General features: G+C 72.0%; 50 protein-coding genes and 2 pseudogenes (1 of these 52 cut by a window edge). 30 read left to right on the top strand and 22 right to left on the bottom strand.

Translation table 11 applies throughout. The features are described from left to right. The first annotated feature begins 263 nt into the window (after positions 1-263). On the top strand, positions 264-1,250 hold the full coding sequence (holA, locus tag HEP85_RS13885; protein ID WP_211117952.1) for a DNA polymerase III subunit delta: 987 nt from the start codon (positions 264-266) through the stop codon (positions 1,248-1,250). 272 nt (positions 1,251-1,522) lie between these two features. Here the strand turns inward: holA and rpsT are convergent, their stop codons facing one another. Next, a complete protein-coding gene (rpsT, locus tag HEP85_RS13880) occupies positions 1,523-1,789 on the bottom strand; it encodes a 30S ribosomal protein S20 (RefSeq protein ID WP_168528058.1) in 267 nt (88 codons plus the stop codon). A gap of 224 nt (positions 1,790-2,013) precedes the next feature. Here rpsT and lepA point away from each other — a divergent pair, with 224 nt between their 5' ends. After that, positions 2,014-3,882 (top strand): translation elongation factor 4, encoded by a 1,869-nt coding sequence (lepA, locus tag HEP85_RS13875; protein ID WP_168528057.1) that lies wholly within the window; start codon positions 2,014-2,016, stop codon positions 3,880-3,882. A 226-nt stretch (positions 3,883-4,108) separates the two neighbouring features. Continuing rightward, positions 4,109-6,022 (top strand): long-chain fatty acid--CoA ligase, encoded by a 1,914-nt coding sequence (locus HEP85_RS13870; protein WP_168528056.1) that lies wholly within the window; start codon positions 4,109-4,111, stop codon positions 6,020-6,022. Positions 6,023-6,182: 160 nt separating this feature from the next. On the opposite strand, the gene HEP85_RS13865 is transcribed toward HEP85_RS13870, so the two are convergent. Genes HEP85_RS13865 through HEP85_RS13855 form a run of 3 tightly spaced genes read right to left on the bottom strand, consistent with a single transcriptional unit; the run spans position 6,183 to position 7,438 of the window. Continuing rightward, on the bottom strand, positions 6,183-6,767 hold the full coding sequence (locus HEP85_RS13865) for a two-component system response regulator (protein ID WP_168528055.1): 585 nt from the start codon (positions 6,765-6,767) through the stop codon (positions 6,183-6,185). 12 nt (positions 6,768-6,779) lie between these two features. Then, positions 6,780-7,043 carry a hypothetical protein gene (locus HEP85_RS13860; protein WP_168528054.1) on the bottom strand — a complete coding sequence of 88 codons (264 nt, stop codon included), beginning with the start codon at positions 7,041-7,043 and terminating at the stop codon, positions 6,780-6,782. Between the two features lie 5 nt (positions 7,044-7,048). Continuing rightward, positions 7,049-7,438, bottom strand: a complete 390-nt coding sequence (locus HEP85_RS13855; protein ID WP_168528053.1) for a hypothetical protein — start codon at positions 7,436-7,438, stop codon at positions 7,049-7,051. A gap of 145 nt (positions 7,439-7,583) precedes the next feature. On the opposite strand from HEP85_RS13855, the gene HEP85_RS13850 reads away from it, so the two are divergent. The 3 genes from HEP85_RS13850 to HEP85_RS13840 all read left to right on the top strand — a co-directional run bounded on the left by HEP85_RS13850 (position 7,584) and on the right by HEP85_RS13840 (position 12,402). Further along, positions 7,584-9,686 carry a SpoIIE family protein phosphatase gene (locus HEP85_RS13850; protein WP_369657708.1) on the top strand — a complete coding sequence of 701 codons (2,103 nt, stop codon included), beginning with the start codon at positions 7,584-7,586 and terminating at the stop codon, positions 9,684-9,686. A 106-nt stretch (positions 9,687-9,792) separates the two neighbouring features. Beyond that, a complete protein-coding gene (hemW, locus tag HEP85_RS13845) occupies positions 9,793-11,025 on the top strand; it encodes a radical SAM family heme chaperone HemW (RefSeq protein WP_168528052.1) in 1,233 nt (410 codons plus the stop codon). A gap of 27 nt (positions 11,026-11,052) precedes the next feature. Beyond that, positions 11,053-12,402, top strand: a complete 1,350-nt coding sequence (locus HEP85_RS13840) for a hypothetical protein (RefSeq protein ID WP_168528051.1) — start codon at positions 11,053-11,055, stop codon at positions 12,400-12,402. Here HEP85_RS13840 and HEP85_RS13835 read toward each other — a convergent pair. Both HEP85_RS13835 and HEP85_RS13830 read right to left on the bottom strand, forming a co-directional pair. Then, positions 12,386-13,189 (bottom strand): DUF3097 domain-containing protein, encoded by an 804-nt coding sequence (locus tag HEP85_RS13835; protein ID WP_168528050.1) that lies wholly within the window; start codon positions 13,187-13,189, stop codon positions 12,386-12,388. The genes HEP85_RS13840 and HEP85_RS13835 overlap by 17 nt on opposite strands. Positions 13,190-13,234: 45 nt before the next feature. Continuing rightward, entirely contained in the window at positions 13,235-13,972 is a 738-nt protein-coding gene (locus tag HEP85_RS13830; protein WP_329526315.1) for an MBL fold metallo-hydrolase, read from the bottom strand. A 205-nt stretch (positions 13,973-14,177) separates the two neighbouring features. Between HEP85_RS13830 and hrcA the strand changes: the two genes are divergently transcribed. From hrcA to HEP85_RS13785, 9 genes are all read left to right on the top strand, one after another. Next, positions 14,178-15,194 (top strand): heat-inducible transcriptional repressor HrcA, encoded by a 1,017-nt coding sequence (hrcA, locus tag HEP85_RS13825; protein WP_168528048.1) that lies wholly within the window; start codon positions 14,178-14,180, stop codon positions 15,192-15,194. After that, entirely contained in the window at positions 15,195-16,331 is a 1,137-nt protein-coding gene (dnaJ, locus tag HEP85_RS13820; protein WP_168528047.1) for a molecular chaperone DnaJ, read from the top strand. A gap of 124 nt (positions 16,332-16,455) precedes the next feature. Next, positions 16,456-17,553, top strand: coding sequence for a nitronate monooxygenase (locus HEP85_RS13815; protein ID WP_168528046.1), 1,098 nt, complete (start codon positions 16,456-16,458; stop codon positions 17,551-17,553). Next, a complete protein-coding gene (locus HEP85_RS13810) occupies positions 17,550-18,299 on the top strand; it encodes a 16S rRNA (uracil(1498)-N(3))-methyltransferase (RefSeq protein ID WP_168528045.1) in 750 nt (249 codons plus the stop codon). The genes HEP85_RS13815 and HEP85_RS13810 overlap by 4 nt, the downstream gene beginning before the upstream one ends. Before the next feature lie 22 nt (positions 18,300-18,321). Next, positions 18,322-18,714 carry a VOC family protein gene (locus tag HEP85_RS13805; protein WP_168528044.1) on the top strand — a complete coding sequence of 131 codons (393 nt, stop codon included), beginning with the start codon at positions 18,322-18,324 and terminating at the stop codon, positions 18,712-18,714. 87 nt (positions 18,715-18,801) lie between these two features. Beyond that, entirely contained in the window at positions 18,802-22,032 is a 3,231-nt protein-coding gene (locus HEP85_RS13800) for a S41 family peptidase (protein ID WP_369657707.1), read from the top strand. Between the two features lie 129 nt (positions 22,033-22,161). Beyond that, positions 22,162-22,515, top strand: a complete 354-nt coding sequence (locus tag HEP85_RS13795; protein ID WP_168528043.1) for a histidine triad nucleotide-binding protein — start codon at positions 22,162-22,164, stop codon at positions 22,513-22,515. Between the two features lie 6 nt (positions 22,516-22,521). Beyond that, positions 22,522-23,427, top strand: coding sequence for a ribonuclease Z (locus tag HEP85_RS13790; RefSeq protein ID WP_168528042.1), 906 nt, complete (start codon positions 22,522-22,524; stop codon positions 23,425-23,427). Between the two features lie 20 nt (positions 23,428-23,447). Further along, the gene (locus tag HEP85_RS13785) at positions 23,448-24,440 is read left to right on the top strand and encodes an adenosine deaminase (RefSeq protein WP_168528041.1); all 993 of its coding nucleotides are present in this window, start codon (positions 23,448-23,450) and stop codon (positions 24,438-24,440) included. Between the two features lie 233 nt (positions 24,441-24,673). Here HEP85_RS13785 and HEP85_RS13780 read toward each other — a convergent pair whose 3' ends face one another. Beyond that, positions 24,674-25,924, bottom strand: a complete 1,251-nt coding sequence (locus HEP85_RS13780) for an MFS transporter (RefSeq protein WP_168528040.1) — start codon at positions 25,922-25,924, stop codon at positions 24,674-24,676. Positions 25,925-26,226: 302 nt separating this feature from the next. Here HEP85_RS13780 and HEP85_RS13775 point away from each other — a divergent pair, with 302 nt between their 5' ends. The 6 genes from HEP85_RS13775 to HEP85_RS13750 all read left to right on the top strand — a co-directional run bounded on the left by HEP85_RS13775 (position 26,227) and on the right by HEP85_RS13750 (position 31,165). Then, positions 26,227-27,336 carry a PfkB family carbohydrate kinase gene (locus HEP85_RS13775; RefSeq protein ID WP_329287800.1) on the top strand — a complete coding sequence of 370 codons (1,110 nt, stop codon included), beginning with the start codon at positions 26,227-26,229 and terminating at the stop codon, positions 27,334-27,336. Between the two features lie 152 nt (positions 27,337-27,488). Next, positions 27,489-28,556, top strand: coding sequence for a PhoH family protein (locus HEP85_RS13770; protein WP_153290687.1), 1,068 nt, complete (start codon positions 27,489-27,491; stop codon positions 28,554-28,556). A gap of 12 nt (positions 28,557-28,568) precedes the next feature. After that, complete coding sequence (gene ybeY, locus HEP85_RS13765) at positions 28,569-29,066, top strand: rRNA maturation RNase YbeY (protein WP_168528039.1); 498 nt, start codon at positions 28,569-28,571, stop codon at positions 29,064-29,066. Then, entirely contained in the window at positions 29,063-30,367 is a 1,305-nt protein-coding gene (locus HEP85_RS13760) for a hemolysin family protein (RefSeq protein WP_168528038.1), read from the top strand. The genes ybeY and HEP85_RS13760 overlap by 4 nt, the downstream gene beginning before the upstream one ends. Next, positions 30,364-30,723, top strand: coding sequence for an MmcQ/YjbR family DNA-binding protein (locus tag HEP85_RS13755; protein ID WP_168528037.1), 360 nt, complete (start codon positions 30,364-30,366; stop codon positions 30,721-30,723). The genes HEP85_RS13760 and HEP85_RS13755 overlap by 4 nt, the downstream gene beginning before the upstream one ends. Positions 30,724-30,811: 88 nt before the next feature. Next, positions 30,812-31,165, top strand: a complete 354-nt coding sequence (locus HEP85_RS13750; RefSeq protein WP_168528036.1) for a cytidine deaminase — start codon at positions 30,812-30,814, stop codon at positions 31,163-31,165. Positions 31,166-31,565: 400 nt separating this feature from the next. On the opposite strand, the gene era is transcribed toward HEP85_RS13750, so the two are convergent. After that, positions 31,566-32,525: a GTPase Era gene (era, locus tag HEP85_RS13745; protein WP_211117950.1), complete on the bottom strand. Its 960-nt coding sequence runs from the start codon at positions 32,523-32,525 to the stop codon at positions 31,566-31,568. Between the two features lie 259 nt (positions 32,526-32,784). Here era and HEP85_RS13740 point away from each other — a divergent pair, with 259 nt between their 5' ends. Further along, the gene (locus tag HEP85_RS13740; RefSeq protein WP_168528034.1) at positions 32,785-33,123 is read left to right on the top strand and encodes a P-II family nitrogen regulator; all 339 of its coding nucleotides are present in this window, start codon (positions 32,785-32,787) and stop codon (positions 33,121-33,123) included. Here the strand turns inward: HEP85_RS13740 and HEP85_RS13735 are convergent. The 8 genes from HEP85_RS13735 to HEP85_RS13700 form a co-directional block, all read right to left on the bottom strand. After that, positions 33,017-34,138: a DUF916 domain-containing protein gene (locus HEP85_RS13735; protein WP_168528033.1), complete on the bottom strand. Its 1,122-nt coding sequence runs from the start codon at positions 34,136-34,138 to the stop codon at positions 33,017-33,019. The genes HEP85_RS13740 and HEP85_RS13735 overlap by 107 nt on opposite strands. A 70-nt stretch (positions 34,139-34,208) precedes the next feature. Continuing rightward, positions 34,209-35,546 carry a beta-xylosidase gene (locus tag HEP85_RS13730; protein ID WP_168528032.1) on the bottom strand — a complete coding sequence of 446 codons (1,338 nt, stop codon included), beginning with the start codon at positions 35,544-35,546 and terminating at the stop codon, positions 34,209-34,211. Positions 35,547-35,774: 228 nt separating this feature from the next. Further along, positions 35,775-36,251, bottom strand: a complete 477-nt coding sequence (locus HEP85_RS13725) for a hypothetical protein (protein WP_168528031.1) — start codon at positions 36,249-36,251, stop codon at positions 35,775-35,777. A 311-nt stretch (positions 36,252-36,562) separates the two neighbouring features. Beyond that, complete coding sequence (locus HEP85_RS13720) at positions 36,563-37,372, bottom strand: GNAT family N-acetyltransferase (RefSeq protein ID WP_329526309.1); 810 nt, start codon at positions 37,370-37,372, stop codon at positions 36,563-36,565. 41 nt (positions 37,373-37,413) lie between these two features. Then, complete coding sequence (locus HEP85_RS13715; protein ID WP_365219050.1) at positions 37,414-38,679, bottom strand: MFS transporter; 1,266 nt, start codon at positions 38,677-38,679, stop codon at positions 37,414-37,416. After that, positions 38,676-39,989: a GH1 family beta-glucosidase gene (locus HEP85_RS13710; protein ID WP_168528029.1), complete on the bottom strand. Its 1,314-nt coding sequence runs from the start codon at positions 39,987-39,989 to the stop codon at positions 38,676-38,678. Before HEP85_RS13710 ends, HEP85_RS13715 begins: the two co-directional genes overlap by 4 nt. A gap of 98 nt (positions 39,990-40,087) precedes the next feature. After that, the gene (locus HEP85_RS13705; RefSeq protein WP_168528028.1) at positions 40,088-40,354 is read right to left on the bottom strand and encodes a protealysin inhibitor emfourin; all 267 of its coding nucleotides are present in this window, start codon (positions 40,352-40,354) and stop codon (positions 40,088-40,090) included. 32 nt (positions 40,355-40,386) lie between these two features. Continuing rightward, the gene (locus HEP85_RS13700) at positions 40,387-41,460 is read right to left on the bottom strand and encodes a M4 family metallopeptidase (protein WP_168528027.1); all 1,074 of its coding nucleotides are present in this window, start codon (positions 41,458-41,460) and stop codon (positions 40,387-40,389) included. A 363-nt stretch (positions 41,461-41,823) separates the two neighbouring features. Between HEP85_RS13700 and leuA the strand changes: the two genes are divergently transcribed. The 3 genes from leuA to HEP85_RS13685 all read left to right on the top strand — a co-directional run bounded on the left by leuA (position 41,824) and on the right by HEP85_RS13685 (position 45,856). Beyond that, positions 41,824-43,545 carry a 2-isopropylmalate synthase gene (gene leuA / locus HEP85_RS13695; RefSeq protein ID WP_168528026.1) on the top strand — a complete coding sequence of 574 codons (1,722 nt, stop codon included), beginning with the start codon at positions 41,824-41,826 and terminating at the stop codon, positions 43,543-43,545. A 186-nt stretch (positions 43,546-43,731) separates the two neighbouring features. Beyond that, entirely contained in the window at positions 43,732-44,427 is a 696-nt protein-coding gene (locus HEP85_RS13690; protein ID WP_168528025.1) for a TerB family tellurite resistance protein, read from the top strand. Between the two features lie 73 nt (positions 44,428-44,500). Next, positions 44,501-45,856, top strand: coding sequence for an exo-alpha-sialidase (locus HEP85_RS13685; protein ID WP_369657706.1), 1,356 nt, complete (start codon positions 44,501-44,503; stop codon positions 45,854-45,856). Between the two features lie 112 nt (positions 45,857-45,968). Here the strand turns inward: HEP85_RS13685 and HEP85_RS13680 are convergent. From HEP85_RS13680 to HEP85_RS13660, 5 genes and pseudogenes are all read right to left on the bottom strand, one after another. Then, positions 45,969-46,905, bottom strand: a pseudogene (locus HEP85_RS13680) (dihydrodipicolinate synthase family protein). A 9-nt stretch (positions 46,906-46,914) separates the two neighbouring features. Then, positions 46,915-47,973, bottom strand: coding sequence for an oligopeptide/dipeptide ABC transporter ATP-binding protein (locus tag HEP85_RS13675; protein ID WP_369657705.1), 1,059 nt, complete (start codon positions 47,971-47,973; stop codon positions 46,915-46,917). Next, complete coding sequence (locus HEP85_RS13670; RefSeq protein WP_168528023.1) at positions 47,970-49,931, bottom strand: dipeptide/oligopeptide/nickel ABC transporter permease/ATP-binding protein; 1,962 nt, start codon at positions 49,929-49,931, stop codon at positions 47,970-47,972. The genes HEP85_RS13675 and HEP85_RS13670 overlap by 4 nt, the downstream gene beginning before the upstream one ends. Continuing rightward, positions 49,928-50,890 (bottom strand): ABC transporter permease, encoded by a 963-nt coding sequence (locus tag HEP85_RS13665; protein ID WP_168528022.1) that lies wholly within the window; start codon positions 50,888-50,890, stop codon positions 49,928-49,930. Before HEP85_RS13665 ends, HEP85_RS13670 begins: the two co-directional genes overlap by 4 nt. 19 nt (positions 50,891-50,909) lie before the next feature. After that, positions 50,910-52,538 (bottom strand): ABC transporter substrate-binding protein, encoded by a 1,629-nt coding sequence (locus HEP85_RS13660; RefSeq protein WP_168528021.1) that lies wholly within the window; start codon positions 52,536-52,538, stop codon positions 50,910-50,912. Positions 52,539-52,753: 215 nt separating this feature from the next. Between HEP85_RS13660 and HEP85_RS13655 the strand changes: the two genes are divergently transcribed. Then, on the top strand, positions 52,754-53,500 hold the full coding sequence (locus tag HEP85_RS13655) for a FadR/GntR family transcriptional regulator (RefSeq protein WP_211118216.1): 747 nt from the start codon (positions 52,754-52,756) through the stop codon (positions 53,498-53,500). 81 nt (positions 53,501-53,581) lie between these two features. Here HEP85_RS13655 and HEP85_RS13650 read toward each other — a convergent pair whose 3' ends face one another. Beyond that, on the bottom strand, positions 53,582-54,685 hold the full coding sequence (locus HEP85_RS13650; protein WP_168528020.1) for a hypothetical protein: 1,104 nt from the start codon (positions 54,683-54,685) through the stop codon (positions 53,582-53,584). 128 nt (positions 54,686-54,813) lie between these two features. Between HEP85_RS13650 and HEP85_RS13645 the strand changes: the two are divergent. The 4 genes and pseudogenes from HEP85_RS13645 to HEP85_RS13630 form a co-directional block, all read left to right on the top strand. Next, a pseudogene (locus HEP85_RS13645) lies at positions 54,814-54,984 on the top strand (DNA-binding response regulator); the annotation flags it as partial. A 480-nt stretch (positions 54,985-55,464) separates the two neighbouring features. Further along, entirely contained in the window at positions 55,465-55,692 is a 228-nt protein-coding gene (locus HEP85_RS13640) for a hypothetical protein (RefSeq protein WP_248001915.1), read from the top strand. 78 nt (positions 55,693-55,770) lie between these two features. Continuing rightward, positions 55,771-56,517 (top strand): DNA repair protein RecO, encoded by a 747-nt coding sequence (recO, locus tag HEP85_RS13635; protein ID WP_168528019.1) that lies wholly within the window; start codon positions 55,771-55,773, stop codon positions 56,515-56,517. A 49-nt stretch (positions 56,518-56,566) separates the two neighbouring features. After that, positions 56,567-56,979: the 5' portion of an isoprenyl transferase gene (locus HEP85_RS13630; RefSeq protein ID WP_329287771.1), read on the top strand. It continues 439 nt past the right edge of the window; 413 of the gene's 852 nt are visible here — the first part of the coding sequence; it begins with the start codon at positions 56,567-56,569; the stop codon falls past the right edge of the window.

Here is a 56,979-nt window from a genome sequence, read left to right as displayed (position 1 = left end):
CGAGCGGGGCGGGGCGTGGGACGCGCGGACGTGCGGACGTACGGGGCGTGCAGGTGCTGCGTCGGCTGCGCGGATGCCGTGGACCGGGGACGTGTCCATACGGCCCCCGCCCGTCGTACGGTCCCCGGCCCGTCGTACGGTCCCCGGCCCGTCGTACGCCCCCCACCCGTCCTGCGACGCCTCGCGTGTCGTCCGGGCACCCGTGCCGGCCGGGCCGTACCGTGCGGCGTTGGTTGTCAGTGGCGCGTGGGATGCTTTCGGGAATGGCCAAGAAGACCGCACAAGACGACCCTCTCGCCCCCGTCACGCTCGCCGTGGGCCAGGAGGATCTCCTGCTCGACCGTGCCGTGCAGGAGGTGGTGGCCGCCGCCAGGGCCGCCGACGCCGACACGGACGTCCGGGACCTCACCCCGGACCAGTTGCAGCCCGGCACGCTCGCCGAGCTGACGAGCCCGTCGCTCTTCTCCGAGCGCAAGGTCGTGGTCGTACGCAACGCGCAGGATCTGTCGGCCGACACCATCAAGGACGTGAAGGCGTATCTGGGCGCGCCGGCCGAGGAGATCACCCTCGTGCTGCTGCACGCGGGCGCGGCCAAGGGCAAGGGACTGCTCGACGCCGCGCGCAAGGTGGGGGCCCGTGAGGTGGCGTGCCCCAAGATGACGAAGCCGGCGGACCGGCTGGCGTTCGTGCGGAGTGAGTTCAGGGCGCTGGGGAGGTCCGCGACACCGGAGGCCTGCCAGGCGCTCGTCGACTCCATCGGGAGTGATCTGAGGGAGCTGGCGGCAGCGGTGTCCCAGCTGACCGCGGATGTCGAGGGGACGATCGACGAGGCCGTCGTCGGCAGGTACTACACCGGGCGGGCCGAGGCGTCGAGCTTCACCGTGGCCGATCGGGCCGTGGAGGGGCGGGCGGCGGAGGCGTTGGAGGCGCTGCGCTGGTCCCTGTCGACCGGGGTCGCGCCGGTCATGATCACCAGCGCGCTGGCGCAGGGCGTGCGGGCGATCGGGAAGCTGTCCTCCGCGCGCGGGGGGCGGCCGGCCGATCTCGCCCGCGAGCTGGGGATGCCGCCGTGGAAGATCGACCGGGTGCGGCAGCAGATGCGGGGATGGACGCCGGACGGGGTGGCCGTCGCGCTGCGGGCGGTCGCCGACGCGGATGCCGGGGTCAAGGGCGGTGGGGACGACCCCGAGTACGCGCTGGAGAAGGCGGTCGTGGCCATCGCCCGGGCGGCTCGGTCCCGACGGGGCTAGGGCGTGCCGGGCGCCGCGAGGCGGGCGGGACTTTCACAACACGGCCTAGGGGCTGTCCCATAACCCCCGACGGGAATCGCCGGACATGGCACCGGGCAGAACGAAGGCCCCGCTCGCGCTCCTGGGGAAGGAGGACGGGCGGGGCCTTCGGTTCAAGCCTGTGGATCCGTGCCCGCGTGGCGAACGCAGGTCGCGCACGGATCCGGGGGTGCCGGTCAGGAGCGGAAGAGAGGGCCCGCTGGGTCCCTTCCGGCGGTCAAGTCGAGTAGGACTCAGCCCTTGAGGGCAACGACCTTCGAAGCAAGCGCCGACTTCTTGTTGGCGGCCTGGTTCTTGTGGATGACGCCCTTCGAGACGGCCTTGTCGAGCTGGCGCGACGCGGCGCGCGTGTACTCGGTGGCCTTCTCGACGTCACCCGCGGCAGCAGCCTCGCGGGCCTTGCGGATCGCGGTCTTCAGAGAGGACTTGACGGCCTTGTTGCGCAGCCGGGCCTTCTCGTTGGTCTTGATCCGCTTGATCTGGGACTTGATGTTCGCCACGAATGAGCCTTTACAGGTTCAGGCGCGCGAGACAGCACGTCTCGCCCGCCGTTTGATTTCCTTGGGGTGTGCCTCGTGCAGAGAGGGCATGAGACACAGCCACCCAGGCTACCAGCCGCCGCACGACCGGCCCAAACCGGTCGCAGCTCCCCACCCGTGGGACCATGGAGCCTACGTATCGATCCGACCCGAGGCGACAGGCGCCTCAAGAGACAGGACCCTGCGTGCCCGCGACCCCTAACAATGTGCCCGAGCCGAGCCGTACCGCCCCGGCTCTGATTCGCAATTTCTGCATCATCGCGCACATCGACCACGGCAAGTCCACGCTCGCCGACCGCATGCTCCAGCTGACCGGGGTGGTTGATCAGCGGCAGATGCGCGCTCAGTACCTCGACCGCATGGACATCGAGCGCGAGCGTGGGATCACGATCAAGTCCCAGGCGGTCCGGCTGCCCTGGGCGCCCTCCGAGAACCCGGGCAGCACCCACATCCTCAACATGATCGACACCCCCGGGCACGTCGACTTCACGTACGAGGTGTCCCGCTCCCTCGCGGCCTGCGAGGGCACGGTCCTGCTTGTCGACGCGGCCCAGGGCATCGAGGCGCAGACTCTCGCCAACCTCTACCTGGCGATGGAGAACGACCTCAAGATCATCCCCGTACTGAACAAGATCGACCTGCCGGCCGCCCAGCCGGAGAAGTTCTCCGAGGAGCTCGCCAACCTCATCGGGTGCGACCCCGAGGACGTTCTCAAGGTCTCGGCCAAGACGGGCCTGGGCGTCGAGGCGCTGCTGGACAAGGTCGTCGCCGAGATCCCCGCCCCGGTCGGCGTCCAGGACGCCCCCGCCCGCGCGATGATCTTCGACTCGGTCTACGACTCCTACCGCGGTGTCGTCACGTACGTGCGTGTCATCGACGGGCAGCTCAACAAGCGTGAGCGCATCCGGATGATGTCCACGGGCGCGACCCACGAGCTGCTGGAGATCGGTGTCTCGGCCCCCGAGATGAAGTCGGCCGACGGGCTCGGTGTCGGCGAGGTGGGTTACCTCATCACCGGCGTGAAGGACGTCCGCCAGTCCAAGGTCGGTGACACGATCACCACCCTGCACAAGGGTGCGACCGAGGCGCTCGGCGGGTACAAGGACCCCAAGCCCATGGTCTTCTCGGGCCTGTATCCGCTGGACGGGTCCGACTATCCCGAGCTGCGCGACGCCCTGGACAAGCTCCAGCTCAACGACGCCGCGCTGGTGTACGAGCCGGAGACCTCGGCGGCGCTGGGCTTCGGCTTCCGCGTCGGTTTCCTCGGGCTGCTGCACCTCGACGTGATCCGTGAGCGGCTCGAGCGCGAGTTCGGGCTCGACCTGATCGCGACCGCGCCGAACGTGGTCTACCGCGTCGAGATGGAGGACCGCAGCGAGCACATCGTCACCAACCCGAGCGAGTTCCCCGAGGGCAAGATCGACAAGGTCTACGAGCCCGTCGTGCGGGCGACCATCCTCGCGCCCTCCGAGTTCATCGGCTCGATCATGGAGCTGTGCCAGACCCGGCGCGGCACCCTGCTCGGCATGGACTACCTCTCCGAGGACCGGGTCGAGATCCGCTACACGCTGCCGCTCGCGGAGATCGTCTTCGACTTCTTCGACCAGCTGAAGTCCAAGACCCGCGGTTACGCCTCGCTGGACTACGAGCCCACCGGCGAGCAGACCTCCAGCCTGGTCAAGGTCGACATCCTGCTGCACGGGGACAAGGTCGACGCCTTCTCGGCGGTCACGCACAAGGACCAGGCGTACGCGTACGGTGTCCGCCTCGTCGCCAAGCTGCGCGAGCTGATCCCGCGGCAGGCCTTCGAGGTGCCGATCCAGGCGGCCATCGGCTCCCGTGTGATCGCCCGCGAGACCATCCGCGCCATCCGCAAGGACGTCCTCGCCAAGTGCTACGGCGGTGACATCTCCCGTAAGCGGAAGCTGCTGGAGAAGCAGAAGGAGGGCAAGAAGCGGATGAAGATGGTGGGCTCTGTGGAAGTTCCGCAAGAGGCCTTCATCGCCGTGCTGTCCAGCGACGACAGCGGCGGCGGGGCCAAGGGCAAGAAGTAGCCGCCCCAGGTAGGCCGATTCGCCGATTTCGAGGGCCCGTTGCGCGTACGCGTGGCGGGCCCTCGCCCATGCGTACCGTCGCTCTCTGTAGGAAGTGACAGGACGCCGCCTCTTACGCACCGGCCGGACGCGCTCTACTCTGATCACTGCTCGTTAGTTACTCGCGAGTTAAACAACAGCCGCAATGAGCCAGCCAGCCGCACTGTCGCGGGCCCCGGAGGATGTCGTGAGCGACACACAGACCCTGATCGAGAACCGTCCGCCGTCCGTGGCGGCCCTCTTCCTGGAGCGTGTGGCGGCCACGCCGGACGCCGAGGCCTACCGCTACCCCGTCCCAGCCGCCGCGGGACGTCCGGCCTCGACCGAGGGGGCAGGTGCCCCCGCGGGTCAGGGCGCGGACGAGTGGAAGTCGCTGAGCTGGGCGCAGGCCGCCGAGCGGGTCTTCGCCATCTCGGCCGGACTGATCGAACTGGGTGTGCTGCCGGAGCAGCGCGTCGCGCTCGCCTCCTCCACGCGGGTCGAGTGGATCCTCGCCGACCTCGGCATCATGTGCGCGGGCGCGGCCACGACGACGATCTACCCCCAGACGAACGCCGGGGAGTCCGCGTTCATCCTCTCCGACTCGGGCAGCCGGGTCCTGATCGCCGAGGACGCCGCCCAGCTCGCCAAGGTGCGGGAGAAGCGCGCCGAACTGCCCGAGCTGACGCATGTGGTCGTCATCGACCCGGCCGGCGTCGAGACCGGCGACGACGTCCTGAGCCTGGCCGAGCTGGAGGCGCGTGGCGCCGCGTACCTGGAGAAGAACCCCGAGCTGATCAAGGAGCGGGTCGGCGCGATCACCGCCGAGCAGCTCGCCACCCTCATCTACACCTCCGGCACCACGGGCCGCCCCAAGGGGGTCCGCCTCCCGCACGACAACTGGGCGTACATGGCGAAGGCCATCGCCTCGACCGGACTGCTCGGTCCCGACGACGTGCAGTACCTCTGGCTGCCGCTCGCCCATGTCTTCGGCAAGGTGCTCACCTCCGGCCAGATCGAGGTCGGGCACGTCACCGCCGTCGACGGCCGGGTGGACAAGATCATCGAGAATCTGCCGGTGGTGCAGCCGACGTACATGGCGGCCGTCCCGCGCATCTTCGAGAAGGTCTACAACGGGGTCGCGGCCAAGGCGCGGGCCGGCGGCGGCGCCAAGTACAAGATCTTCCAGTGGGCCGCCGAGGTCTCCCGCGAGTACGCGAAGGCCGGTCAGGACAACTTCCGCCGCACCGGCACCGCCTCCGTGCCCTTCGCGCTCGCGGCCAAGCACAAGGTCGCGGACGCGCTCGTGTTCTCCAAGATCCGCGAGGCCTTCGGCGGCCGGCTGCGCGCCTGCGTCTCCGGCAGCGCGGCCCTGGCCCCCGAGATCGGCTACTTCTTCGCGGGCGCCGGCATCCACATCCTGGAGGGGTACGGCCTCACGGAGTCCTCCGCCGCCTCCTTCGTGAACCCCGGCGAGGCCTACCGCACCGGCACGGTCGGCAAGCCGCTGCCCGGCACAGAGGTGCGCATCGCGGACGACGGCGAGATCCTGCTGCGCGGCCCCGGCATCATGGAGGGCTACCACAGGCTGCCGGAGAAGACCGCCGAGGTCCTGGAGGCGGACGGCTGGTTCCACACGGGTGACATCGGCGAGCTGTCCCCCGACGGCTACCTCCGCATCACCGACCGCAAGAAGGACCTCATCAAGACGTCCGGCGGCAAGTACATCGCGCCCGCCGAGGTCGAGGGCCAGTTCAAGGCGGTCTGCCCCTACGTCTCCAACATCCTCGTGCACGGTGCCGACCGGAACTTCTGCACCGCCCTCATCGCCCTCGACGAGCCGTCGATCCTGGAGTGGGCGAAGGAGAACGGGCTGGAGGGCAGGTCGTACGCCGACGTCGTGGCCGCCCCGGTCACCGTCGAGCTGATCGAGGGCTATGTGAAGGAGCTCAACAGCGGGCTCCAGCGCTGGCAGACGATCAAGAAGTTCCGCCTGCTGCCGCGTGACCTCGACGTCGAGCACGGGGAGATCACGCCGAGCCTGAAGCTCAAGCGGCCGGTCGTGGAGCGGGAGTACAAGGGGCTGATCGAGGAGATGTACGCCGGTACGCGCGAGGCCTGAGCCCCGGGGCGGCCGGACCGCTCGCCCGGCCGCGGGCCGGCCCGGCAGTGGGTCCTGGCGAGGCTGCGGGTCCTGGCGGGGCCGCGGGTCCGGTGAGGCCGCATCCGGGTCGAAGCCTCCGGACGGGAGAGTGACGCGCGGGCGGCACCCGCGGCGCCCCTCAGGGTGCGCGGGTGCCGGCCACCCGCGCCACCAGGTGCTGCAGTTCTCCCACCTGCCTGCGCAGGTCCGGCACGTTCGGGGGGTCCTGGGTCGCCAACTGCTTCTCCAGGGCGGCCAGGCGCGTGCCGATCCGGGCGGCGTGGACGTGTTCCTGGGCCAGCAGCCGTTCCAGCTGCTGGTTCTTGCGGTGCAGGTCCAGGAACACGGTGACCTTGGCGCGCAGCACCCAGGGGTCGAACGGCTTCGTCAGATAGTCCGCGGCGCCGGTGGCGTAACCGCGGAAGGCGTAGCCCGCGTCGGCGTCGGTGCCGGTCAGGAAGATGATGGGGACGTCCTTGGTCTGGTCGAGCCGCTTGATGTTCGCGGCGGTCTCGAAGCCGTCCATGCCGGGCATACGGATGTCCAGGAGGACTACGGCGAAGCGTTGCCGCAGCAGCGCCTTCATCGCCTCCTCGCCCGAACGCGCGCGCACCAAAGGCTCGTTGAGGGACCCCAGGACGGCCTCCAGCGCGATCAGGTTGTCCTCCATGTCGTCGACCAGGAGGATGCTGGCGCGCTCGTCGGTCGTTTCCTCAGCGCTCATGGTGACTGTTCCTCACTCGGTCGTCGGCGGGACCGCGGCCTCCCCGGTCGTACTCGGTCCCGGAACAACGGATTCGGGAGCGCTGTCGTCCCGCGCTTCGAGGCCCGGGCCCTCCGTGTCGAGGAGGGCGCGGGCGACGGTCGGCCGCTGATCGACGTCCGCCGGCTCGGGTACGCAGCCGTCGGCGCCGCGGGCGACGGACTTCCCGCGGTCTCCCGGCACCGCGCGCGCGGTGAGCGCGAAGACGTCGTCGATGTCGTCGTCCACGATCAGCAACTGGCCTACAGTCCCGGCACTTTGGCCCGGCCGCCGGGACGGCTCCCGGCGTCGGCCTCGCGGGCGACCCGGGGCACCTCGCCGGTGAAGAGCGGCAGTTGATCGGCCGTCTTGTTCTCGACGCGGCCCAACCCGCGCATTTCGCGGCTGAATTGACGGTTCCGGTGGTGCGGGCCGACCCGCTGGGTGAAGTCGCCGCCGGTGATCCGGTCGAACGCGGTGCGCGGCTCCGCGACCGGGCCGTACCCCGCCTCCGGCACCTCGGTGAAGTCGCCGTCGTGTGCGGCGGTCGTCGCGGCGAGCGGCGGACGCGGATCGGGCGCCCGGACCCGGCCGTCTTCGAATGCCCGATTCTGTCCGTCTTCGAGCACACGCGTAGCACTGTTCCCACTCATGGCGGCCCACTTCGGTAACTCGGCGCTTATGGGCGGGGCCAGTCTGTCACTCTGTCCGTGTCGCCTGAGGCGTAATCGTCCGAACTGCTCAGGGAGCTGCACAGTGGGGGCCATTCCGACGCAACGGGAGTCCCGGCGGGACTCCATGGCGCATGCCCCTGACGCGCCCGCGCACCACCGCGCCGACCTGGAGACGGTGGTGCACGCGGCGCTGCCGGGCACTCCGCTCGCGCCCGGCGCCGCCCGTCGGCTGGTGCGCGAGGCGCTCGCCGACTGGGCCGCACTCGCGCTGCCCGGCGCCGAGACGGTCGGCGAGCGCCTCCGCGACGACGCCGTCGTGATCGTCAGCGAACTCGTCACCAACGCGGTCGTGCACGCGGGCACGGACGTGGAGCTGGTGTGCCGGCTCGAGATAGGCGACGACGGCGGGACGGGTGTGCTGGACGCGGTGATCGTCGAGGTCTCCGACCACCACCCCTCGCGCGCGGTGCGCGAGGACGCGGCCGAACGCCCTTACGGCACACCCGAGTACGGGCGCGGGCTACGGCTCGTCTCCACGCTCTCCGAGGCCTGGGGCATCACCTATCGCACCGGCGTGAAGACCGTGTGGGCGCGGTTGCCCGTGGACGGGGCGGCGGAATTCGGCGCGGGGTTCGGACTGGAGGGCGAGGCGAGGGGCGAGACGGCGGGCGACACCGGCCCGGCCGCGGCAGGGGAACCGGGCGTCGACCGGGGTCCGGGTGTCGTCGCGGGGACGGGCGGCGCGGGGACGGGCAGCGGCGCGGAGACCGGGGCGTACGCCGGGGAGCGCGGGATCGGGGCGCTCGACGGCGGGACGACCACCGCGGAACCGAGGCGTGATCCGTCCCGTGACCACGACTGGCTCAACCGCGGTGCCCTGTCCTTCCTCGCCGAGGCCTCCGACCTGCTCGCCGGCCAGCTCGACGAGGACCTGGTCGCCGCGCTCGCCGGACAGCTCCTGGTGCCCCGGCTCGCCGACTGGTGCGCGGTCTGGCTGGAGGACGAGGCCACCGACCGGGCGGGCGGTCTCGGGCTGGCGCTCGGGCCGCGGCTCGCCCGGGTCTGGCACGGCAGTGAGAACCGCATCGAGGAACTGCGCCGGGCGCTGGAGAAGGACCCGCCCCGGCTGCCCGACTCGGTGCGCTCCCGTGCCGTACCCGTGCCCTGGCCGGGGGAGACGCTGGGGGCGGGCGACATGCTGGCCGGCGCGGGCGTGATGGGTGGACCAGAAGGAGTGGATGGACCGGGTGGAGTGGGCGGACCGGGCGGGGCGGCGCTGGCCTACCGGCTGATCGCCGGCGGGCGGCCGCTCGGGACCGTCGTCATCGGGCGGGCCGGACTGACCTGTTTCCCCGACGAGATCACCGGACTCGTCGAGGACCTCAGCCGCCGGATCGCCCTCGCCATCGGCGCGGCCCGCCAGTACGCGCGGCAGGCCACCATCAGCCGGGTCCTCCAGCGAGGTCTGCTGCCCGGCGCGGTCGCCGAGATCCCCGGCGTGCGCAGCGCCCTCGTCTACGAGCCGCTCGACAAGGGCGGGCCCAGCGGGGACTTCTACGACCTGTTCCCGGCCGGTGACGGGCGCTGGTGCTTCGTCCTCGGCGACGTGCAGGGCAAGGGGCCCGAGGCCGCCGTCGTGATCGGCCTCGCCCGGCCGTGGGTGCGGCTGCTGGCCCGGGAGGGCTACCAGGTCGCCGACGTCCTCGACCGTCTCAACCAGCTCCTGCTCGACGACGCGACGGAGGCGGCCGACGCGGCGGCCCGCGCGCTGGTGGCCGCGGGCGGGTCCTCCCTCGGCCCCGACGAGGGCCCGCAGACCCGCTTCCTCTCCATGCTGTACGGCGAGCTCGTGCCCTTCGACGGGGGCGTGCGTTGCACCCTCGCGTCGGCCGGACACCCGCTGCCGCTGATCCTGGGCCCCGACGGTGACGTACGGGAGGTGGCCGAGCCGCAGACGCTGCTCGGCGTCTTCGAGGACGCGACCTACGTTTCCGAGACCCTGGACCTGTACCCGGGCGACACCGTGCTGTGCGTGACCGACGGGGTGACGGAGCGCCGCAGCGGGCCGCGCCAGTTCGACGACGACGAGGGGCTCGCGCAGGCCCTCGCGGGTTGTACGGGGCTCGGCGCCGAGCTGGTCGCGGAGCGGATCCGGCGACTGGTGCACGAGTTCGGCAGCGGGCCTCCGGAGGACGACCTGGCCCTGCTGGTGCTGCAGGCCGAGTAGCGAGGGCACTGGCATCCCGAGCCCCGGATCCCCTTCACACCCCGGCGTCCGGAACGCGGGCGACCGTGGAAAGGGGCATGCGGCCGAGTACGGGACAATGGAAGACATGCCTTCCGCACTCCCCGACGGTGAGCCCGTCCCCGACGACGGGGCGCTGCCCGCGCACGCCCTGGCCGGGGCCGCCGACCGCCCCCTCGGGTTCTATCTCCACGTGCCGTACTGCGCGACCCGCTGCGGGTACTGCGACTTCAACACCTACACGGCGACCGAGCTGCGGGGCTCCGGAGGCGTGCTCGCCTCCCGCGACAACTACGCGGACACCCTGATCGACGAGGTCAGGCTCGCCCGCAAGGTGCTCGGTGACGACCCGCGCCCCGTCCGTACGGTCTTCGTCGGGGGCGGCACGCCGACGCTGCTGGCCGCCGGCGACCTCGTACGGATGCTGGGCGCGGTCCGCGAGGAGTTCGGGCTCGCGGACGACGCCGAGATCACCACGGAGGCGAACCCGGAGTCCGTGGACCCGGAGTACCTCGCGACCCTGCGGGCCGGGGGCTTCAACCGGATCTCCTTCGGCATGCAGAGCGCCCGGCAGCACGTCCTGAAGGTGCTCGACCGCACGCACACCCCCGGGCGCCCCGAGGCCTGTGTCGCCGAGGCCCGCGCGGCGGGCTTCGCGCATGTGAACCTCGACCTGATCTACGGCACGCCCGGCGAGTCCGACGACGACTGGCGGGCCTCGCTGGACGCCGCGCTCGGCGCCGGGCCCGACCATGTCTCCGCGTATGCCCTGATCGTCGAGGAGGGCACCCAGCTGGCCCGGCGCATCCGCCGCGGCGAGGTCCCGATGACGGACGACGACGTCCACGCGGACCGCTACCTCATCGCGGACGAGGTGATGGCGGCGGCGGGCTTCGACTGGTACGAGGTGTCCAACTGGGCCACCTCCGAGGCCGGCCGGTGCCTGCACAACGAGCTGTACTGGCGCGGCGCGGACTGGTGGGGGGCCGGGCCGGGGGCCCACAGCCACGTCGGCGGCGTGCGCTGGTGGAACGTGAAGCACCCCGGGGCGTACGCGGCGGCGCTGGCCTCCGGGAGGTCCCCCGGCGCGGGGCGCGAGCTGCTCTCCGGCGAGGACCGCCGCGTCGAGCGGATCCTCCTCGAACTGCGGCTCCGCGAGGGCTGCCCGCTCTCCCTGCTCAGGCCGGAAGGGCTTTCGGCCTCCCGTCGCGCGCTCTCCGACGGACTTCTCGAGAACGGTCCCTACGACGAGGGCCGCGCCGTCCTCACGCTGCGCGGACGCCTGCTCGCGGACGCGGTGGTCCGGGATCTGGTGGACTGAACGCCTGTTCGCCTACAGTCCGCGTTCATGATCTCTGGTGAGTGGCCGGCCGAGGACGCGACCGTTCTTCGGTACGGGCTGCGGCGACTGCTGCTCAGCCTGCCGATCGTGGTGGTGTGCCTCGGGGGCGGCTGGACGGGTCTCTGGTTCGCCTTCCGGGACGACGGGATCGGTGCCGGCTGGATACCTCTCGCGATGCTCATGGCGATGGGCGTGGGCGGCCTGATCCTGTTCGTCTCCCGCTGGCGGGCTCGCCGGTGGGTCACCGCCTTCGACTCGACCGGCTTCTGGTGGATGCGGGGCAAAGAGGCCGCCCTGATCCGCTGGGACTCGCTGGCCGGGGCCGGAATGTACTGGGCACGGACCTCCCACCGTGCCGTTTTCACGGTCGAGCTGTGCCCGCACGGCGAGATGGACCGCGACGACCCGCTGCTGTGGAAGTTCGTCCGCGACACGGAACCGCTCCGGCCGGGCCTGCCCCGGCTCCGCTACCGCATCGACGTCGGCGACTCCCACAAGGCGTACGAGAAGGCGTTCGTGCGGTGGGCGCCCGAGCTGTGGTTCGGGCGCAAGGAGCAGCCGATGTCGTATCCGGGACAGCCGGACGAGACGGGCCACCGGGAGCGGACGGCCGAGCGGTCCGACACGGTGGCGCACGCCCCGCTGGTGTTCGACGCCGTCGGCATCGGGGACACGGTGGTCGTCCAGAGGGGCATGATCCTGGTATACCGCCGACTCGGCGTGGCGCTGGCGCTGGTGGCGCTCTGCGGGTGGGCCGTGTGGGCGCTGGTACCCGAGCACGGGCACGGTGCGGGCGCCGTGGTCCGCCAGGTGATCGCCGCCGTGCTGGTGCTGTCGGCCGGCTGGGCCCTGGTGATGATCGCGCGGGGCGCCCGGATGGACTACGGCCGCCGCGTCACCATGGACGCCGACGGGGTCCACATCGTCCGGAGAGGGCGGTCCGTGACGCTCCCGTGGGACTCGCTGGCCGGCGTCGGCATCTACGAGGCTCCGCCGTTGCGCACCCTGGAACTCTGCCCGAAGGACGAGATCGACCGCGACGACCCGCTGCTGTGGCAGTGGGTGCGCGACACCGAGCCGCTGCGGCCGGGGCTGCCCCGGCCGCGTCATCGGGTCTCCATCTGGCCCGCCGGGGGCCGGCACGCGGTGGCGGCGGGCTGCCGGCGGTGGGCGCCGCACATCTGGTTCGGCGGTGAGCGGATGCCGTCCGGCTACCAGGGAGACCGCGACAGGAAGGGCCACCGCAGCCGGGGCCGCGACACCGGCGGTCCCGTCGCATCCCCCGCCCCCCGTCGTCCCGAGGACGCCCGCCCTCCCCACGATCTCGACGACCCCGGTGTCACTCCGGCGCCGTGACGAAGTCGATCAGCTCCTCCACCCGGCCCAGGAGTTCGGGCTCCAGGTCCTTGTAGGAGCGCACCCGGGACAGGATGTGCTGCCAGGCCGCACCGGTGTTCTCCGGCCAGCCCAGGGCCCGGCACACGCCCGTCTTCCAGTCCTGCCCGCGCGGGACCCGGGGCCAGGCGGGAATGCCCACGGAGGACGGCTTCACGGCCTCCCAGACGTCGATGTACGGGTGGCCGAGGACGAGGGCGTGGTCACTCGTGACCGCCGCCGCGATACGCGACTCCTTCGTGCCCGGGACCAGATGGTCGACCAGCACACCCAGCCGGGCGTCCGGCCCCGGGGCGAACTCCTCCACGACGGCGGGGAGATCGTCGACGCCCTCCAGGTACTCGACCACGACGCCCTCGATACGGAGGTCGTCACCCCAGACGCGCTCGACCAGTTCGGCGTCGTGGCGGCCCTCCACGTAGATGCGGCCGGCCCGCGCCGCCCGGGCCCGTGCGCCCGGCACGGCGACCGAACCGGATGCCGTGCGACCGGACCGCACCGGTCCCGCGGCCGGACGGACCAGCGTGACCACCCTGCCCTCCAGCAGGAAACCGCGCGGCTCCAGCGGGAACACCCGGTGCTTGCCGAAGCGGTCCTCCAGCGTCACCGTGCCCGCCTCGCAGCCGATCACCGCCCCGCAGAACCCCGTACCGGGCTCCTCGACCACCAGGCCCGGGTCCGCGGGGACCTCGGGCACCGGCTTGGGCTTCTTCCACGGCGGGGTGAGATCCGGAGAGTACTGGCGCATTCGGATGACGATAGGAGAACCGGCGGGGCGGTGGCGGGGAGATCCCTACGACACGCCGAAACGTGTCGCCAGCGCGTCCCGCTGAGCCCGGACGAACGCGGCATTCACCGCGGCCCCGTGACCGGGTACGTACACTGCCTCGTCGCCGCCCAGGGCGAGCAGCCGGTCCAGCGCCGCCGGCCAGCGGGAGGGGACGGCGTCGGGACCGGCCTGGGGCTCGCCCGACTCCTCCACCAGGTCCCCGCAGAAGACGACCTCCGGGGTGCCGGGCGCCCCGGTCACCAGGACCACCAGATCGTGCGCCGTGTGGCCGGGTCCCACGTCCGCCAGCACGGCCCGCACACCGCCGCCCAGGTCGAGCGTCCGCTCGCCCGACACGGAGTGCCGCGGGGGGACCAGGGCGCCCGCGGCCTCGGCGGCGTCACGCGGGTCCAGGCCGTGGCGTACGGCGTCCACGCGCAGTTCCTCGCCCTCCTGCGCGAAGACCGCGCCGAGGCCGGCCGCCCCGAACACCCGCGCGCCCGCGAACGCCGCCGCGCCGAAGACATGGTCGAAGTGCGGGTGGGTGAGTGCGAGGTGCGTCACGTCCCGGTCCGGGCCGAGGAGCCGTCGCGCCTCGGCGCGCAACCGTGCGCCCTCCCCGAGGCTCGCTCCCGCGTCGACCATGAGCGCCGCGCCCCCGCCCACCACCAGCCCGGCCGTGCAGTCCCAGCCCGCGAGCCGCCGCCGCCCCACGTGCGGGGCCAGCTCCTCCCACCCCGGCTCTTCCCAAGTCACCTTCATACGGTGACGCTAGTGCCGAGGCACTGGCCGGAGGGCGGACGCCGGTGAGACATCGCGGGACACGTCGGCATACGTGCGCAAGATCGCGGGCCCGCCCTTGCCGGGGTCGTACCCACCGGCCGTACACTGGCCGGGGAATGCTGGCACTCGCACGCGCTGAGTGCCAAGCGAGGCGACGAGGGACCGACATCTGGAGGTGTGCGCGATGCTGAGTGAACGCAGGCTCGAAGTGCTGCGCGCCATCGTCCAGGACTACGTCGGCACCGAGGAGCCGGTCGGTTCCAAGGCGCTGACGGAGCGGCACCGGCTGGGAGTCTCCCCGGCCACGGTCCGCAACGACATGGCCGCCCTGGAGGACGAGGGGTACATCGCCCAGCCGCACACCAGTGCCGGGCGCATCCCCACCGACAAGGGCTACCGGCTCTTCGTCGACAAGCTCGCCGGCGTCAAGCCGATGACCGGGCCCGAGCGGCGGGCCATCCAGAACTTCCTGGGCGGCGCCGTCGACCTGGACGACGTCGTCGGGCGGACCGTGCGGCTGCTCGCGCAGCTGACGCGGCAGGTCGCCGTCGTGCAGTACCCGTCGCTGACCAGATCGACCGTGCGCCACGTGGAGCTGCTGTCCCTGGCGCCCGCCCGGCTGATGCTCGTCCTGATCACGGACACGGGGCGGGTCGAGCAGCGCATGATCGACTGTCCGGCGCCGTTCGGGGAGACCTCCGTGGCGGATCTGCGGGCCCGGCTCAACAGCCGGGTCGCGGGCCGCCGCTTCGCGGACGTCCCGCCGCTCGTCCAGGACCTGCCGGACGCCTTCGAGGCGGACGACCGGGGTACCGTCGCGACGGTGCTCTCCACCCTTCTGGAGACGCTCGTCGAGGAGACCGAGGAGCGTCTGATGATCGGCGGCACCGCGAACCTGACCCGCTTCGGACATGATTTTCCCCTCACGATCAGACCGGTGCTCGAAGCACTGGAGGAACAGGTCGTGCTCCTCAAGTTGCTTGGGGAGGCGGGGGATTCGGGCATGACCGTACGGATCGGTCACGAGAACGCGTACGAGGGACTCAACTCCACGTCCGTGGTCTCCGTCGGCTACGGTTCGGGCGACGAGGCAGTAGCCAAACTCGGCGTGGTCGGACCGACCCGCATGGATTACCCGGGAACGATGGGAGCGGTACGAGCGGTGGCACGGTACGTCGGACAGATCCTGGCGGAGTCTTAAGTGGCCACGGACTACTACGCCGTGCTCGGCGTGCGCCGCGACGCGTCCCAGGACGAGATCAAGAAGGCTTTCCGGCGGCTCGCACGCGAGCTGCATCCGGACGTCAATCCCGATCCGAAGACGCAGGAGCGGTTCAAAGAGATCAACGCCGCGTACGAGGTGTTGTCGGACCCGCAGAAGAAGCAGGTCTACGACCTCGGCGGCGACCCGTTGTCCCAGGCGGGCGGCGCGGGCGCCGGCGGCTTCGGCGCCGGTGGCTTCGGCAACTTCTCGGACATCATGGACGCCTTCTTCGGCACGGCGTCGCAGCGGGGCCCCCGGTCCCGCACGCGGCGCGGCCAGGACGCCATGATCCGGCTCGAGATCGAGCTGGACGAGGCCGCCTTCGGCACGACGAAGGACATCCAGGTCGACACGGCCGTCGTCTGCGCCACCTGCAGCGGTGAGGGCGCCGCGCCGGGAACCTCCGCCCAGACCTGCGACATGTGCCGCGGACGCGGTGAGGTGTCCCAGGTCACCCGGTCGTTCCTGGGTCAGGTCATGACGTCCCGTCCGTGCCCGCAGTGCCAGGGGTTCGGCACCGTCGTGCCGACCCCGTGCCCGGAGTGCGCGGGCGACGGGCGGGTCCGGTCCCGGCGCACGCTCACGGTGAAGATCCCGGCGGGCGTCGACAACGGCACCCGGATCCAGCTCGCGGGCGAGGGCGAGGTCGGGCCCGGTGGCGGTCCCGCCGGTGACCTCTACGTCGAGATCCACGAACTGCCGCACTCGACCTTCCAGCGCCGCGGTGACGACCTGCACTGCACGGTCACCATCCCGATGACCGCGGCGTCGCTCGGCACCAAGGTGCCGCTGGAGACCCTCGACGGTCTCGAGGAGGTCGACATCCGGCCCGGCACGCAGTCCGGGCAGTCGATCCCGCTGCACGGGCGCGGCGTCACGCATCTGCGCGGCGGCGGCCGGGGCGACCTCATCGTGCATGTCGAGGTCACCACGCCGACCAAGCTCGACGCCGAACAGGAGCGGGTGCTCCGGGAGCTGGCGCTGCTGCGCGGCGAGGAGCGTCCGACCGGGCAGTTCCAGCCGGGCCAGCAGGGCCTGTTCTCCCGCCTGAAGGACGCGTTCAACGGCCGCTGACCCGGACGACGACGGGCAGGGGCGGCGGGGGCGGAAAAGGGCCGTGGACCGTCCGCCCCGGCGGCCCACGGCGGGCGGAAGGCCGGATTTCGGACTTGTTCGGAGGACGTGACAACATGCCGTCATGTCCTCCGCACTGACCGATCTCTTCCCTCACCCGATCGTGCAGGCCCCCATGGCGGGCGGCGTCTCCGTCCCGCACCTCGCGGCCGCCGTGTCCGAGGCCGGCGGGCTCGGGTTCCTCGCCGCCGGGTACAAGACCGCCGACGGCATGTACCAGGAGATCAAGCAGTTGCGCGGGCTGACGAGCCGGCCCTTCGGGGTCAACCTCTTCATGCCGCAGGCCGAGTACGCGGACCCGGCCACCGTCGAGGTGTACGCCCACCAGCTGGCCGGTGAGGCCTCCTGGTACGAGACGGAGCTCGGCGATCCGGACAGCGGCCGCGACGACGGCTACGACGCCAAGCTCGCGGTCCTCCTCGACAACCCGGTGCCGGTGGTCTCCTTCCACTTCGGCTGCCCCACCCGTGACGTCCTGGACTCCTTCGCCCGGGCCGGCACACTCACCATGATCACCGCGACCACGGCCGAGGAGGCCCTCGCGGTGCAGCGGGCGGGGGCCGCCGCGGTCGTCGTGCAGGGCGTGGAGGCCGGCGGTCACCAGGGCACCCACCGCGACAACCCGGAGACGGACGGCACGGGGATCGGACTGCTCTCCCTGATCACCCAGGTCCGCGAGACCGTGCAGATCCCGGTCGTCGCCGCCGGCGGCATCATGCGCGGCAGTCAGATCGCCGCGGCGCTCGCCGCGGGCGCGAACGCGGCGCAGCTCGGTACCGCGTTCCTCGCCACCCCGGAGTCCGGCGCGCACGCCGTGCACAAGCAGTCCCTGACCAACCCCCTCTTCGTCCGCACGGAGCTGACGCGCGCGTTCTCCGGCCGCCCCGCGCGCGGCCTGGTCAACCGCTTCATGCGGGAGCACGGGCCGTACGCGCCCGCCGCGTACCCCGACGTCCACCACCTCACCTCCCCGCTGCGCAAGGCGGCGGCCAGGGCGGGCGACGCGCAGGGCATGGCCCTGTGGGCGGGGCAGGGGCACCGGATGGCCCGTGAACTGTCCGCGGGACAGCTGGTGGAGGTGCTGTGCGCCGAGCTGGACGCGGCGAGGACAGCGTTGTCCCTGCCCGGCGGTGCGGGCGGAGCGGGGGGTACGGAGCGATGACGGCACCGGTGTTCGTGGTCGACCACTTCGACGCGGACAGTGCGGGGCGTTATGTCCTCGACGGTCCCGAGGGCCGGCACGCCGTCTCCGTGAAACGGCTGCGGTCCGGCGAGGAGGTCGTCCTCACCGACGGTGCCGGGCGCTGGGCGCAGGGCGTCGTCGTCGACGCCGAGGGCAAGGACCGGCTGACCGTGCGCATCGACTCCTTCGCCGAGGAACCTCCCCAGTCCCCTTGGATCACCGTCGTCCAGGCCCTGCCCAAGGGCGACCGGGGTGAGCTGGCCGTCGAGACCATGACCGAGACCGGGGTGGACGCGATCGTCCCCTGGGCCGCCTCGCGCTGCATCACCCAGTGGAGGGGCGACCGGGGTCTGAAGGCGCTCGCCAAGTGGCGGGCGACGGCGCGCGAGGCCGGCAAACAGTCCCGTCGGGTGCGCTTCCCCGAGGTCGCGGACGCGGCGACGACCAAGCAGGTCGCCGCACTTCTGGCCGAAGCGGACTTCGCGGCGGTGCTGCACGAGGACCGGGAGTACGGCAGCGAGCCGCTCGCCACGGCCGAACTGCCCTCGTCCGGAAGGATCGTGCTGGTCGTGGGGCCCGAAGGGGGCGTCTCGCCCGAGGAGTTGGACCTCTTCGCGCAGGCGGGTGCGAAGGCGTACCGGCTGGGGCGTAGCGTGCTGCGTACGTCGACCGCAGGGACCGCGGCGACCGCGCTGCTGCTGGGGCGCACCGGCCGCTGGTCCTGAACGAACACCCACGGGGGATGCGTTGGAACTCGCCCAGGTACGGCTGCTCGTCGCCGACTTCCCGGCCTGTTACCGCTTCTACGCCGAAGTCCTCGGCCTCAAGCCCCAGTCGGGGGCGGCCGAGGGACCGTACGAGAAGTTCAGCGCCGCCACCGGCTCCGCGGGCATCGCCCTCCAGGACCGCGCCATGATGGCCCGGATCCTCGGTGAGCTGGGCGATTCGGCGACGGGACACCGCTCCCTGGTCGTCCTGCGCGTCGACGACCTCGACGCCTACTGCGCCGGTGTCGTCTCGCGCGGCGGCGTCATCGCCCACGGCCCCGCTCCGATGACCGACCGCATGCGCGTGGCCCATCTCAAGGACCCGGAGGGCAACCTCGTGGAGCTTCAGGAGTGGCTGCTCCTGCGCAACTGAGGCGCACCGGCGTACCTGCCGCCCGCCCGCCGGGGCAAGTGATCCAAACCCCTTTCCGGGTGAGCTGTCGCTGCATAGGGTGATCGGGTGACACAGTCTGCATCGTCCGTATCATCCGGCTACCTCCGTTTCCCGCATCTGCGTGGCGATCTGGTCGCGTTCACCGCCGAGGACGACGTCTGGGTCGCTCCCCTCGACGGCGGCGGCCGTGCCTGGCGGGTCAGCGCCGACAACGTCCCGGTGAACCACCCACGTATCTCGCCCGACGGTGAGAGCGTCGCCTGGACCTCCACCCGGGACGGCGCGCCCGAGGTGCACGTGGCCCCGCTGGAGGGCGGAGCGGCCAGACGGCTCACGTACTGGGGCAATCCGCGGACCCAGGTGCGCGGCTGGACCCCGGACGGCCACGTGCTCGCCCTCAGCGCCCAGGGCCAGGCGAGCCTGCGGCGCAGCTGGGCGCGGGCCGTCCCGCTCGACGGCGGTCCCGCCACCACCCTTCCCTACGGGCCGGTCGGCGACGTCGCGCACGGCGGGCCGGGCGTGCTCCTCCTGTCCGCCCCGATGGGACGCGAGGCCGCCTGGTGGAAGCGGTACCGCGGCGGCACGGCGGGCAAGCTGTGGATCGACCGCGAGGGCGACGGCGAGTTCGTACGCCTGCACGAGGATCTGGACGGGAACCTCGAATACCCCCTGTGGGCAGGGGAGCGGCTCGCGTTCCTGTCCGACCACGAAGGGGTCGGGGCCCTCTACTCGTCCCTCGCCGACGGCTCCGACCTGCGCCGCCACACGCCCCTCGACGGTTTTTACGCCCGGCACGCGGCGACCGACGGCACCCGGGTCGTCTACGCGTCCGCCGGTGAACTGTGGCTGCTCGACGACCTGGACGGCGCCGAGCCGCGCAGGCTCGACATCCGGCTCGGCGGACAGCGCGTCGACCAGCAGCCGCACCCCGTCAGCGCGTCCCGCTGGTTCTCGGCCGCCGCGCCCGACCACACCGGACGCGGCAGCGCGGTCTCCGTGCGCGGCTCCGTCCACTGGATCACCCACCGCTCGGGTCCGGCCCGCGCGCTCGCCACCCGGCCCGGCGTGCGCGCCCGGCTGCCGCGCACCTTCCGGGTGGACGGCGAGGAGCACGTCGTGTGGGTGACCGACGCGGCGGGCGACGACGCGCTGGAGTTCGCCCCGGCGACCGGGACCGCCCCCGGAGCGACCCCGCGCCGGCTCGCCGCCGGGCAGCTCGGCCGCGTCCTCGGGCTCGCCATGGCACCCGACGGCAGCCGCGCCGCCGTCGCCTCGCACGACGGACGGGTGCTGCTCGTCGAGCGGGAGACCGGCGAGGTGCGCGAGGTCGACCGCAGCACCGACGGGGACGTCAGCGGGCTGGTCTTCTCGCCGGACTCGGCGTGGCTCGCCTGGTCGCACCCCGGCCCGCGTCCGCTGCGCCAGCTGAAACTGGCGAACACCGCGGACCTGTCGGTCACCGAGGCGACGCCGCTGCGCTTCCGTGACTACGCGCCCGCGTTCACCCTCGACGGCAAGCACCTCGCCTTCCTCTCCGCGCGCTCCTTCGACCCGGTCTACGACGAACACGTCTTCGACCTGGCGTTCGTGGAGGGATCCCGCCCGTACCTGATCACGCTGGCCGCGACCACCCCCTCCCCCTTCGGACCGCAGCGGCACGGCCGTGCCTTCGAGGCCCCCGAGAGCCGCGGGGCCGAGACGCCCGACAGCGAGGGCACCCCCGCGACCCGGATCGACCTCGAAGGGCTCGGCGACCGGATCGTCCCGTTCCCCGTCGAGGCCGCCCGCTACTCGACGCTGCGGGCCGCCAAGGACGGGCTGCTGTGGCTGCGCCACCCGGTCCGCGGTGTGCTCGGCGCCTCCCGCGCCACCCCGGACGACCCGGACCCGAAGACCGAGCTGGAGCGGTACGACCTGGCCCAGCACCGCATCGAGCATCTCGCCGCGGACGCCGACCACTTCGCCGTCACCGGCGACGGCAAGCGGGTCCTGCTGTGGACCGACGGCAAGCTCAAGCTCGTCCCCAGCGACCGGCGCGCCTCGAACGACGACGAGAGCGACACCAACATCACCGTCGACCTCTCGCGGATCCGTCAGACGGTCGACCCGGCCGCCGAGTGGCGCCAGATGTACGACGAGACGGGCCGCCTGATGCGGGACAACTTCTGGCGGCCCGATCTGGGCGGGGCCGACTGGGGGGACGTACTCGACCGCTACCGCCCGCTCCTCGACCGGATCGCCACCCACGACGACCTGGTGGACCTGCTCTGGGAGGTGCAGGGCGAGCTGGGCACCTCGCACGCGTATGTGATCCCGCGCGGCGGCTGGAGCGGCGGCGACCGGGCGCAGGGACTGCTCGGGGCGGACATCTCCCGTCACGAGGACGGCAGTTGGCGTATCGACCGGATCCTCCCCTCGGAGACCTCCGACCCCGACGCGCGGGCACCGCTCGCCGCGCCCGGGGTCGCGGTGCGGGCCGGGGACGCGATCGTCCAGGTCGGCGGGCAGCCGGTGGACCCGGTGGCCGGTCCCGGGCCGCTGCTGGTGGGCACGGCGGGCAAGCCGGTCGAGCTGACGGTCTCCCCGTCCGGCGGCGGTGACCCCCGGCACGCGGTGGTCGTCCCGCTCGCCGACGAGGAGGCGCTGCGCTACCACGCGTGGGTCGCGGACCGGCGGGCGTACGTCCACGAGCGCTCCGGGGGCCGGCTGGGGTATCTGCACGTGCCGGACATGGTCGGCTCCGGGTGGGCGCAGCTCCACCGAGACCTGCGGATCGAGGTGGCCCGGGAGGGGCTGGTCGTGGACGTGCGGGAGAACCGCGGCGGCCACACCTCCCAGCTGGTCGTCGAGAAGCTCGCCCGGCGGATCGTGGGCTGGGACCTGCCGCGCGGGATGCGGCCGTACAGCTATCCGGAGGACGCGCCGCGCGGCCCCGTCGTCGCCGTGGCCAACGAGTTCTCCGGCTCGGACGGGGACATCGTCAACGCGGCGGTCAAGGCGCTCGGGATCGGTCCGGTGGTGGGCACGCGCACCTGGGGCGGGGTGATCGGCATCGACAGCCGCTACCGGCTCGTCGACGGCACCCTTGTCACCCAGCCCAAGTACGCGTTCTGGCTGGAGGGGTACGGGTGGGGCGTGGAGAACTACGGCGTCGACCCGGACATCGAGGTCGTCCAGACCCCGCAGGACCACGCCGCCGGCCGCGACGTCCAGCTGGACGAGGCGATCCGGATCGCGCTGGCGGCCCTGGAGGAGAACCCGGCGAAGACCCCGCCGTCACTGCCGGAGCTGGGCTGACGGAGGTGCCGATAGCATGCACGGCGTAATGATCGGCGCCGTGCACGGCGCGGTGGTCGGCGCCGTGCGGGACGCGGGGACCGACGCCGTCCGGGACACCGGGGCCGGCCGGCACGAGGAGGGACACGCATGGCGGGAGAACCGCAGGACGACTGTCTGTTCTGCAAGATCATCGCGGGACAGATCCCGGCGACCGTCGTCCGGGAGAGCGAGACGACCCTCGCCTTCCGCGACATAAACCCGCAGGCGCCCACCCACGTCCTGGTCATCCCCAAGGTGCACCACCCGGACGCGGCGTCGCTGGCGGCCGCCGAGCCCCTGATCGCGGCGGACGTGCTGCGCGAGGCCGGTGGGATCGCGGGCGAGGAGAAGCTGGACAGCTACCGGATCGTGTTCAACACCGGCAGCGGTGCGGGACAGACCGTCTTCCACGCGCACGCGCACCTGCTCGGTGGCCGCGGCATGCAGTGGCCACCGGGGTGACCGGCCTTGTCCGTACGTGAACTGGTGGTCCTCGGCACCGCCAGCCAGGTCCCGACCCGGCACCGCAACCACAATGGCTATCTGCTGCGCTGGGACGGGGAGGGGCTGCTCTTCGACCCCGGCGAGGGCACCCAGCGGCAGATGCTGCGGGCCGGGGTCGCCGCGCACGACCTGCACCGGATCTGCGTCACGCACTTCCACGGCGACCACTCGCTCGGGCTCGCCGGGGTGATCCAGCGCGTCAACCTCGACCGCGTGCCGCACGAGGTCACCGCGCACTTCCCCCGTTCCGGTCAGAGCTTCTTCGACCGGTTGCGGTACGCCACCGCCTACCGCGAGACCGTCGCGCTCACCGAGGCGCCGGTCGACACGGACGGCGTGCTCGCGGCCACGGCCTCGTACACCCTGGAGGCCCGCAGGCTCTCCCACCCCGTGGAGTCCTTCGGATACCGGCTGGTCGAGCCGGACGGACGGCGGATACTGCCCGAGCGGCTCGCCGCGCACGGCATCAAGGGGCCGGACGTCGGACGGATCCAGCGCGAGGGAGCCCTGGCCGGAGTCCGTCTGGACGACGTCAGCGAGGTGCGGCGCGGACAGCGGTTCGCGTTCGTCATGGACACCCGGCTGTGCGAGGGGGTGGACGCCCTCGCCGAGGGCTGCGACCTGCTCGTCATCGAGTCGACGTTCCTGGACGAGGACCACCGGCTCGCCTCCGACCACGGGCACCTGACGGCCGGTCAGGCGGCCCGGGTGGCACGCGACGCGGGCGTACGGCATCTGGTGCTCACGCACTTCAGTCAGCGGTACTCCGATCCCGAGGAGTTCGAGCGGCAGGCGCGGGCCGCCGGGTTCGACGGGGAGCTGACCGTGGCGCACGATCTGATGCGGGTGCCGGTTCCGAAGCGCTCATAAATCGCCCGTACCATGCTTTGATGCCCCTCCCCAAAGCAGAACTGCACCTCCATGTCGAAGGCACCCTGGAGCCCGAGCTCGCCTTCGAGCTCGCCGCGCGCAACGGCGTGACGCTGCCGTACGCGGACACCGAGGAGCTGCGCAAGGCGTACCTCTTCGACGATCTCCAGTCGTTCCTGAACCTGTACTACGAGCTGATGGCCGTACTGCGGACCGAGCAGGACTTCGCCGACCTGGCCGACGCCTATCTCGCGCGGGCCGCGGCGCAGGGCGTGCGGCACGCGGAGATCTTCTTCGACCCGCAGGCCCACCTGGCGCGCGGGGTCGGGATGGGGACGGTCGTCGAGGGGCTGTCCCGCGCGCTCTCCCGCAGCGAGGAAACGCACGGCGTCTCCACCCAGCTGATCATGTGCTTCCTGCGCGACGAGTCCGCCGAGTCGGCGATGGCGACGCTGGACGCCGCGCGGCCGTACCTCGACCGGATCGTCGGCATCGGCCTCGACTCGGCGGAGGTCGGACACCCGCCGGTCAAGTTCCGCGAGGTGTACGAGGCGGCCGCCGCCCTCGGGCTGCGACGCGTCGCGCACGCGGGCGAGGAGGGGCCGCCCGCGTACATCACCGAGGCGCTGGACGTCCTCGGGGTCGAGCGCATCGACCACGGGCTGCGCTGCATGGAGGACCCCGAGCTCGTCGAGCGGCTGGTCCGGGACAGGGTGCCGCTGACGCTCTGTCCGCTGTCGAACGTACGGCTGCGCGCCGTGGACGTCCTGGAGGACCACCCCCTGCCCGCCATGCTGGACGCCGGGCTCCTGTGCACCGTCAACTCCGACGACCCCGCCTACTTCGGGGGGTACGTCGGTGACACCTTCCACGCGGTGCGCGAGGCGCTCGGGCTGGACCGCGAACGGATGCGGGAACTGGCGCGCAACTCGTTCGTGGCGTCCTTCCTCGACCACGACGAGGAGCGGCGGGCGCGCTACCTCGCCGAGGTCGAGGCGTACGAGTTCGAGTAGAGCCGGTTTGGAGCGGGCCGGTTTGGAGCGGGCCCGCCTGGGGCGGTGCCGCTTCGGGCGGCCCCGCCCGAAGCAGGCCCTCCAGGGGCGATGACGCTCGGGGCGGGAGCCGCTTTGGGCGGGTGCTGCGCTTGAAGTGCAGCCGCTGGGACCGTGCCCGCTTAAGCGGGCCCGCACCCGTCCGGTCCGGGACGCCCCGTCCGGGGGTCAGCCCGGTCCCGCCCGTCCGGGGGTCAGCCCGGTCCGGGCCCCGGTGCCGCCGACGCGGCGGCGGTCTGCCGGGGGCCCGCCGTGCCGTACGCCGCCCGCCGGGCCGCGACGGTCTCCAGCGGGATCTCCACCACGGAGTGCTCCTGCGGGGTGCCGCGCCGGGTGCGCAGGGCCACCGCCGTCATCGGGACGGTGAGCAGCAGCAGGCCGAGCGCCAGGATCACACCCATCCCCGGGTAACCCGTCCACGTGGAGAGGAGACTGCCCGTGAGCGGCCCGCAGGCCGTGCCGAGCGAGGAGGCGGAGCCCACCAGGACCGCCCACCGCCCGCGCTGGTCCAGGGACGCGGCGAGCCCGATCACGTAGGACAGGACGACCGGGTACAGCGTGTTCCAGGCGATCTCGCCGGTCGCGAAGGACGGCAGGTCGTCGGCGGCCGCGCTGAGCGCGATACAGCCCGCGATCAGCGCGGTGCCCGCGCCGATGGGCAGCGCGCGGCCGAGGCGCGGGCCGAGCGCACCCGCCCCGATCACCCCCAGCAGCCCGGCGCCGAGCGCCGCCGCGAAGACCGCTCCGACGGTGACCTCGCTCAGCCCCGCCTGGGTCAGGCCGATACGGCCGCTGACGCCCCACAGGGAGTTCTGGGCGAGGGACCAGCAGAGCATGGCGGCGGCCAGTACGGCCCCGGCGCGGAGGTGCGGAAGCGGGGTGCGGGCACGCGGGGTCCGCGCGGCGGGCGCGCGGGTGGGCAGCCGCCGGGTCGCGGGCAGGACGAGCAGCGCGGTGACGGCGATCGCGGCGAGCGGCTGGCCGTGACCCGGGCCCAGGTGCGGGATCGTCAGATACAGCGTGCCCGCGAGGGCGGAGACGCCGAGCAGACCGAACGTCGTGGTGCGGTGGGGGTCGCGCTCGGCGGCGATCCCGGTGGCGGCGACGGTGGTGATCGTGCCGGAGCCGAGACCGCCGACGATCGCGCCGCCGACGACCAGCGCGAGGGTGGTGGTCAGAGCGGCGGTGCCGTAGCCGACGGCGGCGAGCAGCAGCCCGGCGCGGGCCAGTCGGCGCGGGCCGAAGCGGTCGACGCGGGAGGCGAGCAGGAAGCCCGCCGTCGCCGAACTCAGCAGCAGGACGCTGCCGACGCAACCGGCCTCGGTGGCGGAGAGGGGGAGACCCGCGTTCAGTCTGCCGACGGTGGTCGGCAGGAGGTACGGGGCGAGGTACCCGGCCGTGAAAAGGGCGACGAGGGGCCAGGGCATGGTGGTGCGGGAGGACACGGGCGTTCCCAGGGCATGCGAAAGAAGCGGCTCGATGAGGGGGGTTGAGCGGCTGTCGACGGACAGGAACGCGCGGGCAATTTGTATCAAGCGGGTCCGGGTGGGAAACAGGTGGGGCGCCGTGATCTGGATCACGTTCCGTTTGGTGCGGTGAAGGCGGGGTAAACGCGGGGTTTTCCGTCCTCCGGCCCTGCTCGCTCGGAGGACTCGATGCGCGACGAACGCCTCCGCGAGGTCCGCTCCGTCCCGCGAGCCAATTGGTGCACACTGGCCTGAATCCGCACCACCTCAGGGAGCGCACCGTGATCGCGTCCGACGGAGAGCGACCGTACTGCCAGGCCCACGTCGACCCGCTCGCCGGTCTGCGCACCTCCCAGGACCCGCCCTGGGACGTCTACCTCACCGGCACCGTCTTCCTCGACATCGTGTTCACGGGGCTCGACTCGGCCCCGGTGCGCGGGACGGAGTCCTGGGCGCGCGGCATGGGGTCGAGCCCCGGCGGGGTGGCGAACATGGCGACGGCGCTGGCCCGGCTCGGCCTGAAGACCTCCCTCGCCGCGGCCTTCGGGGACGACCACTACGGCGAGTACTGCTGGGACGCCCTGGAGCAGGGCGAGGGCATCGACCTCTCCCCGTCGCGCACCGTCTCCGGCTGGCACTCGCCGGTCACCGTGTCCATGGCCTACGAGGGCGAGCGGACGATGGTCAGCCACGGGCACGAGCCGCCGCCGGTGGAGACCGCCCCGGAACACGCCCCCCGCGCGCGGGCCGCCGTCGCCTCCCTGGCCCCCGGCACGCGCGCCCAGTGGATCGCCGAGTCCGCGCGCGCGGGCACCCGGATCTTCGCGGACGTCGGCTGGGACGACACCGGCCGCTGGGACCTCGCGGGCCTCGCGGACCTCGAACACTGCGAGGCGTTCCTGCCGAACGCCGAGGAGGCGATGCGCTACACCGGCGCGCGCTGCCCGCGGGCCGCGGCGCACGCGCTGGCCGAGCACGTACCGCTGGCCGTCGTCACCCTCGGTTCCGAGGGCGCCTACGCCGTGGACGGCCGCACCGGCGAGACCGCCGCGGTCCCGGCCATCGACGTCGAGGCCCTCGACCCCACCGGTGCCGGGGACGTCTTCGTCGCCGGTTTCGTGATGGGCACCCTCGCGGACTGGCCGCTCGCCGACCGCCTCGCCTTCGCCGGCCTCACCGCCGCCCTGTCCGTCCAGGAGTTCGGCGGCTCCCTCTCGGCCCCCGGCTGGTCCGAGATCGCGGCCTGGTGGCGCCGCGTCCAGTCCGTCGACGACCAGGATCCGGCGGCACTGCGCCGGTACGCCTTCCTGGAGGGCCTGCTGCCGGAGGTGACACGGCCGTGGCCGCTGCGGCGGGCGGTGCCGACGATCGGGTTCGGGCGGTCGGTGTGAACCGGGCCCGGGGGAAAGGGCGAGACCGCAGGGAGAGGTGACGAAAAGCCCTACGGCTCTGTCGGTGCGGAGACGTACGCTTGGAACCGCAAGGCTGCCCCCGTGGCAAGCGTGCCGATCAAGGAGGAAAAGCAGGCCTACAGAGCCGGCCCATGACTCAGACACCCACAGCTCACGGCCCCGCCCAGGGGCAGGCACGCGCGCACTTCACCGTCCCGGCCAAGCACCCCATGGTGACTGTTCTGGGTTCCGGAGACGCATTGCTGCGCGTGATCGAGAAGGCCTTCCCGGCGGCCGACATCCACGTCCGGGGCAACGAGATCAGTGCGGTCGGCGACGCCGGTGAAGTCGCCCTCGTCCAGCGCCTGTTCGACGAGATGATGCTGGTGCTCCGTACGGGGCAGCCCATGACGGAGGACGCAGTGGAACGCTCGATCGCCATGCTCAGGGCGAGCGAGAACGGGGAGGGCGACGGCGAGGAGACCCCCGCCGAAGTGCTCACACAGAACATCCTGTCCTCGCGCGGCCGCACCATCCGACCCAAGACGCTCAACCAGAAGCGGTACGTCGACGCCATCGACAAGCACACCATCGTCTTCGGCATCGGCCCCGCCGGCACCGGCAAGACCTACCTCGCGATGGCGAAGGCCGTGCAGGCGCTCCAGTCCAAGCAGGTCAACCGCATCATCCTGACCCGCCCGGCGGTGGAGGCGGGCGAGCGCCTCGGCTTCCTGCCCGGCACGCTCTACGAGAAGATCGACCCCTACCTGCGCCCGCTGTACGACGCGCTGCACGACATGCTCGACCCGGACTCGATCCCCAGGCTGATGGCGGCCGGGACGATCGAGGTCGCGCCCCTGGCGTACATGCGTGGCCGTACGCTCAACGACGCCTTCATCATCCTGGACGAGGCCCAGAACACCAGCGCCGAGCAGATGAAGATGTTCCTCACCCGCCTCGGCTTCGAATCGAAGATCGTGATCACGGGCGACGTGACGCAGGTCGACCTGCCGAACGGGACGCAGTCGGGCCTGCGCCAGGTCCAGGACATCCTGGAGGGCCTCGACGACGTGCACTTCTCACGGCTCACGTCCCACGATGTCGTACGGCACAAGCTGGTCGGCCGTATCGTCGACGCGTACGAGAAGTACGACAGCGAGAACGGCACCGAGAACGGCTCCCGCAAGGGCCGCGGCAACGCCGGACACAAGGGGAAGTAGACCAGCACCAGCATGTCGATCGACGTCAACAACGAGTCCGGAACCGAGGTCGACGAGCAGGCGATCCTCGACATCGCCCGCTACGCGCTCGCACGGATGCGCATCCACCCGCTCTCCGAACTCTCGGTGATCGTCGTGGACGCCGACGCCATGGAGCAGCTCCACATCCAGTGGATGGACCTGCCGGGTCCCACGGACGTCATGTCCTTCCCCATGGACGAGCTGCGCCCGCCGTCCAAGGACGACGACGAGCCGCCGCAGGGCCTGCTCGGTGACATCGTGCTGTGCCCGGAGGTCGCCGAGCAGCAGGGCAAGGACGCGCCGACGCAGCACTCCATGGACGAGGAGCTCCAGCTCCTCACCGTCCACGGAGTGCTGCACCTGCTCGGCTACGACCACGAGGAACCCGACGAGAAGGCCGAGATGTTCGGCCTCCAGGCGGCCATCGTGGACGGCTGGCGCGCGGAGAAGGGCATGACGGGCCCCTCACCGGCCCCGACCGTGTCATGAGTCCTCAACTCGTACTCGGCGCCGTCCTGCTGGTCGTCGTCGCCTGGCTCGCCGCCTGCGCGGAGGCGGGCATCGCGCGCGTCTCCAGCTTCCGCGCCGAGGAGGCCGTACGCGGCGGGCGGCGCGGCAGCGCCAACCTCGCGCAGGTCGCCGCCGACCCGACCCGCTATCTCAACGTGGCGCTGCTCGTCCGCGTGGCCTGCGAGATGGCGGCCGCCGCGCTCGTCACGTACGCCTGCCTGCAGGAGTTCGACAAGACCTGGCAGGCCCTCGGGGTCGCCATCGGCGTCATGGTCCTCGTCTCGTACGTCGCCGTCGGCGTCTCACCGCGCACCATCGGCCGCCAGCACCCGCTGAACACGGCGACCGCCGCCTCGTACGTCCTGCTGCCGCTCGCGCGGATCATGGGCCCGATCCCGTCGCTGCTCATCCTCATCGGCAACGCGCTGACACCCGGCAAGGGCTTCCGGCGCGGCCCCTTCGCCTCCGAGGCCGAGCTGCGCGCACTCGTCGACCTCGCCGAGAAGGAGTCGCTGATCGAGGACGAGGAGCGCCGCATGGTGCACTCCGTCTTCGAACTCGGCGACACCCTCGTACGCGAGGTCATGGTGCCGCGCACCGACCTCGTCGTCATCGAGCGCTACAAGACCATCCGGCAGGCGCTCACGCTGGCCCTGCGCTCCGGCTTCTCGCGCATTCCCGTCACCGGGGAGAGCGAGGACGACATCGTCGGCGTCGTGTACCTGAAGGACCTGGCCCGCAAGACGCACATCAGCCGCGACGCCGAGTCCGAGCTCGTGTCGACGGCCATGCGGCCCGCCACCTTCGTGCCCGACACCAAGAACGCGGGCGATCTGCTGCGCGAGATGCAGCAGGAGCGCAATCACGTCGCCGTCGTCATCGACGAGTACGGCGGCACGGCCGGCATCGTCACCATCGAGGACATCCTGGAGGAGATCGTCGGCGAGATCACCGACGAGTACGACCGTGAACTGCCGCCGGTCCAGGAGCTCGGCGACGACCGCTACCGGGTGACCGCGCGTCTCGACATCGGCGATCTCGGCGAGCTGTACGGCTTCGAGGCGTACGACGACGAGGACGTGGAGACGGTCGGCGGGCTGCTCGCCAAGGCGCTCGGCCGGGTCCCGATCGCCGGTGCCTCCTCCGTCGTCGAGCTGCCTGACGGGCGGGAGCTGCGGCTGACCGCGGAGGCCGCGGCCGGACGCCGGAACAAGATCGTCACGGTGCTCGTCGAACCGGCCGCCACCGCCGAGCCCCGCGAGGAGGAGAAGCCGGAGTGACCCCGCAGCAGCTGCGCGCGTTCTGCCTCTCCTTCAACGCGGCCGTCGAGGAGTTCCCCTTCAACCCGGAGACCTCGGTCTTCAAGGTCCTGGGCAAGCTCTTCGCGCTCTCGAGCCTGGACGCGCGCCCGCTGAAGGTCAACCTCAAGTGCGCCCCGGAGGACGCGATCCGGCTGCGCGGCGAGCACCCCGGACTGATCATCCCCGGCTACCACATGAACAAGCGCCACTGGAACACCGTGACGGCCGACGGCGAGCTGCCGGACCGTATGGTCCGAGAGCTCGTCGAGGACTCGTACGACCTCGTCGTCGCCGGTCTGCCGAAGGCCGAGCGGCTCCGTCTCGACCGCCCCTGAGGACGGGCGGCGAGGGTCGACGCACCCGGTGACGGGACAGGCGTGGACCGCCGCGCGGGCCCCGGGCGGCACTTCGTATGCTCGGTGCATGACCGACAGCAGCGCGCTCGACCCCGAGGACCGCAAGATCGTCACCCTGGCCCGCTCCGCGCGGGCGCGCGGCGGGGTGCCCGAGGGGGCGGCCGTCCGGGACGAGACGGGCCGTACCTATGTCGCCGGCACCGTGGACCTGCCCTCGCTGCGGCTGAGCGCGCTGCGCACGGCGGTGGCGATGGCGGTGGCGTCCGGGGCGACGTCCCTGGAGGCGGCGGCGGTGGTCTCCGTGGCGGAGGCCGTTCCGGAGGAGGACCGTGCGGCTGTACGTGACCTCGGCGGGGCGGATACGCCGGTGTTGCTGGCGGGGCCGGACGGGGCGGTACGCGTGACGGTGACCGCGGGCTGACTCCGTCGGTTGCCCGGCGTCCTTCCGGGGCTGCGCCCCGGCCCCCGGTGGGTTCTTCGGGTGCGGGTGCGTGGCGGCTGGTCGTGCGGTTCCCCGCGCCCCTTCAGGTGTCTTCGGCCGTCCGGTGTCGGAGGGGCGGGTCTGTTTGAGGCCGTGCGGGTGGGTGGGGGCTGGTCGTGCGGTTCCCCGCGCGCCTTCAGGTGTCTTCGGCCGTCCGGTGTCGGAGGGGCGGGTCTGTTTGAGGCCGGACGGGTGGGTGGGGGCTGGTCGTGCAGTTTCCCGCGCGCCTTCAGGTGTCTTCGGCCGTCCGGCGTTGCGGGCGGGGCCTGTTGAGGCCGGACGGGGCGTCGGGTTTCGCGCCCCCCCGGAGGACGAAGAGGGGGCGCGGCTCCGGGGACGGTCAGAAGCCCAGTTTGCGGAGCTGGCGGGGGTCTCGCTGCCAGTCCTTGGCGACCTTCACATGGAGGTCGAGGAAGACCGGTGTGCCCAGCAGCGCCTCGATCTGCTTGCGGGACTTGATCCCGACCTCCTTCAGGCGCTTGCCCTTGGGGCCGATGATGATGCCCTTCTGGCTGGGGCGCTCGATGTAGACGAAGGCGTGGATGTCGAGGAGCGGTCTGTCGGCGGGCCGGTCCTCGCGCGGGAGCATCTCCTCGACGACGACGGCGATGGAGTGCGGAAGCTCGTCGCGTACACCTTCCAGCGCCGCCTCACGGATCAGCTCCGCGACCATGACCTGCTCGGGCTCGTCGGTCAGGTCGCCCTCGGGGTACAGGGCGGGCCCCTCGGGGAGGAGCGGGACGATCAGGTCGGCCAGCAGGCTCACCTGCTGGTCGGCGACGGCCGACACCGGCACGATCTCCGCCCACTCGAATCCCAGCTCCTGACCGAGCTGGTCGATCGCGATGAGCTGCTCGGCGAGCGTCTTGCTGTCCACGAGGTCGGTCTTCGTGACGATCGCGATCTTCGGCGTCTTCTTGATCGACGCCAGCTCCTTCGCGATGAAACGATCCCCCGGGCCGAGCTTCTCGTTCGCGGGCAGGCAGAAGCCGATGACGTCCACTTCGGCCCACGTCGTGCGCACGATGTCGTTGAGGCGCTCGCCCAGCAGGGTGCGCGGCTTGTGCAGACCGGGGGTGTCGACCAGGATCAGCTGGGCGTCGGGGCGGTGCACGATGCCCCGTACCGTGTGCCGCGTGGTCTGCGGCTGGTTCGCGGTGATCGCCACCTTCTGGCCGACCAGAGCATTCGTGAGGGTGGACTTGCCCGCGTTGGGACGGCCCACGAAACAGGCGAAACCGGCGCGATGGGTGGCCTCGGACGGCTCGGATGACTGACTACGAACGCTCATGGCGCCCATTCTCCCTGATCCACGGGCACCTGCCGCACGCCGTGCGCCCCCAGCGCCCGCGGCGAGGTTCCGCAAGCCCCCACGCACTACGGACCGCCCCTCCCGCACGCTTCGGCGCGGGCGTCGGCCGCCGGGCGGACGAGGTGCGCGAACACACCGGCCGCCGCCCCACGGGACACGCCGGAACCGCTTACGATCACGGGGTCCCGGGCCACCGGGCCCCGGTCCCGTCGTCCCTCCCCACCGCGCAGAAGGCCAGGACCCAGGCATGAAGCTCATCACCGCGATCGTCAAGCCGTACCGCCTCGACGAGGTCAAGACCGCTCTGCAGGAACTCGGCGTCCACGGTCTGACCGTGACGGAGGCCAGCGGGTACGGGCGCCAGCACGGGCACACCGAGGTGTACCGCGGCGCCGAGTACCAGGTCGACCTCGTCCCCAAGGTCCGTGTCGAGGTCGTCGTCGAGGACGCGGACGCCGCCCCGGCCGTCGACGCGATCGTCAAGGCCGCGCGGACGGGGAAGATCGGCGACGGGAAGGTGTGGACGGTTCCGGTGGAGACGGTGGTGCGGGTACGGACGGACGAGCGCGGCCCCGACGCCCTCTGAGCGGCCACGGCCGGCCACGGCGCCGCGCCGCTCCGGGCGTCCACGGCCACCCCCGCCCGCCACGCGCCCTGACCACCACGACCGCGCCGCCGATTGCCGCCGCCAGTACCAGGCCCAGTACCAGCCACGGCAGGGCGAGGAAGGACGTGCTCGCGGACTGCCGGGTGCCCTGCGCGCTCGCGGTCAGGGTCACGTCGCCCCAGTCGAGCTGAGGCGCCCCGCGCCACGGCTCGCTCAGCCGTACCCGCTGTCCGGGCAGCAGCTCGGCGGGGATCCTGGTCAGGCCCCGGGACAAAAGCGTCCGCCCGAAGAGACCCTCCGCCCTCAGCCGCACCCTCGGGTCCAGCGTCACGTTGCCCGTGTTGTGGAGGGTGTAGGAGATGGTGGCGGTGCTGGTGCCCGTGCCGGGGACCAGCGGCTGGTGGTGGCTGATACGGACCTTCTCGACGGCGAGGGCGGGGACCGTCGGTCCGCCGACCCGGAGGTAGATCCGGGCGCCGACCGCCCGCTGGACCCCCATCGCGACCGCTCCGGAGCCCGGATCGACCCGTTCGTCGAGAGCGACCAGCGCGCCGGCGTGGTCGCCGGGTTCGGCCCGCTCGGGGACCCGGAGCGTGAACGGGACGGTGACCGAGCCGTGCGCGGGAACCGTCACCCGGGAGCGGGCCGGCCGCGCCCAGGCGCCCACCTCCCGCTGTCTCTCCTTCGCCGTGCGCACCGCGAAGCCCCCGTCGCGCACGGTGTTGTACGCGTCGGCGGCGTAGAGGCGGAAGGAAAGCGGGGCACCGGTCTTGTTGGTGACGGTGACCTTGTCCCTGACCGTGGTGCCGGGGTCGGCGGAGAGGATGAAGTACGGCCGTGCGGAGAGCTGGGTCGCGAACGGGTAGACGGACCAGCTGCCGTTGTCGGCGGCGTACGCGCGCGACGCGGCCGGCGCGAGCAGGACGAGCGGGGCGAGCAGGAGGGACAGGGAGTACAGGAGGACGGACAGCGGGAGGGCATACGGCTTGCGCATGGGTGCGGACCCCCACGGACGAGGTGGACGGGCGGGTGCGCGCCCGGCCACCGGGGTAAGGACGGACCGGTCAGGTGAGCGTCAGCGTGAGCACACCGGCGTACGAGCCCGGCGGGGTGAACGCGGGTACGTCCAGCGACAGGCCCGCGTCGACGGTGAACTCACCGCCGGTGAGGCCCCCGTTGGGGGTGGACGCCAGCGTCGCTCCCGAACTCCCGACCGTGCCGGACGAACCGGCCTGACAGGTGCTCGGACTGCCCGCCTTGGTGCCGCAGGCGGGGCTCCAGCTCAGCCGGCCGGCGTCGATCTTGGCGCCGGGACCGGTGAAGTCGGTGACCTTGCCGGTCAGGGACCAGCCCGCGGGTCCGCCGCGGAAGTCCTTGACGGTCACCGTGCGCAGGGCTCCGTTCGAGGCCCCGCCCTGGCCGAAGTCGACCGCCGACAGCTGGACGGCGTCCCCGGCCTGTGACATCGACAGTGTCCCCGCCTTCACCGTGGTGGTGAGTTTCTGGGCGTTGCCGGGAACGGGCGTGTCGTCGACGACGACGTACGCCGCCGGTCCCGCGCCCTTGTCGTCGCTCCAGCTCGCGCCCTCGTACGCCACCACACCGGTCGTCGTCTTGTCGTTGACGGCCAGCGTGCCGCTGAACGCGCCCTGGGCGTCGGCGGTGGCGGTGGCGGTGTCGGCGGTCTGGGTGGCCCCGGACCGTCCGGCGAGGGTCACGGTGGCGCCCGGGGTGAAGTGGCTGCCGGCGACGGTCACGCTGTCACCGGGCTTCCCGGAGGCCGTGCCGAGCGTGAGGGCACGGGTGTTGGTCTGGCTCCCGTCCGTCGCGGTGACCGTGTCGGAGACCGGAGCGGGCGGGTTGGTGACCGTGCACGGGGTGTCGAGTTCCAGGATGTAACTGGTGTGGATGTTGTAGTCGCCGGGCGAGAGCGTGATGGCGCCCGGCGCGGTGACCGTGAAGGTGCCGGTCATGCTGAACGACGGGAAGGGGGCGTTGCCCGCGACCGGGTCGTTCTTCTTGGGGCCCGCGACGGTGATGGAGCCCGTCTGGGCCCCGCCGAGGGTGACCTTGCCGGTGGGCGTCATGATGTCGGCCGGCAGGTTGATGGCGGTGGGGTTGCTCGCGGCGGGCGTGACCACCTTGTACGTGACGGTGACGGTGTCACCGACCTTGGGCGTGGCGTTGTCCACCGAGACCACCGCGGTGGTGGTGCCGTCGATCGGGGGGATGCCCGCGATCGCCGGCGGGATGCAGTGCGTGGCGAAGTCCACGTTCTGGGATTCCGTGGACACGGCTCCGGCCGGGGCGGCCAGCGCCCCGCCCGCGGTGACCGCCAGCGCGGTCGCCCCGAGCAGCGCCGCCCAGCGGCGTCTTCGGGTTGTCGAACCCGTGGTTCCCATGGTTGTTGCCCCCTCCTGAGGGATGCGGGCGCAGCGGCTCGTCCGCGCCGACAGGGGGCCATTGACGTGCGGGCCGTGAGAGAAGTCAATGGAACGCCGGGCCATCAACTGATGGCCCATCAGGTTGTGTCAAGGTCACCGGACCAGCCGGTCCGCGGACGCGCCGGGCGTGCGGACCGGTGCCGCTGCGCGCGGGCGGCACCGGCCCTCACCTGCGCGGGAGGAGGATCAGTCGAAGACGAACGGGCCCGGTGACTGCGGCGCGTCCGCGGTGCACGAGATGGTGATGCCGAAGACGACCATCCGCAGGGAGCCGCCGTACACGTCCAGGCTGTCCCCGGAGGCGACGGTGCCGTCGAGCGGACCCACGGAGACTCCGCCGCCGGCCGCGATGGCGGGGTTCCTCGTGCCGGTGAACGCGGTGGTGCCGCCCCCGGCCTTCGTCAGCGTCAGCGTGGAGGCGATCGAGTCCTGCGCCAGGGGGAGCGGGGAGGTGATCGAGGTGGAGCTGAGGGTCATCGTCGCGGCCGTGCCGTCCTGGGTGGCCGTGAGGGTGGCCGCACCGCCGCCGCCGAGTGTGCAGGTGGCGTCGATGGTGGCGGTCAGCGGGCTGACGGCCGCGGCGGTCGGCGCGAGGGCGAGGCCGGTCGCGGCGAGGGTGCAGGCGGCCGCCGCCGCCGTGATGCCCAGCTGTTTGCGTCTCATCGGGTTCCCTTCCCTGGTACGGGAATTGCCATGGGGGGATGGAGGGACGGCACCGGTGTCCCCGGTGCCGGGCACACGGACGCGTGACCGGGGCTCCGGTGCGGGTGCGGAGAGACGTGTACGCGGACCGTCCGTGAGCGGGGTGCGGGATGCCGCTCGGCGTATCTGACGGGCCGTCGGAATGTGCGGTTCCATTGATGCGCGAGCGGCGTGGGATGGCAAGGGAGACCCGGGGGATTCCTCGGCGGGGCGGCGAAAGTGGCCGAAGTCCATCGGTCCGCGGAGCACGGTCGGCGGCCGGTGCCCCCCGGTCACTCCACGGGTTCCGCGATCAGGGCCGTGGCCACGCGCCGGAAGCCCAGGCGGGCGTACATACGGGCCACGTCGTCGTCCCCGGCCGACAGGAACACGGTGTCGACGCCCCGCTCGCGCGCGTCCGCCACCAGCGCGGCGGTGACACCCGAGGCCAGACCGCGGCGGCGTGCGGCCGGCAGGGTGCCGACCCCGACGATCTCGCTCACGCGGCCGACGGGGAGGTGCATCCCGGAGCAGAGCGCGACGCCCTCCCCGACCGCCGCGGCAAGAACGCCGCGGCCCGCCCGGATACGGTCCGCGGCGGCGGAAACCTCCCCCGCGCGGGCGGTGATCTCGGCGGCCAGTGCCTCGGCCCCGGCCTCGCCCACCGCGGTGCCGGGCGCCGCGAAGGCGAGGTGCGGCACCGCCAACGCGCCCGCGAGGAAGGGGTCTTCGGGCCCCAGGACGCGGACCAGTGGGTGCGGGCCGGGCAGCGGGGCGTCCTGGTCGCGGATCATCAGGGGGTGCGCGTGCACCCGTAGCCCACTCGCCTCGACGGCCGCGCGCAGGCCGGGCGTCACCTCCGCCACCCACTCGAAGGCCTCGGGCACCTCCAGCTCGCGCTGCCGCGCCCGCACCCGGTCCACGTCCGCGACGGTGGCCCCCGGACCCGTCCGGTCGAGCGTGGGGCGCGCGTAGTACGGCCAGCCGGCCGTCTCCCGCACGAAGAGGGTCAGTGGCCCGAAGTCCTCGGTCCGCGCGGCGGCGCGCGGCACCGCGTCGTAGTAGCGCTCCAGCCGGTCCAGCGGTGTGTGCACGGTGGTCATGACGTCATCCAAGACGAACGGCCCCGTCCGGACACCCGAATTCAGTCGACGCCCCTGATCCGCCGCACCAGCACCGCCCCCGCGAGCCCGATCACCGCCGCCACCAGGTACAGCATCCGGTAGCCACCCAGGTACGTCACGATGGGGGCCGCCAGCGCCGGGGCGGCCACCTGGGGCAGGGCGTTGGCGACGTTGATGACGCCGAGGTCCTTGCCGCGGTCCAGGGCCGTGGGCAGCACGTCCGTCATCAGGGCGAAGTCGACCGAGGTGAAGACGCCGAAACCGACGCCCAGCACCGCCGCCGCGAGGATCGCGCCCGGCCAGGTCTGCCAGCCGGACAGGACCCCCGTGGCGAGCGCCATCAGCACGCCCGACCAGATCACGAACGGCTTGCGGCGGCCCACCCGGTCCGACCACACCCCGCCGACCACGACCGTGGCGAGCAGCGTGACACCGTTGACCGCCGTCAGGATCAGCACACCGTTCTCGGGGTCGCCGTAGTGCAGCCGGTCCCGCAGGTAGTACAGCAGGTAGAGCAGGACGAGGGCGTTGCTGAGGTTGATCAGGAAGCGGGTCAGCCAGGCCCAGGCCAGGTCCGGATGGTCGCGGGGGCTCAGCCGGAAGGAGGCGGCGAAGGAGCGCCCCGACCAGGGCGGCCGGTGGGCGGGGGGCAGCCGCAGGTCGGGGAAGCGCAGCACGTACGGCAGTACGCCCACCAGCGTGAACACCGCGCAGGCCGCGTAGCCGCCGCCCACGCCCCCGGCCACGGTCGCCAGGCCCGTCCCGCCGACCACGCCCAGGATCTGCGCCGCGCCCAGCCAGCCGCCCACCGAGCCCCGCTGGAGCCGGGGCACCCGGTCGGGGACGGCCGCCGTGACCGCGGCGAAGGCGGCGTTCAGGGTCAGCTGGACCAGGCACCAGCCCAGCGCCATCGTCCAGATCCCGCCGGCCCCCGCCAGGAGCAGCAGCGAGAGGGCGCCGCCCGCGGACCCGGCCACGATCCACGGCGTACGGCGGCCCCGGCGGGCGGTGGTCCGGTCGGAGAGCGCGCCGAAGACGGGGTTGGCGACCAGCGACACGACCGCGCCCGCGCCGGTCACCCACGCCAGCATCGTCTCCTTGGACAGGCCGGTGCCGGGTGCGAAGTCCTCCGCCTGGGAGGCGAGGAGGATCTGCAGCGGGCCGTACCAGCCCACCCAGATGGCCCCGTTGGCGAGCGAGAGCGCCGAGATCCAGCCCCGGCCGACCCGTTCGACGGGCTCGGCCAGGGCGCTCAGGGGCGTTCCGGCCGGGTCCGCCGCCGTCATCCCCGCGCCCGCAGGGCGTCCCGCAGCCAGGCGTACGACGCCTTCGGGGTGCGCTTTTGCGTGTCGTAGTCGACGTGCACCAGCCCGAAGCGGCGCGCGTACCCCTCCGCCCACTCGAAGTTGTCCAGCAGTGACCACACGAAGTAGCCGCGGACGTCCACGCCCTGCTCCGACGCCCGGTGCAGGGCCCGGACATGACCGTCGAGGAACGCGATCCGTTCCTGGTCGTCGATGCCCTCGTACGAGCAGCCGTTCTCGGTGATGACCACCGGGGGGAGCCGGTCGCCGTATCGCTCGTGGAAGCCCACCAGCAGTTCGGTCAGCGCCTCGGGGACCACCGGCCAGCCGAAGTCCGTGACCGGGTACCCCTCCAGTTCCCTGACCGAGAAGGGGAGTTCGGCGGGCAGGGTCAGTCCGCCGAACTCGATCTCCGTGCCCTGCGGGGCGCCCACCCGGGTCGGCTGGTAGTAGTTGATCCCGTACCAGTCCAGCGGCTCCGCGATCACCTTCAGGTCCGCCTCGACGCCTTCGGGGTGTCCCGGCATCAGCTCACCGATGCCCTCGGGATAGCGGCCCAGCAGCAGCGGGTCCGCGAAGAGCCGGTTGAGCAGGAGGTCGTAGAAGTCCGCGGCCTCCACGTCCTCGGGGCTCCGGGACGCCGCCCAGGTCGGCCCGTGCGAGTTGGCGATCCCGATGTCGGCGGCCCCGGCCGCGCGCAGCGCCCGTACCGCCAGGCCGTGGGCGAGGAGCTGGTGGTGGGCCACCGGCAGCGCGTCGAAGAGCAGCCGCCTGCCGGGGGCGTGCGCCCCGAGCGCGTGGCCCAGCAGGGTGTGTTCGGCGGGCTCGTTCAGGGTGATCCACTTCCGCACGCGGTCACCGAGCCGGGCGGCGACGACACCGGCGTACTCGGCGAAGCGTTCCGCCGTGTCCCGGTTCAGCCAGTCCAGCTCCAGCGGCAGGTCCCAGTGGAAGAGGGTCGGGACGGGGCGCACCCCGGCGGCGCACAGCGCGTCGACGAGCCGGTCGTAGAAGTCGAGGCCGCCGGGGGAGTTGACCCGGGGCCAGGAGACCGAGAAGCGGTACGCGTCCACGCCAAGGTCGGCGAGGAGCGCCACGTCCTCGGGGTAGCGGTGGTAGTGGTCGCAGGCCACCGCAGCGGTCGAGCCGTCCTTGACGCGGCCCGGCTCGGCGGTGAAGGCGTCCCACACCGAGGGGTCGCGCTCCTGGACGGCGCCCTCGATCTGGTGGGCCGAGGTGGACACGCCCCAGAGGAAGCCGGGCGGGAACTGCGGTAGGGGGTTCGTCGCCATGCGCGCGATCATCCTTACCGGCAGTAAAGGAAGTCAACGGGTGGGCGTGAACCACGAGTTGCCGCTTCCTCGGCGACGCCCATCCCCGGCGGCCCCGCTCACGCCCCTTCTTTGAGCACGCGCGAGATCAGCTCCCTCTGCTCCTCCGTGAGGCTCGGGTCGGCCGCGTACACCGTCCTGCCGTCGACCGTGATCTCGTAGCTGAAACCGTCCGGGACCCCGGCGGGGCGGGTGCCCCGGCCGGCGGCGACCGCCCGCTCGGCCAGGGCCTGCCACTCACGGCCGTCGGCCCGCCCCGAGGTGTCCATCTCGGCCCGGCGCTCGATGCCCGCGAATCCGCCCGTGCGCCTCACCTGAATACGCATGGGTCCTGTCTAGTACGGATCGGACGCCGGGGCTACGACGTCGCGACCCCGACCTGCTCCCAGGCCTTCGTCACCCCTTGCAGTTCCTCGCCCTCCCCGTACCGGCTGCGCGCCCGGGCGACCGTCAGCTCGGCGAAGTCGGCGAAGCTCGCCTGCGACTGCAGCTCGCCGCCGGTGAGGACGTCGTACCAGATCTGCCCGGCACGCTCCCAGGCGTGGCCGCCGAGTGCCTGGGCGACGAGGTAGAAGGCGTGATTGGGGATGCCGGAGTTGATGTGGACGCCGCCGTTGTCGCGGCCGGTGCGCACATAACCGTCCATCGTCGCGGGCTGCGGGTCCTTGCCGAGCACGTCGTCGTCGTAGGCGCTGCCCGGTTCCTTCATGGAACGCAGCGCCTGGCCGGTGACCCGCGGGGCGAGCAGTCCGGCGCCGATCAGCCAGTCGGCCTCGGCCGCGGTCTGGCCGAGCGTGTACTGCTTGATCAGCGAGCCGAAGACGTCGGACATGGACTCGTTGAGCGCGCCCGGCTGGCCGAAGTAGGTGAGGTTCGCCGTGTACTGGGTGACGCCGTGGGTCAGCTCGTGGCCGATGACGTCGACCGGGATGGTGAAGTCGAGGAAGATCTCGCCGTCGCCGTCCCCGAACACCATCTGCTCGCCGTTCCAGAAGGCGTTGTTGTAGTCCCGGTCGAAGTGCACGCTCGCGTCGAGGGGAAGTCCCTCGCCGTTGATCGAGTTGCGGGCGTAGGCGTTCAGGTACAGGTCGAAGGTGGCCCCCAGGCCGGCGTACGCGCGGTTGACGGTGGCGTCCTTGCCGGGGTCTTCGCCCTCGCCGCGGACCTTCTTGCCGGGCAGGTCCTGCTGGTGGCGGGCGTCGTAGACGGTGCGCCGCGGCTTGTCCGCGGGCGCGTCCGGCGGCGCTGCCACCGTGGGCGCGCCGATGACCGTGGTCAGCCGGCGGTGGGTGCGCTCGAAGGCGTCGCGCTCCAGGGTGCGGCGCGCGGGCCCGGAGAGCGCGGGGTCCTCGTGCTGGGCCAGCGTGTCGAGGACGTGGGGCGGCACGATGGTGCAGAAGACAGGCTCGAAGCCTGCCGCGTTGGCGGTCATGCCCGGCACGATTGCACTGAGTCACGCCGGTGTCACTACCGGCGACCAAGATCGTGTGAAATGCGGTGATAGGGAGTGCCTCCGTCCGCTCCTGAGTGGTATGAAGGCTCACCCTGAGTGATGTGACGTACGTCTTGTCTGTTTTCTACCTTTTTCTTCCTTATGGGTCGGCGATCCCGCATACTGATACAGCCCCCCGTACGGAGCGTGGCTCGGCTAGGCTGCGGAGCATCATGCGTTTCGGGCTGCTTCTCCTTAGCTGCCGCGGCGAGGGCCTGTAGTCGAGGCCGACTCCCTCCCCGCGGAGTTCGGCGTTGCGCCGTCGGCCGTCCTTCCGGACACCCTCTGAGGAGCCCACGCATCATGCCGAACTTCCAGCAGCCCACCGCCATGCCGACTCACAAGTACGGCACGTACGAGCAGGTGGACATCCCGGACCGCACCTGGCCGGGCCAGCGTGTCACCGTCGCCCCCCGCTGGCTGTCGACGGACCTGCGGGACGGCAACCAGGCGCTCATCGACCCGATGTCCCCGGCCCGCAAGCGCGAGATGTTCGACCTGCTGGTGCGGATGGGCTACAAGGAGATCGAGGTCGGCTTCCCGGCCTCCGGCCAGACGGACTTCGACTTCGTCCGCTCGATCATCGAGGACGAGACGGCCATCCCGGACGACGTCACGATCTCCGTGCTGACCCAGGCCCGCGAGGACCTGATCGAGCGCACGGTGGAGTCCCTGGTGGGCGCCAGGCGCGCCACGGTCCACCTGTACAACGCGACGGCCCCCGTCTTCCGCCGGGTCGTCTTCCGCGGCTCCAAGGAGCAGATCAAGCAGATCGCCGTCGACGGCACCCGGCTGGTCATGGAGTACGCCGAGAAGCTGCTCGACGAGCGCACCGCCTTCGGCTACCAGTACAGCCCCGAGATCTTCACCGACACCGAGCTGGACTTCGCCCTGGAGGTCTGCGAGGCCGTCATGGACGTCTGGCAGCCCGGCCCGGGCCGGGAGATCATCCTGAACCTGCCCGCCACGGTGGAGCGCTCGACCCCCTCGACGCACGCGGACCGCTTCGAGTGGATGGGCCGCAACCTCTCCCGCCGCGAGTACGTCTGCCTGTCCGTCCACCCGCACAACGACCGCGGCACGGCCGTCGCCGCCGCCGAGCTGGCCCTGATGGCCGGCGCCGACCGCATCGAGGGCTGCCTGTTCGGCCAGGGCGAGCGCACCGGCAACGTCGACCTGGTCACCCTGGGCATGAACCTGTTCTCGCAGGGCGTCGACCCACAGATCGACTTCTCGGACATCGACGAGGTCCGCCGCACCGCCGAGTACTGCAACCAGATGGAGGTCCACGCCCGTCACCCGTACGTCGGCGACCTCGTCTACACCTCCTTCTCCGGCTCCCACCAGGACGCCATCAAGAAGGGCTTCGACGCCATGGAGGCCGACGCGGCCGCGAAGGGCGTCACCGTCGACGACATCGAGTGGGCCGTCCCGTACCTGCCCATCGACCCGAAGGACGTCGGCCGCAGCTACGAGGCCGTCATCCGCGTCAACTCGCAGTCCGGCAAGGGCGGCATCGCGTACGTCCTGAAGAACGACCACAAGCTGGACCTGCCGCGCCGGATGCAGATCGAGTTCTCGAAGATCATCCAGGCCAAGACGGACGCCGAGGGCGGCGAGGTCACCCCGAAGGACATCTGGGGCATCTTCCAGGACGAGTACCTGCCGAACCCCGGGAACGCGTGGGGCCGCATCCAGGTCAAGACCGGCCAGACCACGACCGACCGCGACGGCATCGACTCGCTGACCGTCGAGGCCTCGGTGGACGGCACCGACACCGTCCTGACCGGTACCGGCAACGGTCCGATCTCCGCGTTCTTCGACGCCCTGCAGTCCATCGGCGTCGACGTACGCCTGCTGGACTACCAGGAGCACACGATGAGCGAGGGCGCGTCCGCGCAGGCCGCCTCCTACATCGAGTGCGCGATCGGTGACAAGGTCCTGTGGGGAATCGGGATCGACGCGAATACGACACGAGCTTCGCTGAAGGCCGTGGTCTCCGCCGTCAACCGCGCGGCCCGCTGACCACTCTGACCGGCGTTTTCCTGGCCCCGTCCGCCTTTTGAGGCGGGCGGGGCCACGTCGTTTACCGGCCAATCCCCGTGAAGATCACGGAGAGGTCTCGTCCGGGGTACTGACTCCACCTCAACAATGTGGCTAACATCACGCCAGCGCGGCGATGTTGCCGCGGCGTTACGGAGGTGTGCGACGGTGCTGCCAGGGTGGGGACGAAACGGTCGTGCAGTTCAGGTTCCCCGCATCCTGGGCACCCGTACCGCGTGGACCACCATGGGGGACGGCGAGTTCTTCTGTCCGGGCTGTGGAGGCGACCGCAACTACCAGCGCCTCACCGGCCGCCGCCGCTTCACCCTCCTCGGCGTACCGGTCCTGCCGCGCGGTGAGACGGGCCCCGTCGTCGAGTGCGCCGCCTGCCGCCGCCACTACGGCGCGGACGTCCTCGACCACCCCACCACCACCCGCTTCTCCGCGATGCTCCGCGACGCCGTCCACACCGTCGCGCTCGCCGTGCTCGCGGCCGGCGGCACCTGCTCCCGCACGGCCCTGGAGACCGCGGCCGTCGCGGTGCGCTCGGCCGGCTTCGACGACTGCACCGAGGACCAGCTCGCCGCGCTCGTCGAGGCCCTCGCCGCGGACACCGGCCGGCTCTTCGGAGAACCCTGCGGGGCGGGCCTCGCGATAGAGCTCCACGAGGCCCTGGACCCGCTCGCTCCGCACCTCGCGTCGGCCGGCCGTGAATCGATCCTGCTCCAGGGGGCCCGGATCGCCCTGGCCGACGGGCCCTACACGCCCGCCGAACGGGACGTCCTGTCCACCGTCGGCGCGGCGCTGACGATCTGCGCGGACGAGGTGACACGGCTCCTGGTCGCGGCGCGCACGCCGTCCTAGACCCCGGCACGGAAGTGTGAGGGCGGTCACGCGGGGTAATCTGAGTGCTACGTGAAGTAGCACGCCTCGTGGTGTGCGAGGCGAGAGCGAGGAACCCCTGAGACGCAGCCTCGCCGCCGCGCTGACCGCGGGCCTCCTCGCCGCTCCCGCCGCCGTCGGGACCGCGTCCGCGGCCTCCCCGTCAGGGTCCCACTGCGCGGCCTCCGTGCCGTACACCGCGGGCCAGGACGGCTACGCCGCTTACCGCATCCCGGCCGTCGTCCGGACCGGCGCGGGCACGGTGCTCGCCTTCGCCGAGGGGCGGCACGACGGCGGGGGCGACACGGGGGACATCGACGTCGTCCTGAGACGGTCCGCCGACGGAGGCTGTACGTGGGGTCCGCTGCGGGTCGTCGCGGACGGCGGCGGGGACACCCGGGGCAATCCCGCGCCCGTCGTGGACCCCCGCAGCGGCCGCGTCGTCCTGCTCACCTGCTTCAACGGCGGCGCGGTGACCGAGGCGCGGATCATGAGGGGCGAGGCCACGAGGGGTCTCGGCCGCCGTGTCTTCGTCCAGACGAGCCGTGACGACGGCCGGCACTTCTCCGCTCCCCGGGAGATCACCGGCGCGGTGAAGCGGCCGGGATGGCGGTGGTACGCCACGGGACCCGGGCACGCGATCGCCCTGCGGCACGGGCCGCACGCCGGGCGGCTGGTGGTTCCCGCCGACCACTCCTCCGCGCCGCCGCCCGGCTCCGCCGACACCGGCCGGGAGGCCAAGTACTACGGCGGGCACGCCCTCTACAGCGACGACGGCGGGCTGGACTGGCGGCTCGGGTTCGTCGACGACTCGTACGACGGACGGCTCAACGTCAACGAGAGCGGTGTGGCCGAACTTCCCGACGGGCGGCTGTACTTCAGTGCGCGGGACGAGAACGGTACGGGGGGTTCGGGCGGGCATCGGCTGGACGCCTACTCCGGTGACGGCGGACAGACGCTGTCCCGGCCGTACGCCGTCCAGCCGGCGCTGAACGAGGTGCCCGTGGTCCAGGGCGGCGTCCTGCAGCCGCCCGGCCGGCACGCTCCCCTTCTCTTCTCCGGGCCGTCCGTGCCTCACGCGCGGCGGGGCATGGCGTTGTGGCGCAGTACGGACTCCGGCGTCACGTTCACCAGGACGATGACGCTCTCCTCGCGGCCGGCCGCCTACTCGGACCTCGTGCCGCTCGGTTCCGGGCGGGTGGGGATCCTCTACGAGACGGGGGAGTCGGGCCCGTACGCCCGCATCGAGTTCCGGCTTACTCGCAGCGGCTGTTCCCGCCCCCGCCGCCCCTACCCGACCCGTCCCGTAGCTGGGGCTCCGCCCCAGACCCCGCCAGGGGGCGCTGCGCCCCTGGACCCCCTTGCTTTCGCCCGAAGGAGCTCGTCCTCAAACGCCGGACGGGCTGGGTAGTCAGCCCGTCCGGCGTTTGAGGACAAGGCCCTTAAGGTAGAGCGGGGGTCTGGGGGCGGAGCCCCCAGGTACGGGATGGGTCGGGTAGGGGCGGCGGGGGCGGGAGAAGCGCCTACAGAAGGCCCGCCGTCGCCAAATACTTGCCCACCCGCTCAACCTCCCCCCTCAGACAACGGCACCTGCGGCTCCGCCGTCGCCGGACACGAGATCACCCCCCGCAGATACAGCGCGGCCTTGAACGCCCCGAGCGCGGCCGACCCACTCCCCATCCGCCCGGGATCGCCGACCCCCACCATCCCGAACAACACGCACAACCGCTCCTGCTCGGCACGGGCCCGCTCCCAGTCCCCCTCCCGGCAGAGCCGGTCGATCCGCACATACCCGTGCGGATCGACGTTGGCGAGACCGGGCACCGCCCCGTCCGCCCCCAGCGCGAGCGCCGAGTCGACGACGAGTTCGGATCCGGTGAGGACACTGAATCCGGTGACACCGGGATGCGTCCTCGCCCCCGTCACCACCGCACGGAAGCCGCTCAGGTCACCGCTGGAGTCCTTGAGACCGGCCAGCACCCCGTCCGCGGCCAGTTCGAGCACCAGCTCCGCGCCCAGCTTGGTGTGGACGGACACCGGCAGGTCGTAGGCGAAGACGGGCACGGACGAGCGGGCGGCGATCAGACGGTAGTGCCGGGCGATCTCCGCCGGGTGGGTACGGGCGTAGAAGGGCGCCGTGGCCACCACCGCGTCCGCCCCCGCCGCGGTGACCGACGCGACATGGTCGAGCACCCTGGGGGTCGTCATGTCGATCACACCCGCCAGCAGGGGCAGCCGGCCGCCGAGGTGCGCCTTCACCGTCTCCACCACCAGCCGGCGCTGCGCATCGGTCAGATACGCCGCCTCCGAGGACGAGCCGAGCACGAACAGGCCGTCGACCCCGGCGTCCACCAGATGGTCCACGAGGTTGATGAGCGAGGGAACGTCCACCTCGCGGTCCGGTGTCAGGGGCGTGCAGACGGGCGGTACGACACCGGTCAGCGGGGCGGGGATCGGCATGGAGGCTCCCTAGGGCTGATGCTGGTGATGCTGGGCGGGGATGTCGGCCACGGGGGGAGAGACCGCCACGGCCTGTGCCACCAGGTCGCGCGTCGACTCGCCCTCCTCCACAGGATGGTGGCACCGGAAGCGGTGTCCGGGGTCCGACGTGGCCGTGAAGCCCGGCATGGCGGACGCGCACGTGTCGTCCGCCTTCCAGCAGCGGGTGCGGAAGGGGCAGCCGGTCGGCGGGCGGGTGGCCGAGGGCACCGGGCCCGCCAGGGGGATGGGGTCGATCGGTGCCAGCAGACCCGGCGTGGCCGAGAAGAGGGCCCGGGTGTACGGGTGCCGGGCCCGGTCGGTGACCTCGGCAGCCGGGGACTCCTCCACGATCCGGCCGAGGTACATGGTGACCACCCGGTCGCTCATCCTGCGTACCGTCTGGATGTCGTGCGAGACGAACACCAGCGCGAGCCCGAGCCGCTCCTTGAGGTCCAGCAGGAGGTTGAGGATCTGGGCGCGGACCGACACGTCCAGCGCGCTCGTCGGCTCGTCGGCCACCACCAGGTCCGGGTCCAGGGCGAGGGCGCGCGCGATGGCCACCCGCTGGCGCTGGCCGCCGGAGAGCTGCCCCGGCAGGGCCTCCGCCAGGGCCCGGGGCAGACCCACCAGGGACATCAACTCCCGCACCCGCAGCTCACGTCCGGCCGGCGTTCCGCGCCGGTGCACGTCCAGCGGGTCGCGCAGGATCCGTCGTACGGACAGCCGGCGGTTCAGCGCCGTCGACGGGTCCTGGAAGATCATGCCCGTGTTGCCGCCGACGGCCGCGCGCCGCTCGGCGGGCTTCATCGACCAGAGGTCGCGACCGCCGAACGTCACCGTGCCGGACGTCGGCCGCTGGACGCCCACCAGCACCTTCGCGAGTGTCGACTTCCCGCAGCCGGACTCGCCGACGACCCCGACCGTCTCGCCGGGCGCGACGGTGAGATCGACGCCGGTCAGGGCGTACACCCGGTCGCGGGCGAACAGGCTGCCGCTGCGGGCGCGGTGGACGACGTGGGTGTCCGCGAGCCGGACGAGTGCGGTCATGAGACGGTCTCGCTCTCCGTGGTCGTCAGTACCACCGCCGGATGATGGCAGGCCGCCGTGTGCGCCGGGGTGCCCAGCAGGGCGGGTCTCGTCGTCCGGCACACCTCCGTCGCCGACGGACAGCGGTCGGCGAACCGGCAGCCCGCCGGGAAGTCGGCGGGGGAGGGCACGACCCCCTTGATCTGTGTCATGCGGGTGGCCGCCGACTCCAGGGACAGGACACTGCCCAGCAGGCCCCGCGTGTAGGGGTGGGCGGGCGACTGGACCAGGTCCGCCGTCACGCCCGTCTCCACGATCCGGCCGCCGTACATCACCACCACCCGGTCCGTGACGTCCGCGACGAGTGCCAGGTCGTGCGAGACCAGGACCAGCGCGAAGCCCAGTTCCTCGCGCAACCGCAGGAGCAGCGTGATGATCTGCGCCTGGACGGTCACGTCGAGGGCCGTCGTCGGTTCGTCGGCGACGATCAGCCGGGGGCCGCGGGAGAGGGCCATCGCGATCAGGACGCGCTGGCGCTGGCCGCCGGAGAGCTCGTGGGGGTAACTGCGCAGCGTGCGGCCGGGATCGAGGCCGACCAGCGACAGCAGTTCGGCGGGGGAGCGCCTGCCGCCCCTGCGCACCACCTGCTTCAGCTGGGCCCGGATCGTCATGGCCGGGTTCAGCGACGACAGCGCGTCCTGGTAGACCATCGCCATCTCGTGGCCCAGCAGCCGTCGCCGCACCCGCATCGGCTCGCCCACCAACTGCGTCCCGTCGAAGAGGACCCGTCCGCGCACCCGGGCCCCCGGCGGCTCCAGGCCCATCACCGCGAGCGCCGTCAGTGACTTCCCGCAGCCCGACTCGCCCACCAGGCCCAGGACTTCACCCGGGCGCACCTCGAAACCGATCCCGTCGACGATGTCGACGCCCCGGTGCCGGGCGTCGAAGCCGATGGCGAGGTCCTCGACGCGGAGGACCGGCGGGCCGGTGGGCAGCGGGCGGGCCCGGGAACGCAGCCGGGCCGCCGCCCGCGCGAGATCCGGCAGTTCGAGGACCGTTCCGCCGCCCGGTTCCGGCGTCTCCAGCCGGTCCCCGCCGGTCTCCACCTCCCGCGCGGGCGGTGCCGCCCACGCGTCGGAGACCCCCTCGGAGAGGACGTTCAGCGACAGCACGGTGATCAGCATCAGCAGGCCGGGGAAGACCGTCGCCCACCAGCCGCCGGTGAGCACCATGTTCTTGCCGTCCGCGATGACACTGCCCCAGGAGGGGTCCGGCGGCCGGACGCCCGCGCCGATGAAGGACAGCGACGCCTCGAAGACGATCGCCTCCGCGACCTGGACCGTGCAGAACACGAGGACGGGGGCGGCGCAGTTGACGGCCACGTGCCGCAGCACGATGTGCGGTGTGCGGGCACCGATGACCCGTTCGGCCGTCACATAGTCCTCGCCGTACTGGTCGAGCACGTTCGCCCGGACGACCCTGGCCACCGGCGGGGTGAACAGGAACGCGATCGCGCAGGTCAGGACCGTGATGCCGCCGCCGAAGACCGCGACCAGGACGGCGGCCAGCGCGATACCGGGGAACGCCATCACCACGTCCAGGCAGCGCATCAGCGTCTCGTCGACCGCCTTGCGGGAGGTCGCCGCGACCGCGCCGAGGAGCGCGCCCACGACCAGGGCCAGCGCGGTGGCGCCGAGGCCGATCGCGAGGGACCAGCGGGCGCCGTACATCAGCCGGCTGAGGATGTCCCGGCCGAGGCTGTCCTGCCCCATCCAGTGTCCGGCGGACGGGTGCCCGCTGCCGTCGGCCCGCGGCTGCTGGTCGAGCGGGTCGTGCGGGGCGAGGAGCGGGGCGAACAGGGCCAGCAGGACGACGACGGCCAGGAAGCAGACGGCGATCCGGGACAGGACGGGAAGCCTGCGCAGTCGGATCCCGGGCCGGGAGAGGGCCACGGCGAGGCTCTTGCGCGTGATGATCATCGAGCGGCGTCCCTCAGGCGTGGATTGACCAGCAGATACAGGATGTCGATGACGAGGTTCACGACCACGAAGCCGGTGGCCGTCGTCAGGACGACCCCCTGGACGACCGCCGGGTCGCCGTTCTGCACGGCGTCGATCATCAGCTTGCCCATCCCGGGCAGCGAGAAGATCGTCTCGATGACGACCGCGCCGCCCAGCAGATAGCCGACCCGCAGCCCCAGCACGGTCAGGGGGTTGATCAGGGCGTTGCGGAGCACGTTCCGCCCGACCACGACCAGCGGCGGCAGGCCGCTCCCGACCGCCGTCCGTACGTAGTCCTTGTCCAGTTCCTCGACCACGGCCGTACGGACGATCCGGGTGAGCTGCGCGGCGACCGGCAGGGAGAGCGCGAAGGCCGGCAGCGTCATCGTTCTCAGCCAGCCGCTCAGCGAGTCACCGGGGTTGACGTATCCGCCGGTCGGGAACCAGCCCAGGTCCACGGCCAGGTACTGGATCATCAGCAGCGCCAGCCAGAAGCCGGGCGCCGCGACCCCGGTCAGCGACACGACCCGGATGACCTGGTCGGGCAGCCGGTCGCGGTGGAGCGCGGCGGTGACCCCGCCGAGCAGCGCCAGTACCACCGCGATGCCCAGGCCCAGGAAGGTCAGCTGGAGGGTGAGCGGCAGTGCGGTGGTGACCTGGTCGACGACCGGCGCCCGGGTCAGGGCACTGGTGCCCAGGTCGCCGTGGAGCAGGGCGCCGACGAAGTGGACGTAGCGGACGGGGAAGGGGTCGAGCAGGCCGTTGCGTTCCCGGAAGTCGTGCAGCTGCCGCGGAGTGGGGTTGGCGCCCTGGAAGAACGCGGACGCCGGGTCGACGTCCGAGAAGCGCATCACCAGGAAGACGAACAGCACGATGCCGAGCAGCAGCGGGACGAGCAGGGCGATACGGCGGGTCAGGATGCGGACGATGGCCGTCATCGGTGAACTCCCCGGCCCGTCATGCCCACTTGGCCTGGAGGAGGTTGATGCCCGGGTAGGGCTGGGCCCTGATCCCCGAGAGCCTCCCGGGATCCCAGGCCGTCATCAGCTCGTTGTGCACCACCGGGTAGAGCACGGCCTGTTCGGCGACGACCTCGACGTAGTCCTGGATCATCGCCTTCTTCCGGTCGGGGTCCGGTTCCCGCGTCGCCCGGTCCATGTCCGTGAAGAGCCGGCGGGCGACCGGGTCGTCGGCCCAGCGGGCGTACTGCATCCACAGGTTCCGCGGGCCGTAGTTGTAGTGCATGATCAGGTCCGCGTCGAGACCGAACTGGTTGGGGTTCGAGGCGGCGGCGACGACCTGGTAGTCCTGCTTCTGGTCCATCTTGGTGAACACGGCCGTCGTCTCCTGCGGCGAGAGCGTGGTCTCGACGCCGATCGCGTCCCAGGACGCCTTGATCGTCGGCAGACAGTCCACGATCCAGCTGACGTTCACCGCCAGGATGTCGACCTTGAGGCCCGACACCCCGGCGGCCTTCAGGAGCTTCTTCGCCTTCTCGGGGTCGTACCCGTAGACGGTCTTCGCGGACCGGTAGGCCGGGTTGCCCTCGTTGAGGAACGAACTCGACGGCCTGCCGTGCCCCCTGAGGGCGACCTCGACCATCTTGCCGGTGTCGATGGCGTAGTGCAGCGCCTGGCGCACCCGTACGTCGTCGAAGGGCTTGTGCCGGGTGTTGAACATCAGGAAGAGGTTGTTCATCCCCGCGCCGCCCTGGACGCTCATGCCGCCCTTCTTGAGCTGCTCGATGTTGGCGTACGGGATGTTGTCGGCGATCTGCGCGCCGGCGCTGGCGCCCGAGATCTTCGCGACGCGCGGGGCCGCGTCCACGATCGTCAGCCAGTTCATCCGCTTGAAGGCGGGCGGGCGCGGGCCGTTGTAGCCGGCGAAGGCCTCGAAGGTGGTGTTCGACTTGGGGTGGTGGGCGGTCTGCCGGTAGGGCCCGGAGCCGACCGCCTTCCCCTTGATCGCGTCGTCCCAGGCGCCCGGCCGGGAGAAGACGTGCCGTGGCATGACCTTCGCCAGGGTCAGCCGTGAAAGGCCGTCGGGGAAGGGGAACTTGAGGATCAGCTCGACCGTCGAGGCGTCGACCCCGCGGACCTCCTTCAGCCAGCTCTCGAAGAATCCCTTGGCGAGGGTCTGGGTGTTCGGGTCGAGAATCCGGTCGAAGACGAAGACCACGTCGTCGGCGGTGACGGGTTTGCCGTCGTGGAAGGTGGCCCCGGCCCGCAGTGTGAACTTCCACGAGGTGCCGGTGAGGTCGGAGGGGACCTCGGTGGCCAGGGCCGCGTAGGGCTCCCGCGAGATCGGGTCGGTGTCGAGCAGACCCTCGTAGATGTGGTGGTTGGCGGCCATGGAGAAGGCGGACGCGGTCTGGGTCGGGTCCCAGCTTCCGTCGTTCCCATAGCCGATGACCGCGGTGAGCGTGGCGTCCTTGCCGCCCTTCCCGCCACCGGTGTCGTTGGTGGACTGCGGGCCGGACGAACAGGCGGCCAGCGACGAGGAGAGGGCGGCGGCAGCGCCGAGCGCGCCCGTGTACTTCAGGAACGACCGGCGGTGCGGCGCCGGGAGGTCGGTCACGTCGCGCACGGTTCCTCCAGTGGGGAGAGGTGGTCCGAGAGACAGAGATACGACGTCCTACGTCATAGGGGCAGCGTGACCATAGGGAGCGGCTGTGAGGGCGGTCAAGGGCTCGCACACGAATGGCGTATCTTCCAGAGGTGCGACCAATGAAGCCTTGACATACGGGTAGTTGGTGCTGAATCCGCCCGGAGGTGGGACGTCGGATGTCCAGTGAGCGTACGATGCGGCGCATGGCCGAGGAGACCGGGAGCCGGCGCGGGCCCGAGCGCCGGGTGAGCAGCCAGATCCAGCGCGAGGTCATGCAGCTGATCCTCGACCGCAGGCTCCAGGCGGGCGCCCCGCTGCCCACCGAGACGGAGCTGATGAACGGCCTCGGTGTCAGCCGCAACTCCGTCCGCGAGGCACTGAAGGCCCTGCAGGCGCTCGACATAGTCGATATCCGGCACGGATACGGCACCTATGTCGGCCAGGCCTCCCTGACCCCCTTCGTCGACGGCCTCACCTTCCGCACGCTCGCCCGGCAGGACGACACGAACGAGACCGGGGCGCTGGCGGAGATCCTCCAGGTCCGCGAGGTCCTGGAGGAGGGGCTGATCCACCGGGTCGCGGCGGTGCTCACCGAGACGGAACTCGACCGGCTCGAAGCCGTCGTGGCCGAGATGGAGGAGGCGGGCCGCGCGGGCCGTCCCTTCCCCGAACTCGACCGGGAATTCCACGAACTGCTGTACGCCCCGCTGGGCAACGCGCTGGTGCCGCAGCTGCTCGGCGCCTTCTGGACGGTTTTCAGCCGGGTCGCCGGCGTCCGCGGCTGGACGGACGACCCGGCACCCGAGGTGACCGTCCGCCGCCACCGGGACATCGTCACGGCGCTGCGTGCCCGCGACGTCGAGGCCGCGCAGCGCGCGATGGCCGACCACTTCCGGGGTATCGAGGCGAGGGCGGCGCAGGAGTCGCGCGGGGTGAGCTGACCCGGCTCCGGGGCGAGGCGGGGCACGGGGCCGGACCCCGAGTCCCCACGCGGCCCCGGAGCCGCCGCCCCGGACCCCGGCTCAGATGTCGAGCCGCCACACCTGGAGTTCGTTCGTGTCCTCGTCGACCGTGCACCAGCTGCCATCGCCCAGGGCCAGGGGAACACCGGACACCGGGAACGGATAGCCGACCTCGCCGAGCAGGCGCATGTCGCGTGCGTCGACCAGCCAGTGCCGCCCCGCCCCGAACTCCTCGTCGGCCTCGACGGTGCCCGTGATGACGGTGTGCTCGTCGAGGAATCCGGCGTAGTAGTCCCAGTGCACCTCGGGCTCGTCGTTCTCCGGCGGGAGCGCGGGATGGGGCGCGACGGCCTCCTCGGCGTCCAGCTCGCGGACGACCGAGCCGTCCGCGGCCCGGTGCAGGGCGAGGAGTTCCTGATAGTGAGTGACCGTCAGGAAGCTCTCGCCGGAAGGGCTCACCGCGAGCAGGATCCGGTCGTCGTCACCGATCCGGTCGACGGAGAGCCGTTCGCCGTCCCAGCGGCCCCACAGCAGCGGCACCCCGTCCTGGCCCTCGCCGACGCTCAGCCCCATCTGGCCCGGGTCCGGGTGCGACACGTGGTCCGAGCCGGCGGCCACTGTCTGCGCGTCGGCCTCCCCGAGCACCGTCCCGTCGGCCGCGTCGAGCACCAGCCACTCGTCGAGCACCTCCGGGTCCTCGCCGTCCTCGGCCAGCGGTCCGCGGACATGGGCCCACACGAGCTTGCCGTCCGCGGAGAAGACCGCCGAGCCGCTGTCGGCGTACAAGTGGTCGCGGCTGTCGGCGTATTCGTCGACCGAGGTGTGCAACTCCCGGCAGCCGCCCTCCCAGCAGCCGTGCCGCACCTCCCACAGGGTCACGCCGTGTCTGTCCACCGCCCGTATCGCGTGGACGCCGGCGAAGACCGCGGCGTCCAGGCCCGGCGCGACCGTGCGCGTACCGAACCGGCGCCGCCACGGCGCCGGGAAGCGTGCCACCGCGGCCTCGCCCGCGAGCGCCTCGGCCAGGTCGTACGCGGCGAGTTGGGCGTCGTCGCTCTGCAGGACGAGTGTCCGGTCCGGTAGGCACAGCACGTCCGGAGCGCCGGCCGTGGCCGAGTCCAGCGGGCCGGCGAGCGTGGTGACGAGACGGGCGCTCGCGGACATGGTTCCTCCAGTGCGGGTGATGCGAGACGGCGTTGGGTGCACAGTACGGCCGCCGGCCGACATCGCCGCACGCGCCCGCCCGTACGGCCTCTCACACGGCGCCCGCTTCGAAGCGGGCGCGCGCGACGCGCGAGTTGACCGGCATCACGGAGCGGGAGCGCGAGGTGCTGACCCGGCTCCTGTCCGAGCCGGACGCCCGCGACCGGGTCCAGTTGGTGATCATCGCCCATGAGGCGGGACCGGTGTCGGCCACCGACCGCCGACAGGCGCCGGAACGGGCGAGAGCGTCGCCGCCGTGAGCCACCGGCGGGATCGTGGTGGTACGGCGAACGGGGTACGCCACGAAATACCCCGCACGGTCCCTTAAGCCGCCGCCCTCCGTCGGATTCAGCGCGCCGCACTCGAAAGGACCATCGGGTTCCAGGTTTTTTCGATTCACGACGACGCATCCGAACGTGTTTTGCGAATGGGCCGTTCGAGCTGTCCGGTGCCGTTCCGGAAGGAAATCGCACACCGTCTGTCGTGCACCCTTGGCCACAGGTCAAACGTCCTATGACGTGCAGCACTTGTGGAGGACAGACTCCTGCCGAGTGTAGGTGCACAGTGGCACCACGGAGACGCGAAGCGTGAAACTCCGAAAGTCCGGGGAACAGGGTGAGGGCACAACACTCGGCGCCCCGCGCCGAAGAGGCGGAGGTAACGGTGAAGGAATTGCGGGCACCACGGAAGAAGACCGGAATTACGTTGCCGCCGCACCGGACCGACCGGGCGGCGCTGCGGTGAAGCCGCCGCCGGGGCCGCCGGTCGGCTCGTACGCCGTGGACGTGGGCAGCGGAAGGGTGGGGATGGTCATGGGACACGTGGGGCCGTACGTACAGCTGAGGCCGCTCGGCGGCGGCAGGGAGTGGGACTGCGATCCGGGCGCGGTGCGCCGGGCCACCCCGGCGGAACGGCTCAGCGCGGCCACCGCGTACGCCAACGCACGCAGCCGCGGCGAGGTCCCCTGAAGGGGGCGACGGGAGCGGGCGGAACGAAAGGGGCCCGCCCGGACCGGGGCGCGGGCGCCGTAGGCGAGAATGGACCCCATGAGTCTGTTCCGCGACGACGGCATCGTGCTGCGCACCCAGAAGCTGGGTGAGGCGGACCGGATCATCACGTTGCTCACGCGCGGTCACGGACGGGTACGGGCCGTGGCGCGCGGCGTGCGGCGCACCAAGTCGAAGTTCGGAGCGCGCCTCGAACCCTTCTCCCACGTGGACGTGCAGTTCTTCGCACGGGGCAGCGACCTGATCGGGCGCGGCCTGCCGCTGTGCACACAGAGCGAGACGATCGCCCCGTACGGCGGCGGGATCGTCACGGACTACGCGCGGTACACGGCCGGGACGGCCATGCTGGAGACCGCCGAGCGGTTCACGGACCACGAGGGCGAGCCCGCGGTGCAGCAGTACCTGCTACTCGTCGGGGGGCTGCGCACCCTCGCCCGCGGTGAGCACGAACCGCACCTCGTCCTCGACGCCTTCCTGCTGCGCTCCCTCGCCGTGAACGGTTACGCACCCAGTTTCAGCGCCTGCGCCAAGTGCGGGATGCCGGGACCGAATCGGTTCTTCTCGGTCGCCGCGGGAGGTTCCGTCTGCGTCGACTGCCGGGTGCCCGGCAGCGTCGTACCCTCGGCAGGGGCCCTCGAACTCCTGGGCGCACTGCTCACGGGAGACTGGGAGACCGCGGACGCGTGCGAGCCGCGGTTCGTCCGGGAGGGCAGCGGGCTGGTTTCGGCCTATCTGCACTGGCACCTGGAGCGCGGGCTGCGCTCACTGCGGTACGTCGAGAAGTGATGAAGTAGCGCAGGGCAACGGACGCAAGACCTAGGGAGACGAGAAACACATGGTGGTACGCGGGTTCCTGGGGCGCCAGCGCCGCGAGTACGAGACGCCGGAGCCGCACCCGTCGGGTGCCCGCGCGCCCAAGCTCCCCGGCGAGCTGGTCCCCAACCACGTGGCGATCGTCATGGACGGGAACGGCCGCTGGGCCAAGGAGCGCGGGTTGCCCCGCACCGAGGGGCACAAGATCGGCGCCGAGCGGGTGCTGGACGTGCTGCAGGGCGCGATCGAGGCCGGGGTCGGGGCCATCTCCCTGTACGCGTTCTCCACCGAGAACTGGAAGCGTTCGCCCGACGAGGTGCGCTTCCTGATGAACTTCAACCGTGACTTCATCCGCAAGACGCGTGACCAGCTCGACGCGCTCGGCATCCGGGTGCGCTGGGTGGGCCGGATGCCCAAGCTGTGGAAGTCGGTCGC

The sequence above is a fragment of the Streptomyces sp. RPA4-2 genome (assembly GCF_012273515.2).
Classification (GTDB): domain Bacteria; phylum Actinomycetota; class Actinomycetes; order Streptomycetales; family Streptomycetaceae; genus Streptomyces; species Streptomyces kaempferi.
Note: the sequence above shows the minus strand (reverse complement) of the source record. Positions and strands in the feature narration are given on the sequence as shown.

Bases quoted from the DNA above. Each gene is read 5' to 3' on its own strand.
- ybeY (WP_168528039.1), top strand. From the start codon at position 28,569: ATGTCGATCGACGTCAACAACGAGTCCGGAACCGAGGTCGACGAGCAG.
- HEP85_RS13835 (WP_168528050.1), bottom strand. From the start codon at position 13,189: ATGCGCCAGTACTCTCCGGATCTCACCCCGCCGTGGAAGAAGCCCAAG.
- HEP85_RS13840 (WP_168528051.1), top strand. From the start codon at position 11,053: ATGATCTCTGGTGAGTGGCCGGCCGAGGACGCGACCGTTCTTCGGTAC.
- HEP85_RS13850 (WP_369657708.1), top strand. From the start codon at position 7,584: ATGGCGCATGCCCCTGACGCGCCCGCGCACCACCGCGCCGACCTGGAG.
- HEP85_RS13655 (WP_211118216.1), top strand. From the start codon at position 52,754: ATGCGGCGCATGGCCGAGGAGACCGGGAGCCGGCGCGGGCCCGAGCGC.
- HEP85_RS13760 (WP_168528038.1), top strand. From the start codon at position 29,063: ATGAGTCCTCAACTCGTACTCGGCGCCGTCCTGCTGGTCGTCGTCGCC.
- hemW (WP_168528052.1), top strand. From the start codon at position 9,793: ATGCCTTCCGCACTCCCCGACGGTGAGCCCGTCCCCGACGACGGGGCG.
- HEP85_RS13815 (WP_168528046.1), top strand. From the start codon at position 16,456: ATGTCCTCCGCACTGACCGATCTCTTCCCTCACCCGATCGTGCAGGCC.
- HEP85_RS13665 (WP_168528022.1), bottom strand. From the start codon at position 50,890: ATGACGGCCATCGTCCGCATCCTGACCCGCCGTATCGCCCTGCTCGTC.
- hrcA (WP_168528048.1), top strand. From the start codon at position 14,178: ATGCTGAGTGAACGCAGGCTCGAAGTGCTGCGCGCCATCGTCCAGGAC.
- HEP85_RS13715 (WP_365219050.1), bottom strand. From the start codon at position 38,679: ATGACGGCGGCGGACCCGGCCGGAACGCCCCTGAGCGCCCTGGCCGAG.
- holA (WP_211117952.1), top strand. From the start codon at position 264: ATGGCCAAGAAGACCGCACAAGACGACCCTCTCGCCCCCGTCACGCTC.
- HEP85_RS13720 (WP_329526309.1), bottom strand. From the start codon at position 37,372: ATGACCACCGTGCACACACCGCTGGACCGGCTGGAGCGCTACTACGAC.
- recO (WP_168528019.1), top strand. From the start codon at position 55,771: ATGAGTCTGTTCCGCGACGACGGCATCGTGCTGCGCACCCAGAAGCTG.
- HEP85_RS13865 (WP_168528055.1), bottom strand. From the start codon at position 6,767: ATGAGCGCTGAGGAAACGACCGACGAGCGCGCCAGCATCCTCCTGGTC.
- HEP85_RS13795 (WP_168528043.1), top strand. From the start codon at position 22,162: ATGGCGGGAGAACCGCAGGACGACTGTCTGTTCTGCAAGATCATCGCG.
- HEP85_RS13855 (WP_168528053.1), bottom strand. From the start codon at position 7,438: ATGAGTGGGAACAGTGCTACGCGTGTGCTCGAAGACGGACAGAATCGG.
- HEP85_RS13670 (WP_168528023.1), bottom strand. From the start codon at position 49,931: ATGATCATCACGCGCAAGAGCCTCGCCGTGGCCCTCTCCCGGCCCGGG.
- era (WP_211117950.1), bottom strand. From the start codon at position 32,525: ATGGGCGCCATGAGCGTTCGTAGTCAGTCATCCGAGCCGTCCGAGGCC.
- HEP85_RS13810 (WP_168528045.1), top strand. From the start codon at position 17,550: ATGACGGCACCGGTGTTCGTGGTCGACCACTTCGACGCGGACAGTGCG.
- HEP85_RS13675 (WP_369657705.1), bottom strand. From the start codon at position 47,973: ATGACCGCACTCGTCCGGCTCGCGGACACCCACGTCGTCCACCGCGCC.
- HEP85_RS13785 (WP_168528041.1), top strand. From the start codon at position 23,448: ATGCCCCTCCCCAAAGCAGAACTGCACCTCCATGTCGAAGGCACCCTG.
- HEP85_RS13705 (WP_168528028.1), bottom strand. From the start codon at position 40,354: ATGCGTATTCAGGTGAGGCGCACGGGCGGATTCGCGGGCATCGAGCGC.
- HEP85_RS13650 (WP_168528020.1), bottom strand. From the start codon at position 54,685: ATGTCCGCGAGCGCCCGTCTCGTCACCACGCTCGCCGGCCCGCTGGAC.
- HEP85_RS13700 (WP_168528027.1), bottom strand. From the start codon at position 41,460: ATGACCGCCAACGCGGCAGGCTTCGAGCCTGTCTTCTGCACCATCGTG.
- HEP85_RS13830 (WP_329526315.1), bottom strand. From the start codon at position 13,972: ATGAAGGTGACTTGGGAAGAGCCGGGGTGGGAGGAGCTGGCCCCGCAC.
- HEP85_RS13725 (WP_168528031.1), bottom strand. From the start codon at position 36,251: ATGAGACGCAAACAGCTGGGCATCACGGCGGCGGCGGCCGCCTGCACC.
- HEP85_RS13740 (WP_168528034.1), top strand. From the start codon at position 32,785: ATGAAGCTCATCACCGCGATCGTCAAGCCGTACCGCCTCGACGAGGTC.
- HEP85_RS13735 (WP_168528033.1), bottom strand. From the start codon at position 34,138: ATGCGCAAGCCGTATGCCCTCCCGCTGTCCGTCCTCCTGTACTCCCTG.
- HEP85_RS13770 (WP_153290687.1), top strand. From the start codon at position 27,489: ATGACTCAGACACCCACAGCTCACGGCCCCGCCCAGGGGCAGGCACGC.
- HEP85_RS13750 (WP_168528036.1), top strand. From the start codon at position 30,812: ATGACCGACAGCAGCGCGCTCGACCCCGAGGACCGCAAGATCGTCACC.
- leuA (WP_168528026.1), top strand. From the start codon at position 41,824: ATGCCGAACTTCCAGCAGCCCACCGCCATGCCGACTCACAAGTACGGC.
- HEP85_RS13710 (WP_168528029.1), bottom strand. From the start codon at position 39,989: ATGGCGACGAACCCCCTACCGCAGTTCCCGCCCGGCTTCCTCTGGGGC.
- HEP85_RS13730 (WP_168528032.1), bottom strand. From the start codon at position 35,546: ATGGGAACCACGGGTTCGACAACCCGAAGACGCCGCTGGGCGGCGCTG.